Source organism: Streptomyces sparsogenes (assembly GCF_001704635.1).
Taxonomy (GTDB): domain Bacteria; phylum Actinomycetota; class Actinomycetes; order Streptomycetales; family Streptomycetaceae; genus Streptomyces; species Streptomyces sparsogenes.
Genome location: NZ_MAXF01000074.1, coordinates 1 through 45,818 on the forward strand (window position 1 = coordinate 1; position 45,818 = coordinate 45,818).

Annotated in this window: 40 protein-coding genes; 27 read left to right on the plus strand and 13 right to left on the minus strand. The window is 72.3% G+C overall.

From position 1 onward, the window contains the following. Window positions 1–23: 23 nt before the first annotated feature. Complete coding sequence (locus tag BBH68_RS14660; RefSeq protein WP_065962542.1) at window positions 24–2,702, plus strand: SpoIIE family protein phosphatase; 2,679 nt, start codon at window positions 24–26, stop codon at window positions 2,700–2,702. A gap of 128 nt (window positions 2,703–2,830) precedes the next feature. On the opposite strand, the gene BBH68_RS14665 is transcribed toward BBH68_RS14660, so the two are convergent. Further along, on the minus strand, window positions 2,831–5,119 hold the full coding sequence (locus BBH68_RS14665; RefSeq protein ID WP_065962483.1) for a (Fe-S)-binding protein: 2,289 nt from the start codon (window positions 5,117–5,119) through the stop codon (window positions 2,831–2,833). A 358-nt stretch (window positions 5,120–5,477) separates the two neighbouring features. Here BBH68_RS14665 and dnaK point away from each other — a divergent pair, with 358 nt between their 5' ends. The 6 genes from dnaK (at window position 5,478) to BBH68_RS14695 (ending at window position 10,934) form a co-directional block, all read left to right on the plus strand. Beyond that, entirely contained in the window at window positions 5,478–7,340 is a 1,863-nt protein-coding gene (gene dnaK / locus BBH68_RS14670; protein ID WP_065962485.1) for a molecular chaperone DnaK, read from the plus strand. Continuing rightward, window positions 7,337–7,984 (plus strand): nucleotide exchange factor GrpE, encoded by a 648-nt coding sequence (grpE, locus tag BBH68_RS14675; protein WP_065962486.1) that lies wholly within the window; start codon window positions 7,337–7,339, stop codon window positions 7,982–7,984. The genes dnaK and grpE overlap by 4 nt, the downstream gene beginning before the upstream one ends. A gap of 45 nt (window positions 7,985–8,029) precedes the next feature. After that, complete coding sequence (dnaJ, locus tag BBH68_RS14680; RefSeq protein WP_065962490.1) at window positions 8,030–9,205, plus strand: molecular chaperone DnaJ; 1,176 nt, start codon at window positions 8,030–8,032, stop codon at window positions 9,203–9,205. A 1-nt stretch (window position 9,206) separates the two neighbouring features. Continuing rightward, window positions 9,207–9,692 carry a heat shock protein transcriptional repressor HspR gene (locus tag BBH68_RS14685; RefSeq protein WP_065962493.1) on the plus strand — a complete coding sequence of 162 codons (486 nt, stop codon included), beginning with the start codon at window positions 9,207–9,209 and terminating at the stop codon, window positions 9,690–9,692. A 196-nt stretch (window positions 9,693–9,888) separates the two neighbouring features. Then, window positions 9,889–10,491: a Uma2 family endonuclease gene (locus tag BBH68_RS14690; RefSeq protein ID WP_245738063.1), complete on the plus strand. Its 603-nt coding sequence runs from the start codon at window positions 9,889–9,891 to the stop codon at window positions 10,489–10,491. Window positions 10,492–10,640: 149 nt separating this feature from the next. Beyond that, window positions 10,641–10,934, plus strand: a complete 294-nt coding sequence (locus tag BBH68_RS14695) for a hypothetical protein (RefSeq protein ID WP_065962497.1) — start codon at window positions 10,641–10,643, stop codon at window positions 10,932–10,934. Here BBH68_RS14695 and BBH68_RS14700 read toward each other — a convergent pair. Next, window positions 10,906–11,337: an ATP-binding protein gene (locus BBH68_RS14700; protein WP_065962500.1), complete on the minus strand. Its 432-nt coding sequence runs from the start codon at window positions 11,335–11,337 to the stop codon at window positions 10,906–10,908. The two genes, BBH68_RS14695 and BBH68_RS14700, sit on opposite strands and share 29 nt — an antisense overlap. Before the next feature lie 229 nt (window positions 11,338–11,566). Between BBH68_RS14700 and BBH68_RS14705 the strand changes: the two genes are divergently transcribed. Both BBH68_RS14705 and BBH68_RS14710 read left to right on the plus strand, forming a co-directional pair. Further along, entirely contained in the window at window positions 11,567–12,415 is an 849-nt protein-coding gene (locus BBH68_RS14705) for a helix-turn-helix domain-containing protein (protein WP_065962502.1), read from the plus strand. A 10-nt stretch (window positions 12,416–12,425) separates the two neighbouring features. Continuing rightward, window positions 12,426–12,623, plus strand: a complete 198-nt coding sequence (locus BBH68_RS14710; RefSeq protein ID WP_065962505.1) for a DUF397 domain-containing protein — start codon at window positions 12,426–12,428, stop codon at window positions 12,621–12,623. 63 nt (window positions 12,624–12,686) lie between these two features. Here the strand turns inward: BBH68_RS14710 and BBH68_RS14715 are convergent, their stop codons facing one another. The 3 genes from BBH68_RS14715 to BBH68_RS14725 form a co-directional block, all read right to left on the minus strand. Then, window positions 12,687–13,133 carry an SRPBCC family protein gene (locus tag BBH68_RS14715; protein ID WP_065962506.1) on the minus strand — a complete coding sequence of 149 codons (447 nt, stop codon included), beginning with the start codon at window positions 13,131–13,133 and terminating at the stop codon, window positions 12,687–12,689. Between the two features lie 161 nt (window positions 13,134–13,294). Continuing rightward, window positions 13,295–14,572 (minus strand): RNA polymerase sigma factor, encoded by a 1,278-nt coding sequence (locus tag BBH68_RS14720; RefSeq protein WP_079151000.1) that lies wholly within the window; start codon window positions 14,570–14,572, stop codon window positions 13,295–13,297. A gap of 47 nt (window positions 14,573–14,619) precedes the next feature. Further along, window positions 14,620–14,976 carry a YciI family protein gene (locus BBH68_RS14725; protein WP_065962508.1) on the minus strand — a complete coding sequence of 119 codons (357 nt, stop codon included), beginning with the start codon at window positions 14,974–14,976 and terminating at the stop codon, window positions 14,620–14,622. Between the two features lie 333 nt (window positions 14,977–15,309). Here BBH68_RS14725 and proP point away from each other — a divergent pair, with 333 nt between their 5' ends. Next, window positions 15,310–16,848 carry a glycine betaine/L-proline transporter ProP gene (proP, locus tag BBH68_RS14730; protein ID WP_211301791.1) on the plus strand — a complete coding sequence of 513 codons (1,539 nt, stop codon included), beginning with the start codon at window positions 15,310–15,312 and terminating at the stop codon, window positions 16,846–16,848. 45 nt (window positions 16,849–16,893) lie between these two features. Here proP and BBH68_RS14735 read toward each other — a convergent pair whose 3' ends face one another. Then, entirely contained in the window at window positions 16,894–17,277 is a 384-nt protein-coding gene (locus tag BBH68_RS14735; protein WP_065962512.1) for a hypothetical protein, read from the minus strand. A gap of 70 nt (window positions 17,278–17,347) precedes the next feature. Further along, window positions 17,348–17,752, minus strand: a complete 405-nt coding sequence (locus BBH68_RS14740; RefSeq protein WP_065962546.1) for a pyridoxamine 5'-phosphate oxidase family protein — start codon at window positions 17,750–17,752, stop codon at window positions 17,348–17,350. A 139-nt stretch (window positions 17,753–17,891) separates the two neighbouring features. Between BBH68_RS14740 and clpB the strand changes: the two genes are divergently transcribed. Together clpB and BBH68_RS14750 are read left to right on the plus strand one after the other, a co-directional pair. Beyond that, a complete protein-coding gene (clpB, locus tag BBH68_RS14745) occupies window positions 17,892–20,483 on the plus strand; it encodes an ATP-dependent chaperone ClpB (protein ID WP_065962513.1) in 2,592 nt (863 codons plus the stop codon). 201 nt (window positions 20,484–20,684) lie between these two features. After that, window positions 20,685–21,221: a YbjN domain-containing protein gene (locus BBH68_RS14750; RefSeq protein WP_065962515.1), complete on the plus strand. Its 537-nt coding sequence runs from the start codon at window positions 20,685–20,687 to the stop codon at window positions 21,219–21,221. A 53-nt stretch (window positions 21,222–21,274) separates the two neighbouring features. Here the strand turns inward: BBH68_RS14750 and BBH68_RS14755 are convergent, their stop codons facing one another. Then, window positions 21,275–22,513: a hypothetical protein gene (locus BBH68_RS14755; RefSeq protein ID WP_174589026.1), complete on the minus strand. Its 1,239-nt coding sequence runs from the start codon at window positions 22,511–22,513 to the stop codon at window positions 21,275–21,277. Window positions 22,514–22,683: 170 nt separating this feature from the next. Next, complete coding sequence (locus tag BBH68_RS14760; protein WP_065962517.1) at window positions 22,684–23,877, minus strand: pyridoxal phosphate-dependent aminotransferase; 1,194 nt, start codon at window positions 23,875–23,877, stop codon at window positions 22,684–22,686. Window positions 23,878–24,039: 162 nt separating this feature from the next. On the opposite strand from BBH68_RS14760, the gene BBH68_RS40730 reads away from it, so the two are divergent. The 13 genes from BBH68_RS40730 (at window position 24,040) to BBH68_RS14820 (ending at window position 37,895) form a co-directional block, all read left to right on the plus strand. Next, window positions 24,040–24,354: a hypothetical protein gene (locus BBH68_RS40730; protein ID WP_104531304.1), complete on the plus strand. Its 315-nt coding sequence runs from the start codon at window positions 24,040–24,042 to the stop codon at window positions 24,352–24,354. 295 nt (window positions 24,355–24,649) lie between these two features. Further along, on the plus strand, window positions 24,650–25,168 hold the full coding sequence (locus BBH68_RS14765) for a DUF2617 family protein (protein WP_065962521.1): 519 nt from the start codon (window positions 24,650–24,652) through the stop codon (window positions 25,166–25,168). Window positions 25,169–25,288: 120 nt separating this feature from the next. Next, window positions 25,289–26,944 carry a polyamine aminopropyltransferase gene (locus tag BBH68_RS14770; RefSeq protein WP_065962548.1) on the plus strand — a complete coding sequence of 552 codons (1,656 nt, stop codon included), beginning with the start codon at window positions 25,289–25,291 and terminating at the stop codon, window positions 26,942–26,944. Between the two features lie 211 nt (window positions 26,945–27,155). Next, complete coding sequence (locus BBH68_RS14775) at window positions 27,156–28,046, plus strand: SRPBCC domain-containing protein (protein WP_065962523.1); 891 nt, start codon at window positions 27,156–27,158, stop codon at window positions 28,044–28,046. Window positions 28,047–28,180: 134 nt separating this feature from the next. Then, window positions 28,181–28,996, plus strand: coding sequence for an aldose epimerase family protein (locus BBH68_RS14780; protein WP_065962524.1), 816 nt, complete (start codon window positions 28,181–28,183; stop codon window positions 28,994–28,996). A gap of 46 nt (window positions 28,997–29,042) precedes the next feature. Further along, window positions 29,043–29,582, plus strand: coding sequence for an orotate phosphoribosyltransferase (gene pyrE, locus BBH68_RS14785; protein ID WP_065962526.1), 540 nt, complete (start codon window positions 29,043–29,045; stop codon window positions 29,580–29,582). 191 nt (window positions 29,583–29,773) lie between these two features. Further along, window positions 29,774–30,796 (plus strand): class II fructose-bisphosphate aldolase, encoded by a 1,023-nt coding sequence (fbaA, locus tag BBH68_RS14790; RefSeq protein WP_065962528.1) that lies wholly within the window; start codon window positions 29,774–29,776, stop codon window positions 30,794–30,796. Between the two features lie 299 nt (window positions 30,797–31,095). Next, a complete protein-coding gene (locus tag BBH68_RS14795) occupies window positions 31,096–32,736 on the plus strand; it encodes an MFS transporter (protein ID WP_245738064.1) in 1,641 nt (546 codons plus the stop codon). A gap of 60 nt (window positions 32,737–32,796) precedes the next feature. Further along, complete coding sequence (locus tag BBH68_RS14800; protein WP_065962530.1) at window positions 32,797–33,210, plus strand: DUF3151 domain-containing protein; 414 nt, start codon at window positions 32,797–32,799, stop codon at window positions 33,208–33,210. A gap of 149 nt (window positions 33,211–33,359) precedes the next feature. Beyond that, the gene (locus BBH68_RS14805) at window positions 33,360–34,202 is read left to right on the plus strand and encodes a tryptophan 2,3-dioxygenase family protein (RefSeq protein WP_065962531.1); all 843 of its coding nucleotides are present in this window, start codon (window positions 33,360–33,362) and stop codon (window positions 34,200–34,202) included. Then, window positions 34,195–35,571 carry a kynureninase gene (gene kynU / locus BBH68_RS14810; protein WP_065962532.1) on the plus strand — a complete coding sequence of 459 codons (1,377 nt, stop codon included), beginning with the start codon at window positions 34,195–34,197 and terminating at the stop codon, window positions 35,569–35,571. Before BBH68_RS14805 ends, kynU begins: the two co-directional genes overlap by 8 nt. 2 nt (window positions 35,572–35,573) lie before the next feature. Then, window positions 35,574–36,656, plus strand: a complete 1,083-nt coding sequence (locus BBH68_RS14815; protein WP_079150998.1) for an alpha/beta hydrolase family protein — start codon at window positions 35,574–35,576, stop codon at window positions 36,654–36,656. A 9-nt stretch (window positions 36,657–36,665) separates the two neighbouring features. Next, window positions 36,666–37,895, plus strand: coding sequence for a cytochrome P450 (locus tag BBH68_RS14820; RefSeq protein WP_065962534.1), 1,230 nt, complete (start codon window positions 36,666–36,668; stop codon window positions 37,893–37,895). 71 nt (window positions 37,896–37,966) lie between these two features. Here the strand turns inward: BBH68_RS14820 and BBH68_RS14825 are convergent, their stop codons facing one another. Together BBH68_RS14825 and BBH68_RS14830 are read right to left on the minus strand one after the other, a co-directional pair. Next, window positions 37,967–39,622, minus strand: a complete 1,656-nt coding sequence (locus BBH68_RS14825; protein ID WP_065962537.1) for an ABC transporter permease — start codon at window positions 39,620–39,622, stop codon at window positions 37,967–37,969. Then, the gene (locus tag BBH68_RS14830; protein ID WP_065962540.1) at window positions 39,619–40,533 is read right to left on the minus strand and encodes an ABC transporter ATP-binding protein; all 915 of its coding nucleotides are present in this window, start codon (window positions 40,531–40,533) and stop codon (window positions 39,619–39,621) included. The genes BBH68_RS14825 and BBH68_RS14830 overlap by 4 nt, the downstream gene beginning before the upstream one ends. Before the next feature lie 81 nt (window positions 40,534–40,614). Here BBH68_RS14830 and BBH68_RS14835 point away from each other — a divergent pair, with 81 nt between their 5' ends. Then, window positions 40,615–41,184: a GbsR/MarR family transcriptional regulator gene (locus BBH68_RS14835; RefSeq protein WP_079150999.1), complete on the plus strand. Its 570-nt coding sequence runs from the start codon at window positions 40,615–40,617 to the stop codon at window positions 41,182–41,184. An 18-nt stretch (window positions 41,185–41,202) separates the two neighbouring features. Here BBH68_RS14835 and BBH68_RS42555 read toward each other — a convergent pair whose 3' ends face one another. After that, the gene (locus BBH68_RS42555) at window positions 41,203–42,498 is read right to left on the minus strand and encodes a diacylglycerol kinase family protein (RefSeq protein WP_174589027.1); all 1,296 of its coding nucleotides are present in this window, start codon (window positions 42,496–42,498) and stop codon (window positions 41,203–41,205) included. Window positions 42,499–42,652: 154 nt separating this feature from the next. Here BBH68_RS42555 and BBH68_RS14850 point away from each other — a divergent pair, with 154 nt between their 5' ends. Further along, the gene (locus tag BBH68_RS14850; protein WP_065962541.1) at window positions 42,653–43,936 is read left to right on the plus strand and encodes an adenylosuccinate synthase; all 1,284 of its coding nucleotides are present in this window, start codon (window positions 42,653–42,655) and stop codon (window positions 43,934–43,936) included. A gap of 39 nt (window positions 43,937–43,975) precedes the next feature. On the opposite strand, the gene BBH68_RS14855 is transcribed toward BBH68_RS14850, so the two are convergent. Beyond that, window positions 43,976–45,818: protein kinase domain-containing protein (locus BBH68_RS14855; RefSeq protein WP_065962552.1), on the minus strand; the 1,843-nt coding region annotated here is incomplete at its 5' end.

Consider the following 45,818-nt stretch of genomic DNA (forward strand, 5'->3'; position numbering starts at 1 on the left):
CCCCCACCCCCACCAGCCAGTCCATGCGGCGCGCCGCGCGCCGGGTGCGTACGGTCGCGAGCCAGGTGTTCTTCCTCCAGGTGGCGGTCGTGCTGCTGCTCGCCGTCGCCGCCGGGGTGACCCTCGTCCTGCAGTCCAGGCACGACACCGACGAGGAGGCCCGCCGCCGCTCGCTCGCCGTCGCCGAGGCCTTCGCGAACGCCCCGGGCATGGTCGAGGCGCTGCGCTCCCCCGACCCGACCGCGATCCTGCAGCCGCGCACCGAGCGCGCCCGCGCCCGGGCCGACGTCGACTTCATCGTCGTCCTGACGACGGACGGGATCCGCTACACCCACCCCGACTCGGAGCAGATCGGCCGGCACTTCCTCGGGAACTACCGTGCCGCCGCAGACGGCGGCACCGTCACCGAGACGTCCACGGGCACCCTCGGCCCGTCCGTACGGGCCGTGGTGCCCGTCACCGACAGCCGGGGCAAGGTCGTCGGCCTGGTCGCCGCCGGGATCACCGTCAAGAAGGTGAGCGGCGCGGTCGACCGGCAGCTGCCGCTCCTCCTCGGCGCCGTCGCCGCCGCCCTCGCCCTGGCCACTGGCGGTACGGCGCTGGTCAGCAGGCGGCTGCGGCGGCAGACCCACGGGCTGGACCCGGCCGATCTGACCCGGATGTACGAGCACCACGACGCGGTGCTGCACTCCGTACGGGAGGGCGTGCTCATCGTCGGCGGGGACAAGCGGCTGCTGCTGGCCAACGACGAGGCGCGCCGGCTGTTCGACCTGCCCCCGGACGCCGAGGGGCGGCCCGTCGCCGACCTCGGCTTCGACCCGAGCACGGCCGAGCTGCTGGTGTCGGGCCGTACCGCCACCGACGAGGTGCACCAGGCGGGGGACCGGCTGCTGACGGTCAGCCACCGGCCGACCGACCGCTTCGGCGGTCCGCCCGGCAGCGTCGCGACGCTGCGGGACACCACCGAGCTGCGTGCCCTGTCCGGCAAGGTCGATGTGGCGCGCAAGCGGCTGAAGCTGCTGTACGACGCGGGGCTGCGGATCGGCACCACGCTGGACGTGGTGCGCACGGCCCAGGAGCTGACCGAATACGCGGTGGAACGGTTCGCCGACTTCGTCGCCGTGGACCTGGTGGACCCGGTGCTGCGCGGCGAGGAGCCGACGGGCGCGGCGACGGGCAGCGGCGCCACGGCGCGCACCTCCCTGCGCCGTACCGCGCTCAGCGGCATCCGCGACGACGTGCCGCTGTATCCGCTGGGCGGGCTGATCCGCTACGGCCCGGCCACGCCGCAGGCCATCGGGTTCGCCACCGGCGAGACGACGGTGGAGGCGGTGCTCGGCGACTTCGCCGGCTGGCACGAGCACGACCCGGAGCGGGCGCGGCAGATCGTCCACCACGGCATCCACTCCATGATCGCGGTGCCGCTGCGCGCCCGGGGCGTGATCCTGGGCATGGCCACGTTCATGCGCTCGGAGAAGCCCGAGCCCTTCGAGGAGGACGACGTCTCCCTCGCCGAGGAGCTGGTCACCCGGGCCGCGGTCAGCATCGACAACGCCCGCCGGTACACGCGCGAGCACACGATGGCGGTGACGCTGCAGCGCAGCCTGCTGCCGCAGGTGCTGCCCGAGCAGAGCGCGCTGGACGTGGCGTACCGGTATCTGCCGGCGGAGTCGGGGGTGGGCGGTGACTGGTTCGATGTGATCCCGCTGCCGGGGGCGCGGGTGGCGCTGGTGGTGGGTGACGTGGTCGGGCACGGGCTGCACGCGGCCGCCACGATGGGGCGGCTGCGTACGGCGGTGCACAACTTCTCCACCCTCGACCTGCCGCCCGACGAAATCCTCTCCCACCTCGACGACCTGATCGCCCGGATCGACCAGGACGAGACCTCGGACAGCCTGGAGGGCGGCGGTGTGATCACCGGTGCCACCTGTCTGTACGCGATCTACGACCCGGTCTCGCGGCGCTGCGTGATGGCCCGGGCCGGGCATCCGCCGCCGGCCGTGGTCGCCCCGGACGGCTCGGTGGAGTTCCCCGACCTGCCCGCCGGGCCGCCGCTGGGTCTTGGCGGGCTGCCGTTCGAGACGGCCGAGGTGGAGCTGGCCGAGGGCAGCCACCTCGTCCTCTACACCGACGGCCTGGTCGAGAAGCGCGACCGGGACATCGAGGAGGGCCTGGAGCTGCTGCGCGCCTCCCTCTCCCACGCCGGGCGGACACCGGAGGAGACCTGTACGGCGGTCCTCGCCGAGATGCTGCCCGACACCCCCAGCGACGACATCGCGCTGATCGTCGCCCGTACGCGGGTGCTGGAGCCGGAGCGGATCGCGGACTGGGAGGTGCCGTCGGAACCATCCCTGGTGTCCGCGGTGCGCGCCGCGGTGGCGGCGCGGCTGGCCGAGTGGGACCTGGGCGAGGTGGCGTTCACCACCGAGCTGATCCTCAGCGAGCTGATCACCAACGCGATCCGGTACGCGACGGGGCCGATCCGGGTGCGGCTGCTGTGCGACCGCAGCCTGATCTGCGAGGTCTCGGACACCAGCTCCACCTCGCCGCACCTGCGGTACGCGGCGACGGAGGACGAGGGCGGGCGCGGGCTGTTCCTGGTGTCACGGTTCGCCGACCGGTGGGGGACGCGCTACACCGCCGAGGGCAAGGTCATCTGGACCGAGCAGACCCTGCCGGAGCGCGGCAAGCGGCGGCGGTGAGACGGCGCGGCGGCGATGACACGGCTGCGGTGCTGAAACGGTTGTGCTGAATCGCCCGTGGCGTTGAAACGCCCGAGGGGCTCGATCCGGTCGGATCGAGCCCCTCGGGAACGTACCGACTACGGCCGCTACTTCACCGGCTCCGGCTCCGGCTCCCGTGCCGTCTTCCCGTCGTCCTCCGGCTCGGCGGGCGTCTTGACGGAGTCCAGCAGCAGCTGCGCGACGTCCACGACCTGCAGCGACTCCTTCGCCGCACCGGCATTCTTCTTGCCGTTGACGGAGTCGGTGAGCATGACGAGGCAGAACGGGCAGGCGGTGGAGACGATGTCCGGGTTGAGGGACAGTGCCTCGTCCACCCGCTCGTCGTTGATGCGCTTGCCGATGCGCTCTTCCATCCACATCCGGGCGCCGCCGGCGCCGCAGCAGAAGCCGCGCTCCTTGTGGCGGTGCATCTCCTCGTTCCGCAGGCCCGGCACCTTGGCGATGATCTCGCGCGGCGGGGTGTAGACCTTGTTGTGGCGGCCCAGGTAGCAGGGGTCGTGGTAGGTGATGAGCCCCTCGACCGGGGTGACCGGGACGAGCTTGCCCTCGTCGACGAGGTGCTGCAGCAGCTGGGTGTGGTGGATCACCTCGTAGTGGCCGCCGAGCTGCGGGTACTCGTTGGCGATCGTGTTGAAGCAGTGCGGGCAGGTCGCGACGATCTTCTTCTTGGACTTCTCGACGACGACGCCTTCCTCCGCATCCTCCCCGAAGGCCATGTTGAGCATCTCGACGTTCTGCTGGCCGAGCTGCTGGAAGAGGAACTCATTGCCGAGGCGGCGGGCGGAGTCGCCGGTGCACGACTCGTCCCCGCCCATGATCGCGAACTTGACGCCCGCGATGTGCAGCAGCTCCGCGAAGGCCTTGGTGGTCTTCTTCGCCCGGTCCTCCAGGGCGCCCGCGCAGCCGACCCAGTACAGGTAGTCGACCTCGGACAGGTCCTCGATGTCCTTGCCGACGACCGGCACCTCGAAGTCGACTTCCTTGGTCCACGCCAGGCGCTGCTTCTTGGCGAGCCCCCAGGGGTTGCCCTTCTTCTCCAGGTTCTTCAGCATCGTCCCGGCCTCGCTCGGGAAGGACGACTCGATCATCACCTGGTAGCGGCGCATGTCGACGATGTGGTCGACGTGCTCGATGTCGACGGGGCACTGCTCGACGCAGGCGCCGCAGGTGGTGCAGGACCACAGCACGTCCGGGTCGATGACGCCGCCCGCGGCGGAGCCGCTGTCAGATGCAGCCGACAGGGTGCCGATCAGCGGCCGCTCGGCCTCGGCCAGCGCCGACTGCGGCACCTCGGCGAGCTGCTCGGCGCTCGCCTTCTCCTCCCCCTCCGCAGTCTTGCCGCCACCCGCGAGCAGATACGGGGCCTTGGCGTGCGAGTGGTCGCGCAGCGACATGATCAGCAGCTTGGGCGACAACGGCTTGCCGGTGTTCCAGGCCGGGCACTGGGACTGGCAGCGGCCGCACTCGGTGCAGGTGGAGAAGTCGAGGAGGCCCTTCCAGGAGAAGTGCTCGATCTGCGAGACGCCGAACTGGTCGTCCTCGCCCGGGTCCTCGAAGTCGATCGGCTTGCCGCCCGAGGTCATCGGCTGGAGCGCGCCCAGCGCGACGTCTCCGCTCGACTCGCGCTTGAACCAGATGTTGGGGAAGGCGAGGAAGCGGTGCCAGGCGATGCTCATGTCGATGTTCACCGAGACCGTGATCATCCAGACCATGGTCGTGCCGAGCTTGATCATCGCGAACAGGTAGGTCAGGTTCTGCACCGTGCCGACGCTGAGGCTCTTGAAGAGCAGCACCAGCGGGTACGAGGCGAAGTACTCCGGCTGGTACGAGTCGACGTGGTGCAGCGCGCCCTCCGTACCGCGCAGCGCCATGATCGCCAGGCCGATGATCAGGATGACGTACTCGACGAAGTACGCCTGCCAGGCCGTGGAGCCGGCGAACCGGGACTTGCGGCCGGCCCGGCTGGGCAGGTTGAGCAGCCGGATCACGATCAGGGTGGCGATGCCGAGGGTGGTCATCGTCCCGATGAACTCGATGTACAGCTCATAGGGGAGGAAGCCGCCGAGGATCGGCAGCGTCCAGTCGGCCTGGAAGAGCTGGCCGTAGGCGTTGATGATGGTCGGCGGCAGGGTCAGGAAGCCGATCGCGACGAACCAGTGGGCGATCCCGATGATCCCCCACTTGTTCATCCGGGTGTGCGCCAGGAACTCCCTCACCAGCGTCACGCTGCGCTGATAGGGGTTGTCGGTCCGGGTGCCCGCCGGCACGGGTGCGCCGAGCTTGAAGAAGCGCACGAACTGCGCGATGGCGCGGCCGAGCAGGGCAACGCCGACCGCCGTGAGGACCAGCGACACGATGATCGCGGCGAGTTGCATTGGGGGCTCCTCGAACCTGCGAGAGCGGATTACTGAGCAGTGTGGATGACTGGGCGGAACGGATTACTAGCAGTCGAAGCAGTCGAAGCAGTCGATTACTAAGCAGTAACTTATCTGGTCTTGACCGAGATTACCCGGGGAAGCGGCAGCTCATGTAGCCGACCGGCCGGTGATCTGTGTCGCTTGGCCGGATCGCCGGCCCTCTCGTCGCCTCACCCCTCCTCCTCTTGTCCGTGTCCTGTCCATAAGGGCCGTATAAAAGTTGAGCCCGCCGGACTCAGGTCTGTTGACATGGGGGGATCCGTCAGGCACTCTTGAGCCTGTTCCACTCAATGCTGTGTAGTTGGAGGATTGCGAAATGGCTCGTGCGGTCGGCATCGACCTGGGTACGACGAACTCCGTCGTCAGTGTGCTCGAAGGCGGTGAGCCCACCGTCATCACCAACGCCGAGGGCGCCAGGACCACGCCGTCCGTCGTCGCCTTCGCCAAGAACGGCGAGGTCCTGGTCGGTGAGGTCGCCAAGCGCCAGGCCGTGACCAACGTGGACCGGACCATCCGGTCGGTCAAGCGCCACATGGGCACCGACTGGCAGATCAACCTCGACGGCAAGAACTTCAACCCGCAGCAGATGAGCGCCTTCATTCTGCAGAAGCTCAAGCGGGACGCCGAGGCCTACCTGGGCGAGAAGGTCGCGGACGCGGTCATCACCGTCCCGGCGTACTTCAACGACGCCGAGCGCCAGGCCACCAAGGAGGCCGGTGAGATCGCGGGCCTCAACGTCCTGCGTATCGTCAACGAGCCTACTGCCGCCGCCCTCGCCTACGGGCTCGAGAAGGACGACCAGACCATCCTGGTCTTCGACCTCGGCGGCGGCACCTTCGACGTCTCGCTGCTGGAGATCGGCGACGGCGTGGTGGAGGTCAAGGCCACCAACGGCGACAACCACCTCGGTGGCGACGACTGGGACCAGCGCGTCGTCGACTACCTGGTCAAGCAGTTCAACAACGGCCACGGCGTGGACCTGTCCAAGGACAAGATGGCGCTCCAGCGCCTCCGCGAGGCCGCCGAGAAGGCGAAGATCGAGCTGTCCAGCTCGACCGAGACCACCATCAACCTGCCCTACATCACGGCCTCCGCCGAGGGCCCGCTGCACCTGGACGAGAAGCTCACCCGCGCCCAGTTCCAGCAGCTCACCAGCGACCTGCTCGAGCGATGCAAGGTCCCCTTCCACAACGTGATCAAGGACGCGGGCATCGCGCTGTCCGAGATCGACCACGTGGTCCTGGTCGGTGGCTCGACCCGTATGCCGGCCGTCGCCGAGCTGGTCAAGGAGCTGACCGGCGGCAAGGAGGCCAACAAGGGCGTCAACCCGGACGAGGTCGTCGCCATCGGCGCCTCGCTCCAGGCCGGTGTCCTCAAGGGCGAGGTCAAGGACGTCCTGCTGCTCGACGTCACCCCGCTGTCCCTCGGCATCGAGACCAAGGGCGGCATCATGACCAAGCTGATCGAGCGCAACACGACCATCCCGACCAAGCGCTCCGAGATCTTCACCACGGCCGAGGACAACCAGCCGTCCGTGCAGATCCAGGTCTACCAGGGCGAGCGCGAGATCGCGGCGTACAACAAGAAGCTCGGCATGTTCGAGCTGACCGGCCTGCCGCCGGCCCCGCGCGGCGTGCCGCAGATCGAGGTCACCTTCGACATCGACGCCAACGGGATCATGCACGTCGGCGCCAAGGACCTCGGCACCGGCAAGGAGCAGAAGATGACCGTCACCGGCGGCTCCGCGCTGCCGAAGGACGACATCGACCGCATGATGCGCGAGGCCGAGCAGTACGCGGAGGAGGACCACAAGCGCCGCGAGGCCGCCGAGACCCGCAACCAGGCCGAGCAGCTGGTCTACCAGACCGAGAAGTTCCTCAAGGACAACGAGGACAAGGTCCCCGGCGACGTCAAGACCGAGGTGGAGACCGCGGTCGGCGAGCTGAAGGAGAAGCTCAAGGGCGACGACACCGCCGAGATCCGCACCGCCACCGAGAAGGTCGCGGCCGTCAGCCAGAAGCTGGGCCAGGCGCTGTACGCCAACGCCCAGGACGGCGCGGGCGCGGCGGGTGCGGCGGGCGCGGCCGGTGACGGCCAGGCCAAGGCCGACGACGACGTCGTGGACGCCGAGATCGTGGACGACGAGAAGACTGACAAGGGGCGGGGTGGTGCCGCGTGACGGAGGAGACCCCGGGCTTCGAGGAGCAGCCCGACGTCCCCTCCGAGGCCGCACAGACCCCTGAGGAGGCGGCCAAGGGTGCCGCCGGGTCCGCCGACAAGGCGGGCCCGGAGGCCCCGGCAGGGGACCTCGAGCAGGTGGCCGTCCAGGCCCAACTGGACCAGGTCCGTACCGCCCTCAACGAGCGGACGGCCGACCTCCAGCGGCTCCAGGCGGAGTACCAGAACTACCGACGCCGGGTCGAGCGGGACCGGGCCACGGTCAAGGAGATCGCCGTGGCGAACCTCCTGTCCGAGCTGCTGCCCGTGCTCGACGACATCGGCCGCGCCCGTGAGCACGGCGAACTCGTCGGCGGCTTCAAGTCCGTCGCCGAGTCGCTGGAGACGGTCGCGGCGAAGCTGGGCCTGCAGCAGTTCGGCAAGGAGGGCGAGCCCTTCGACCCGCTGGTGCACGAGGCTCTCATGCACTCGTACGCGCCGGACGTCACCGAAACCACGTGCGTGCAGATTCTGCAGCCGGGGTATCGAATCGGCGAGCGAACGATCCGCCCGGCGCGGGTCGCGGTCGCCGAGCCCCAGCCGGGCGCACAGCCCAAGGGGGACGAGACGCCGGACGAGGAGAGCGGTGGCCCGGAAGAGGGCTGACGTGGCTGATGTGACAGCGATGGCAGGAGAGGAGGGACGTCGGGGATGAGCACCAAGGACTTCGTCGAGAAGGACTACTACAAAGTCCTCGGCGTCCCCAAGGACGCCACCGAGGCGGAGATCAAGAAGGCGTACCGGAAGCTCGCCCGCGAGTTCCACCCGGACGCCAACAAGGGCGACGCCAAGGCCGAGGAGCGCTTCAAGGAGATCTCCGAGGCGAACGACGTCCTCGGCGACCCCAAGCGGCGCAAGGAGTACGACGAGGCCCGCGCCCTGTTCGGCAACGGCGGATTCCGCCCGGGGCCGGGCGCGGGCGGCCCCGGCGGCACCTTCAACTTCGACCTGGGCGACCTCTTCGGCGGCGCCCAGGGCGGCGGCGCGGGCGGCGGCTTCGGCGGCGGCCTCGGGGACGTCTTCGGCGGCCTCTTCAACCGTGGCACCTCCACCCGGGCCCAGCCGCGCCGCGGCCAGGACATCGAGTCCGAGGTGACGCTGAGCTTCACCGAGGCGGTGGACGGGGCCACGGTCCCGCTGCGGATGTCCAGCCAGGCCCCGTGCAAGGCGTGCTCGGGCACCGGCGACAAGAACGGCACGCCCCGCGTGTGCCCGACCTGCGTCGGCACCGGCCAGGTCAGCCGGGGCGGCGGGGGCGGCTTCTCGCTCACCGACCCGTGCGTGGACTGCCGCGGCCGCGGCCTGATCGCGCAGAACCCGTGCGAGGCCTGCAAGGGCAGCGGCCGCGCCCGCAGCGCCCGCACCATGCAGGTCCGCATCCCCGCCGGCGTCAGCGACGGCCAGCGGATCCGGCTGCGCGGCAAGGGCGCCCCGGGCGAGACCGGCGGCCCCGCCGGCGACCTGTACGTGGTGGTCCACGTCGACCCCCACCCGGTCTTCGGCCGCAAGGGCGACAACCTCACCGTCACCGTGCCCGTCACCCTCCCGGAGGCGGCCCTCGGCGGCGAGATCAAGGTCCCCACCCTCGGCGGCCCCCCGGTCACCCTCAAGCTGCCGGCCGGCACGCCCAACGGCCGCACGATGCGCGCCCGCGGCAAGGGCGCGGTGCGCAAGGACGGCACCCGCGGCGACCTGCTGGTCACCGTCGAGGTCACCGTCCCCAAGGACCTCAGCGACAAGGCGCGCGAGGCGCTGGAGTCGTATCGGGAGGCGACCGCGGGGGAGGACCCGCGGGCGGAGCTGTTCCAGTCCGCGAAGGGAGCATGACATGGATGGCCGAGGGGTCGGAGGCAGGAGCGGTACGGGCGCGCCCAGGAGCCGCAATCCGTACGAGCTGACGGACGAGTCGCCGGTGTACGTCATCTCGGTCGCCGCCCAGCTCTCCGGGCTGCACCCGCAGACCCTGCGCCAGTACGACCGGCTGGGCCTGGTCTCCCCCGACCGCACGGCCGGCCGCGGGCGCCGCTACTCGGCCCGCGACATCCAGCTGCTCCGCCAGGTGCAGCAGCTCTCCCAGGACGAGGGCATCAACCTCGCCGGCATCAAGCGCATCATCGAACTGGAGAACCAGGTCGCCGCCCTCCAGGAGCGCGTCGCCGAACTCCAGTCCGCGGTCGAGGGCGCGGCCGCGGCGATGCAGCAGCGCGAAGCCGCGGTCCACGCCTCCTACCGCCGCGACCTGGTCCCCTACGACCAGGTCCGGCAGGCCAGCGCGCTGGTGGTGTGGCGGCCGAAGTCCAAGCGCTCGGAGTAGCCGCCGCACGCTGGGGCCGACCTCACCCGATCGAGTGGCCCGGTGACCGACCCGTCGGTCACCGGGCTTCTTTTCTGCCAGCGTGGGGCGTTGTCCGTGCCGCACGGACGCTTCTGGCCCACACTTGAGGAGGAGGTGCTGCGCCATGACCGCTCTTGCCCACGAGGCGCCTACGACAATGGAGGTGCCTGAGGCCATGCCCGAAGACGTGCCCTCGCTTGGACTGGACGAGGCTCTGTGGCAGGCGTGGAAGTCCCTGGAACTCCCCGAGGGCTATCACGCGGAGATTGTCGAGGGGTTCATCGAGGTGTCGCCCACCGGACGTGCCAGCCACGCTCGTGTCATCAACCGCCTGCGGCGGGCCTTGGAAAGGCATCTGGAGAGCAGTGAGTACGCGGTGCACCACGACTGGAACGTCATCCACGAGCGCAAGGCGTGGGTCCCCGACCTGTTCGTAGCGCCTGAAGACGACGAGGAGTTCCTCACCGAAGACGGCCTGGGCTTCACCGCCTCCGCCGTGAAGCTCGTCGTCGAAGTCGTCTCCCCCGGCCATGAGAACCAGCAGCGCGACCGGGTCCGCAAGCGCCGCGCCTACGCGCGCGCGGGCATCCCCGTCTACGTCCTGATCGACGACCACGACAACCACGGCACGGTGACCGTGCTCACATCCCCCTCCCCGGGCGAGGAGACGTACGCCGCCGCCATCCGCGTCCCCTACGGCACCGAGGTGCAGATCCCGGAGGGCCCGGTGAAGGGCTTCGCGATCACGGAGGACATCACCGGACCGCGTCTGGCCTGACGGTGCACGAGGTCTGGGCGGCCTGCTGTTGCGGGGCGGCCGGAGCGCCGAGGCGCTGGGCTACTCGAAGACTCCGTGAGGACCGATGACTTCCGGGCCGCCGCGACGTCCTATCTGCTGACCGGATCATCCGTAGTGGGGAGGACCCCGTGCACGCAGCCCTTGTGACCCTGACCATCGACCCGGCCCAGGCGCCCGCTGCCGCCGCCGCGCTGGTTGACGACGTCCTGCCGAGGATCCGCTCGGCGCCCGGATTTCTCACCGGGTACTGGCTGGAGCCCGTGGATGGTCGTGGCTTCTCCATGACCGTCTTCGAGACCGAGGCCCAGGCCCGCGCGGCCACCCCGCCCGCCCTCGGCTGGACGGCGCCCGGCGTCACCATCGAGTCCGTCGAGTTCCGCCGCGTGGCCGTCGCTACCAGCCAGGACGAGGCGTCCGGCTGATCTCGCACCACACCACCTTGGACGCGGGGCCCCACAGCTCGCCGTTCAGCGGGAAGTGATTCCAACTGTCGGCGAGCAACTCCAGCAGATGAAGCCCCCGCCCGCCCTCGCTGTCCGCGCCGACCGTCCGCAGGCCGGGCGGCGTGGGGCTGGTGTCCCACACCGTCATGCGCAGCCGCTCGGCGTACCACTTCAGCCGCAGATCGGCCTCGCCTCCGGTGTGCACGATCGCGTTGGTGAGCATCTCGCTGGCCAGCAGCTCGGCCCGGTCGACGAGTTCGGGCAGCTCATGGGCGGTGAGGGCGGTACGGAGGGAGGCCTGGGCGACGCGGACTGCGCGGGGGTCGTGGGGGATGTGCAGCGAGTACTCGAACGGCGCGACGGCAGGGGTGACGAGGGGCATGGGGGCCTCCTGTGGCGCGGTGGGGTGTGCGAGGGCGGGCCGGTGTCATTGCCGCCATGTGGGCATGGCGGTGCGCTTCCGGCTGGCCGGATGTTTCGCTTGGTGAGCGGTGCGATACTCAACGTAGGGTGCAGCCCTGATACGTTGCAACCCTTATCCCGAGATTCGCCCCGCCAGGGTGAACCGTGCCATCGTTGCCATGACAAGCCGTCAGGAGAGGGAAGAGCGCATGCCGCCGAGAACCAACCCCACGGCGCGCCAGATGCGGTTGGCCGCCGAGCTGCGCAAGATGCGGGAGCGCGCGGGCATGACCGTGCGCGAAGCGGGGGAGTTGCTGGGCACCGGCCCCATCCAGATCAGCCACATCGAGGCGGGGCGCATCGGGGTCAGCGAGGAGCGGCTACGACGGCTGGCCGACAACTACCGCTGCACGGACGCCGAGCTGATCGACGCGCTGAGCGCTATGGCAACCGAGCGGGTACGGGGATGGTGGGAGCGGTACCGGGGAGCGCTTGGGTCGGGGCTGCTGGACGTCGCCGCCCTGGAATGGCACGCCCACGCGATGCGGACGCTGCGGGTCGTCCATATTCCCGGGTTGCTGCAGGTGGAGTCGTACATGCGGGCCCTGTTCAGCTACGCGCGGTCGAGCGTCTCCGATCACATCGAGGCCTTGACCGACTTCCGGCTGCGGCGCCGAGAGGTGCTCGACCGCGACGATCCGCCGGAGTACACGGCGACCATCCATGAGGCGGCGCTCCGCATGAAGGTCGGAGACCGGAAGGTTGCGCGGGAGCAGCTGGAGTACATCCTGGAAAGGTCCGAACTCCCCGGTGTCACCGTGCGGGTGATTCCCTTCGCTGCCGAGGGTTTCGCGGGCATGGGCGACTCCGTGCTCTACGCGACGGGGCCGTTGCCCCGGCTGGACACGGTGCAGATCGATCAGGTCCACGGCAGCGCCTTCCTGGACGGGGAAGCGCAACTGGAGCACTACCGCCACCGCCTGAGCGCCGCAGAGCGGTTGGCACTCAGCCCCGAGGAGTCGCGAGACTTTGTTCACCAGATCGCACGTGAGCTGTGAAGGGCGGAGCATGCACGACATCCCCTGGCGCAAGTCGAGCTTTTCCGGAAACGGCATAAACAACGAATGCCTGGAACTCGCCGCCACCGACGGCGCGATACACCTCCGCGAGAGCGAGGACCCCAGCACAGCCATACGCACCGCCCCGCGCCCCCTCGCGGCCTTCATCCGGGCGGCCAAAGCAGGGGCGTTGGACCGCCTGCTGTGAGCATGGGACAGCGACGCGCCGACGGCATGACGCGTCGCTGTCCCATACTCACCGCGAACCCGGCTACGCGCGGGCGGTCAGGAAGGTGCTCAGGCTGTCGAGGAGCATGGCGCTGCCCTGTTCGGCCATGTCGCGTTCCTCGGCGGTGTCACAGGTCTGGCTGAGCACGATCCGCGTGTGCTGGTCGTCCTGCTCGTCGAGTTCCATGGTCATGGCGGCGGGCTCGGGCTTGCCGGGCACGTCCATGCCGGTGACCAGGCGGCGGTGCTCGGCGACCTCAAGGTAGGAGCCGGTCAGCGGGAACTGCCCGCCGTCCGGGGTGACCATGGTGGCCTTCCACACTCCGCCCGCCCGTACGTCCATCTCGACGGAGCCGGCGGCGGCGCCCGTCCACTGGGTGTACTGCTCGGGGGTGGTCCACGCCTGCCACACCGCCACCGCAGGGGCGTTCAGCGTTCGGGTCAGGGTGTAGGCGAAGCCGTCGGCCGCGGTGGTCTGCTCGGTGGTCATGTCTCGTCTCCTCGTCTCGCCCGGTAGAGCTGTCTGATGTGCAGACGCCCGGGGGCGTGAGAACTCATCGGTGTGCGTTGCCAGAACTTTGTCATCTGCCTCTGACAATCGGGCTGTTGGCGCCCCGGCGCCACGGATGAGCGGGCGTCCGGCCGTGCCCTTCAGGAGCCGCAGCGGGCGGCGCGGTCCAGGAGGAGCCGGCGTTCGCGGGTGTTGCGGGTCAGGGAGGCGGCGCGTTCGTATTCGGTGCGGGCCTCCGCCTCGCGGCCCAGCCGCTTCAGCAGGTCGGCGCGGACGCTGGGGAGGAGGTGGTAGTCCTTCAGGGCCGGTTCGTCGGTGAGGGCGTCGACGAGGGGGAGGGCGGCGGCGGGGCCCTGGGACATGGAGACGGCGACGGCGCGGTTGAGCTCGATGACGGGGGAGGGGGTCAGGGCCATGAGGCGGCCGTAGAGGGTGGCGATGGTGGCCCAGTCGGTGTCCTCGTAGCGGGCCGCCTGGGCGTGGCAGGCGGCGATGGCGGCCTGGAGGGAGTAGGGGCCGTGGCCGGCGCGGTGGAGGGCTTCGACGCCGCGGTGGATGAGGAGGCGGTTCCATCTGGCGCGGTTCTGGTCGGCGAGGAGGACGGGTTCGCCGTCGGGGCCGGTGCGGGCCGGGGTGCGGGAGGCCTGGAATTCCAGGAGGGCGGCGAGGCCGTGGGCTTCGGGTTCCCGGGGCATGAGGGCGGCCAGGACGCGGGCCAGGCGGAGGGCGTCCTCGCAGAGGGCGGGGCGGAGCAGGTCGTCGCCGGCGGTGGCGGAGTAGCCCTCGTTGAAGATGAGGTAGATGACTTCGAGGACGGAGGCGAGGCGGGCGGCCCGGTCGGCGCCGTAGGGGACCTCGAAGGGGACGCCGGCTTTGGCGAGGGCCCGTTTGGCGCGGACGATGCGCTGGGCGACGGTGGGCTCCGGGGCCAGGAAGGCGCGGGCGATCTCCTGGGTGGTCAGCCCGCCCAGCAGGCGCAGGGTGAGGGCGACCCGGGCCTCGGTGGACAGCACGGGGTGGCAGGCGGTGAAGATCAGCCGCAGCAGGTCGTCGTCGATGTCCTCGGCGGGGTCCTCGGCGTAGTCGGGCGGGGCCGCGTCCGTGAGGGTACGGCCGACCTCGGCGAGCTTGCGCGCGTACGTCTCCTTGCGGCGTACGAGGTCGATCGCGCGGTGCCTGGCGGTGGCCATGAGCCAGGCGCCCGGGTTGTCCGGGACGCCCGACTCCGGCCACTGCTCCAGCGCGGCGACCAGAGCGTCCTGCGCCAGCTCCTCGGCCAGCCCTATGTCCCGCACGATGCGGGTGACCCCCGCGATGATCCGCGCGGATTCGATTCTGAAGACCGTTTCGGTGGCCTGGACCGCCTCGGCGCCTGCTGCCTCAGAGCCCGCTGCGTCAGCGCTTGCTGCTCCCGTCACGGTCACCCATCAGAGCAGCCGCGCGGGAGCCGGGCAAGCGCGGTCGGTCAGCCTTCGGCGATCTCCCGGACCTCGGCGGTGACGGTCCAGTAGTCCTCGTGGGTCTGCAGGAACCGCTTGGTCCACTCCAGCGCCTCGGCCTTGTCCTTGGCCTGGATGATGGAGTAGCCGCCGATGACCTCCTTGCTCTCGGTGAAGGGCCCGTCGGTGTAGCTGAGCTTGCCGCCGGACCAGGTGACCCGGGTGCCCTCGGAGGTGGGGGTGAGGCCGGCCGTGTCCAGCATCACCCCGGCCTTCGTGATCTCCTCCAGCAGCGCGCCCATGCGCTCCTGGAGCTCGGGGCTGGGGCCCTCGGCGGGGGCGTTCTGCTCGTCGATGCGGATCAACGTCATGAAGCGCGGCATGGTGACTCCTCGGTACGGAGGGCGGGGACTCTCCCCGTCTCTCACCCTTGCGTCGAACGGGAGACGGCCGGATCGACAGCTCCCGGAAAAAATCTCCGAAGAATTTCTCGCCCGCTATGACGCTCTATGTGGCGATAAGTCCCGCCTGGTGCGGGCGGGGCGGCCGGGGCGCACGATGGGGAGAGGGTTAGCGGGCGCCGACAACGGTGAGACGTAACAGCCCGTGACCCGTCGGCAGGGAAGAGGATGAGTACCGATCGCACCCCACCCCGTCATCCCCGCCGCCGCCCCCGCAGGGTGGCGCCCGGCGGCCGGAGCGAGCGCACCGACCGGATGCTGCGGACGCTGTTGCGCCGCCGCAAGGAGCCGCTGACCATCTCGGACGTGACGGTCGTCGACCGGCCGGGGCTGCGCCGCGCGGTCGCGGCGACGGCGGTCGGCAACACCATGGAGTGGTTCGACTTCGGCGTCTACGCGTATGTCGCGGTCACGCTCGGCAAGGTCTTCTTCCCCTCGGACTCGGCGGCGACGCAGGTGGTCTCCACCTTCGCCACCTTCGCGGTCGCGTTCCTGGTCCGGCCGCTGGGCGGGCTGGTCTTCGGGCCGCTGGGGGACCGCATCGGGCGGCGGCGGGTGCTCTCGACCACCATGATCATGATGGCGATCGGCACCTTCGCGGTGGGGCTGCTGCCCGGTTACGACTCCATCGGCATCGCGGCCCCGCTGCTGTTGCTGGCGTGCCGGGTGGTGCAGGGGTTCTCGACCGGCGGCGAGTACGCGGGGGCCACGACGTACATCGCCGAGTTCGCCCCGGACCGGCGCCGCGGCTTCCTGGGGAGCTGGCTGGACTTCGGGACGTTCGTCGGCTATTCGCTGGGGTCCGGGGTGGTCACGGTGCTGACCGCGGTGCTCGGCGAGCAGGGGATGGTGGACTGGGGCTGGCGGGTGCCGTTCCTGATCGCGGGGCCGCTCGGGCTGATCGGGCTCTACATGCGGCTGCGGCTGGAGGAGACCCCGGCGTTCCAGCAGGAGGCCGAGCGGGCCGCGGAGGCGGTGGGCGCCGGGCAGGACAGCGTGGATCCGGTCGAGGAGGCGCGCCAGTCCGGCAAGGGCCGGCTGAAGGAGATCTTCACCCGGCACTGGCAGGCCGTGCTGATCTGCATGGGGCTGGTGCTGCTGTACAACGTCACCAACTACATGGTGACGTCCTACCTGCCCACGTACATGACCTCCACCCTGGGCCAGGACCCCACCACGGCCCAGGTGCTGGTGCTCGGCACGATGATCCTCGTCGCGCTGACGATCACCGTGGTGGGCCGCTCCTCCGACCGCTGGGGGCGGCGGCCGATGTTCATGGCCGGCAGCGTGGCGCTGATCGCCCTCGCGATCCCGGCGCTGCTGCTGATCCAGGCGGGCGGGTTCCTGATGCCCGCCGTGGGCTGTGTGATCCTCGGGCTGCTGCTGGTGATCTTCGCGGGGACCAGCGCGGCCACGCTGCCCGCCCTGTTCCCGACCCGGCTGCGCTACGGCGCCCTGTCGATCGCGTTCAACATCTCGGTGTCGCTGTTCGGCGGCACCACCCCGCTGGTCGCCTCCTGGCTGGTCGCCACGACGGGCGACAAGCTGGTGCCCGCCTACTACCTGATGGGCGCGGGCCTCGTCGGGCTGGTCTCCACGATCTTCCTGCACGAGACGGCGGGCAAGCCGCTGCGCGGCTCGGGGCCCATGGTGGAGACGGCCGAGGAGGCGCGGCGGCTGGTGGCCAGGAGCCGCACCCGGGCCGGGCGGCGGGCGCGGGACGTGTGGATCAGGCTGCGCCACCCGTGGGCGGCGCAGCGGTACCGGGATCACGGCGGGGACGGGGGACGGTGATCTGGTGACCTGGGCCGGGGGTGGGCCGGCGGCAGGGAGTCGTGATCAGTTCTCCGCCTGCCAGAGGAGCACGGCCGCGACCACCATGACCAGGATGGAGGTGGTCACCCAGACCATCGCCCCCTTGCTCGGCTTCGTCGCGGGGTTCTGGACCCACCGGTAGTAGTCGCGGGTGATCTGGCGGCGTACCGGGGCGAGCGCGACCGGCATCATGATCATGAGGACCGTGTACTGGTAGCAGGTGCTGGCCGGCCCGTCGCCCTGGGCGAGGCTGTTGCCTCCCACCGCGATGATGCCGATGACCGGCATCCAGAGCTGCTTCGTGCGGTACTGCGGGATCTCGATGATCCACTGCATGGCGGCGAGGTTGACGAGGGTGGCGCCCGCGGCGATCAGTATCCACGTGCTGGTGGACAGCGACTGGAACATGGAAGTCCTCCCCGGCCGGTGCGACGCCGCGCTGTGCCGGCGTTGGCCCGGACTTTACCGGGAGTGATCGTCACGCCCGGCCCAGCGCCCTCGTCAGCGCGATCTCGATCAGGACCCGGTCCGGGTTGGGCGACGGGGTGCGCTCGTAGCGCTCGGCGTAGCGGCGCACCGCGTCCTCGATGAGTTCGGCCTCGGTGCGGACGACCGCCCGGCCCTCGAGCGTCGCCCAGCGCCTTCCGGCGAACTGGCAGACCGCGACGGGCACGCCGGAGGGGCCGGCGGACCGGATGTGGGCGACCTTGCGGCTGTGCTTGTTGCTGATGACGCGGGCGAGGCCGGCCGCCGGGTCGTAGGTGACGCCGACGGGGACCACGTGGGGGGTGCCGTCGGGGCGCGGCGTGGTCAGGGTGCACACATGGCGCTCGCGCCAGAAGGCCAGGTAGTCGGGGCCGGGGTCGCGTGGGTCCAAGGCCATGGCCACAATCTATCGACCCACGCCCTTGAGTGGAATAGACTCAACTTTACGGAGGTTGGGTACGGCAGGACTGAGTGGCTGGAACTGGGTCGCAGGGACTGAGTGCCGCCAAGAGCGCGACGAGGAGGAGTACGGGGACGTGGACGCCGAGCTGACCAACAAGAGCCGGGCGGCGGTGAGCGCCGCCAATGACCGCGCGGTCTCCGCGGGGCACGCGGACCTGACACCGGCGCATCTGCTCCTGGGCCTGCTGCAGGGCCAGGACAACGAGAACCTGATGGATCTGCTGGCGGCCGTGGACGCGGACGTGGCCGTGGTGCGCGACGGCACGGAGCGGCTGCTGGCCGGGCTGGCCAGCGTGCGCGGCTCGACCGTCGCCCCGCCGCAGCCCGACCGCGACCTGCTGGCGGTGCTCGCGGACGCCGCCCAGCGCGCCAAGGAGCTGGGGGACGACTACGTCTCCACCGAGCACCTGCTGATCGGCATCGCCGCCAAGGGCGGCCGGGCCGGGGAGCTGCTGGCCGCGCAGGGCGCGAGCGCCAAGAAGCTGCTCGCCGCCTTCGAGAAGGCCCGGGGCGGGCAGCGGGTGACCAACCCGGACCCGGAGGGCACGTACAAGGCGCTGGAGAAGTTCGGCACCGACTTCACCGCCGCCGCGCGCGACGGCAAGCTCGACCCGGTCATCGGCCGGGACCAGGAGATCCGCCGCGTCGTCCAGGTGCTCTCGCGGCGCACCAAGAACAACCCGGTGCTGATCGGCGAGCCCGGCGTCGGCAAGACGGCCGTCGTCGAGGGCCTGGCGCAGCGCATCGTCAAGGGCGACGTGCCCGAGAGCCTGCGGAACAAGCGGCTGGTGGCGCTCGACCTGGGCGCGATGGTCGCGGGCGCCAAGTACCGCGGTGAGTTCGAGGAGCGGCTGAAGACCGTCCTGGCCGAGATCAAGTCCAGCGACGGCCAGATCATCACCTTCATCGACGAGCTGCACACCGTGGTCGGCGCGGGCGCCGGCGGGGACTCCGCGATGGACGCGGGCAACATGCTCAAGCCGATGCTGGCCCGCGGCGAGCTGCGCATGGTGGGCGCCACCACGCTGGACGAGTACCGCGAGCGGATCGAGAAGGACGCCGCCCTGGAGCGCCGCTTCCAGCAGGTGCTGGTCGCCGAGCCGACCGTCGAGGACACGGTGGCGATCCTGCGCGGCCTCAAGGGCCGCTACGAGGCGCACCACAAGGTGCAGATCGCGGACGGCGCCCTGGTCGCCGCCGCGACCCTGTCCGACCGCTACATCACCTCCCGCTTCCTCCCCGACAAGGCCATCGACCTGGTCGACGAGGCCGCCTCCCGGCTGCGCATGGAGATCGACTCCTCGCCCGTCGAGATCGACGAGCTCCAGCGCTCGGTCGACCGGATGAAGATGGAGGAGATGGCGCTCGCCAAGGAGACCGACGACGCCAGCCGGCAGCGGCTGGAGAAGCTGCGCCGCGACCTCGCCGACAAGGAGGAGGAGCTGCGCGGGCTGACCGCGCGCTGGGAGAAGGAGAAGCAGGGCCTCAACCGGGTCGGTGAGCTGAAGGAGACCCTCGACGACCTGCGCGGGCAGGCCGAGCGGGCCCAGCGCGACGGGGACTTCGACACCGCGTCCAAGCTGCTGTACGGGGAGATCCCGGCGGTCGAGCGCGAGCTGAAGGAGGCCTCCGCGGCCGAGGCCGAGGTCCAGGAGGGCCGCGGCACGATGGTCAAGGAGGAGGTCGGCCCGGACGACGTGGCCGATGTGGTCGCCTCCTGGACCGGCATCCCCGCCGGGCGGCTGCTGGAGGGCGAGACCCAGAAGCTGCTGCGCATGGAGGACGAGCTCGGCAAGCGGCTGATCGGCCAGACCGAGGCCGTACGGGCCGTGTCCGACGCCGTGCGCCGCAGCCGGGCCGGCATCGCCGACCCCGACCGGCCGACCGGGTCGTTCCTCTTCCTCGGCCCGACCGGCGTCGGCAAGACCGAGCTGGCCAAGGCGCTCGCGGACTTCCTCTTCGACGACGAGCGGGCCATGGTCCGCATCGACATGAGCGAGTACAGCGAGAAGCACAGCGTCGCCCGCCTGGTCGGCGCGCCCCCCGGCTACGTCGGCTACGAGGAGGGCGGCCAGCTCACCGAGGCGGTCCGCCGCCGCCCGTACAGCGTGGTGCTGCTGGACGAGGTCGAGAAGGCCCATCCCGAGGTCTTCGACATCCTGCTCCAGGTGCTGGACGACGGACGGCTCACGGACGGCCAGGGCCGGACCGTGGACTTCCGCAACACCATCCTGGTCCTCACCTCCAACCTCGGCAGCCAGTACCTGGTGGACCCGCTGCTCAGCGAGGAGGAGAAGAAGCAGAGCGTGCTGGAGACCGTGCGGGCCTCCTTCAAGCCGGAGTTCCTGAACCGGCTGGACGACCTGGTCGTCTTCACCGCGCTCAGCCAGAGCGAGCTGGCCCGCATCGCCGGGCTCCAGATCGAACGGCTCGCCGAGCGCCTGGCCGAGCGGCAGCTGAAGCTCGACGTCACCCCGGCCGCGCTGGCCTGGCTGGCGGAGGAGGGCATGGACCCGGCGTACGGGGCCAGGCCGCTGCGCCGCCTGGTCCAGACGGCGATCGGCGACCGGCTCGCCAAGGAGATCCTGGCGGGCGAGGTCAGGGACGGGGACACGGTCCGGGTGGATCGGGTCGGCGACGACCTGCTGGTGGGCCCGGCGCAGTAAGCGGCACGGCAAGAGGCCCGGCCGCGGCAGGCGGCCCCGGCACCGGGCGGGTGGCCCGCGGCGCGCGCCGCGGGCCACCCGCCTTTTCGCCGTCGGGTGTGGGTGATCGGATCCGCCGATCCGGCAAGAGTTGGCCCGGGCTTGCACGGTGGGGGCGGGTGTGAGGGAGGATGGCGGTATCCAGACGAAGGGAAATCCACGGTGAGCATCGACCCGTCCTCGATTCCGAATTTCGGGGGCCAGCCCGAGCCGCAACCGACGGGTCCGACGGGCCCCGTGCTGCCCGACCAGGACCTGGTCAAGCAGCTGCTGGAGCAGATGGAGCTGAAGTACGTCGTCGACGAGGAGGGAGACCTCGCGGCGCCGTGGGAGCAGTTCCGCACCTACTTCATGTTCCGTGGTGAGGAGGAGCAGCAGGTCTTCTCGGTCCGGACCTTCTACGACCGGCCGCACGAGATCGACGAGAAGCCGCGACTGCTCGAGGCGATCGACGACTGGAACCGTCGCACGCTGTGGCCGAAGGTCTACAGCCACACCAACGACGACGGCACCGTCCGGCTGATCGGTGAGGCGCAGATGCTGATCGGCACCGGCGTCAGCCTGGAGCACTTCGTGTCCAGCACGGTCAGCTGGGTGCGGGCCTCGATCGAATTCGACCGGTGGCTGGTCGAGCAGCTGGGCCTCGAGGCCGACATCGAGTCCGACGGCGACGAGAAGCCGGACGACGGCGAGGTCTGACGGCGAGGTCTGGCGGCGAGGTCTGACGGCCGCACCGCCCGGCCCGCGCCGGATCACATCGCGATGCGGGCCACGGTCAGCAGATACGTCCCGTAGACGAAGGAGAACCCGGCCAACGCGCCGCCGGTCAGTACGGCGGTGCGCGGCCGGGCTCTCGTCATCGCCAGCGCCACCGGCAGCAGCAGCGGGAAGGCGGGCAGCAGGAAGCGCGGCTTGGAGGCGAAGTAGTTGGAGCCGCCGAGCGTGATGGCGACCAGGACCAGGGTGTAGACGAGCAGCGCGAGCGGCGGCCGGTCCGCCACCAGCAGCGCGAGCAGCACCACCGCGACGCCGAGGATCACCAGCGCCACGAAGTAGGCGAACGACGCCTTGTGGATGAGCAGGTACCGGACGAACCGCAGGCCGTTCGCGCCGAAGTCGAAGCGGGAGCCCCACTCCTCCTGGACGGCGAAGTAGCCGCGCCAGCTGCCCCGCCGGCAGCCGACCCAGGCCAGATAGCCGAGCCAGCCCAGCGGCGAGAGCGCCGCCCCCGCCCACACCCGCCAGGACGCCCCGCGCGCCTCGAGCACCTCTCGGGTCCCGCACGCCCGCCTCCGGCGCCACAGCTCGGCCGCCGCGCAGCAGCAGACGGCCGCCGCGACGGCGATCCCGTTGGGCCGGGAGGCGCCGGCCAGCAGGGCCAGCGCCCCCGCCGACAGCCAGCGCCGGGTCAGCACCGCGTACAGCGACCAGGCGGCCAGCGCGGTCAGCAGCGGCTCGGTGTACGCCATGGACTGCACGATCGCGTGCGGCAGCAGCCCCCACAGCACCACCAGCGCCATGGCCACCCGCCGCCCGTACAGCAGCTCCCCGACGGCGTGGATCCCCCAGGCCGCCACCCCCGCCGCCACCCAGGCGACCACCAGGCCGGCGGTCACCGCGGAGATCGGCAGGAGGGTGGTGAGGGTCCGCATCAGCATCGGGAACAGCGGGAAGAACGCCATGTCGCTGAAGGTCACCCCGTGCTTGGCGGGGTCCGGCAGGAGGGCGTTGCCGTTGTATCCGTGGCGGGCGACGCCCACGTACCAGACGCTGTCCCAGCAGTAGCCGAGCAGCGTGCGCGGGTGCTTGCCGATCCGCCCGGCCCAAGCCGCCATGCACACCAGCCCGATCAGCCGGCTCGCGGCGTACAGCCCGAGCGCGGGCGCGGCCCGCCGCAGCGATGCGCGCAGACGGGGCGCGGCGCGGCGGTGGGCCGGGGACGGTGCCGGCGGCTCCGGGGCCCGTATGGGTGCGCTGGTATCGGCGGACACGGGCCACCTCCGGAGGGGTAGGCGCGGCGGTCGCGTGCCGAGCCCCGGGAATGCGGCGGGGCTCGGCACATACCGACCATGCGCCCCCGCGCGCCCGGCCGCGACCGGGGTGACCCATACGGGGGCCGGGGGCGGGGGGCTCAGCTACCGGGGGGCGGGGGCCCAGCCCGTCATGAGACCTTGAGGCCCTTGAGGCGCGTCGCGGCCTCCTCCAGGACGCTCTCGCGCTTGCAGAAGGCGAAGCGTACGAAGGGGGCGCCCTGGTCCTGGTGGTCGTAGAAGACGGCGTTGGGGATCGCCACGACGCCGCAGCGCTCCGGGAGGGCGCGGCAGAAGGCGAACCCGTCGGTCTCGCCGAGCGGCCGGATGTCGGTGGTGATGAAGTACGTGCCCGAGGGGCGGAAGACCGCGAAGCCCGCCTCGGCAAGCCCGGCGGCCAGCAGCTCGCGCTTGGCCAGCAGGTCCTCGCGGAGCGAGTGGAAGTAGCTGTCGGGCAGGCGCAGCGCCTCGGCGACCGCGTACTGGAAGGGGCCGGAGGAGACGTAGGTGAGGAACTGCTTCGCGGAGCGGACGGCCGAGACCAGGGCCGGGGAGCCGGTCACCCAGCCAACCTTCCAGCCGGTGAAGGAGAAGGTCTTGCCGGCCGAACCGATGGTGACGGTGCGCTCGCGCATGCCGGGGAAGGAGGCGAGCGGGGTGTGCGCGGTGCCGAAGACCAGGTGCTCGTACACCTCGTCCGTCACCACCAGCAGATCCCGCTCGGCCGCGAGCTCGGCGACGGCGGCCAGCTCCTCGCGGGTGAGGACGGTGCCGGTGGGGTTGTGCGGGGTGTTGAGGAGGATCAGCCGGGTGCGGTCGGTGACCGCGGCCCGCAGCTCGTCCAGGTCCAGCCGGAAGGCGGGGTGGGGACCGGTGGTGTCGGGCCGGAGGGTGACCGGGACGCGGGTGCCGCCGGCCATCGCGATGCACGCGGCGTACGAGTCGTAGTACGGCTCCAGGGCGATCACCTCGTCGCCCGGCTCCAGCAGCGCGAGCAGCGAGGCGGCGATGGCCTCGGTCGCGCCCGCGGTGACCAGCACCTCGCGGTCCGGGTCGTACGACAGCCCGTACCAGCGCTGCTGGTGCTCGGCGACGGCGGTGCGCAGCTCGGGGATGCCGGGGCCCGGCGGGTACTGGTTGCCGCGGCCGTCGCGCAGGGCGCGGACCGCCGCCTCGCGCACCTCCTCGGGGCCGTCGCTGTCGGGGAAGCCCTGGCCGAGGTTGATGGAGCCGGTGCGCACGGCGAGCGCGGACATCTCGGCGAAGATCGTGGTGCCGAATGCGGCCAGGCGGCGGTTGAGCAGCGGTCGTCCCATGGGGGCCATCCTGCGCCCAACCTCTGGAGTTCCTCAACTCCGCTTTGACCGTCCCGCCGCCCGGGCATCGTTCATGACAGAGGGAACAAAGACGATACGGGGGACTGAGGGGGCTACGGGGACACGGGGGAGCACGGGGGACACGGGGGAACGAAGGGAGAGTGAGGTCCGATGACCTTCATGGTCGTGCTGATCCTGGGCGCGTTCGCGATCGCGGTCCTGGCCGCGCTCGGCACCGCGCGGACCCGGCGAGCCAGGGCATGGGGCACCTCGGCGTACGGCGGGGGCTCCGACAGCAGCTGGTGGGCCGCGGGGGCCGACGGCGGCGGAAGCAGCGGACACGGACACGGGCACGGACACGGACACGGACACGGGGGACACAGCGGGGGCCATCACCACTCGTGCGGTGGCGGCGGGTCGTCGTGTGGGGGCGGCTCGTCCTGCGGCGGTGGCGGAGGCGGTGGTGGCTGCGGAGGAGGGAGCTGACTCACGGGTGGTCGGCTTCTTCCGTCCCGGGTGCGCCCGGTGTGCCAAAGGCACGCCGGGCGCACGCCTGTTGGGCGTCAGTGCTCATTGAACACGTGAACTGGTAGACCCTCGCAGGGGTGGACCCCTGGCGAAGGTGGGTAAAAACGATGTGCTGCCTGCTCAGTTCATGATTCCGTATACCACCGACCCTACGGACCCCGCGTGGGCACAAGCCGGCGCATTCGAGCGCGCCCGGCTCACGGCGGGGCGGGCCGGCCCATCTCTTCCCCTGCGCTGCTTGCGGAGCCGACCCATGCTCACCACCCTCAAAACTGCTTACACCGACACCCGCGCCGCCGACCTCGCCTGGTGCCTGGGCCGGGAGCCGCTTCCGGCTCTGGCCGTCCTCGATCTGCGACTGCGTGAGTTCTCCGTACAGTTGAGGCTGCTCGGGGCCTCTCACCAAGTCCTCCTGGAGGGTGCGGGGGGCTCCTGCTCCGAGACCGTGGCCTGCATGTCGGGCCACAGCACCCCGCTGCCGATGGGCGTCTCCACCCTGGTCGACGGCCGTGAGTACGAATTCGCGGCGCGCGTCGAGGAGTTGTCGGGCGATGCGTTCGCGGGGCGCGCGCAGGAGTTGCTCGCGCTGGTGGCGGACCACCCCCACGGCCTGGCCGGCACCTTCCCCGGCAGCCCGCACGCGTTCACGGCGATGGTCGCGCAGCGGCGCGGGAGCCTGGTGAGCTGGCGGACCTGGCACGCCTACCCGCAGGAGGGGCGGCTGGTGACGACCCGCACATGGGTGGGGGCGCGGGTCGCGGCGGCCCTCTGAGTGCCGGTGCCCACCGCCCCTGGTGTGACACCCCCGCCCGAGCCGTCTCCGCGCGAGCCGTCCGGGCCCGAGGGGTCTCCCCGTGAGCCGTCGCGGCCCGAGGCGTCTCCGCGTGAGCCGCTGCGGCCCGAGCCGTCGCGGCCCGAGCCGTCCCGGCCCGAGTCGGAGAGCCCGGCGCGGCTGCCCGTCCCGGCCGGGCTCGGCCGCTTCCTCGTGCTCGGCACCGTCTTCGTCTGCGCCGCCTGCGGGCTCGTCTACGAGCTCGAACTGGTCGCCCTCGCCTCCTACTTGACGGGCGACTCGGTCACCCAGGCGTCCGTCGTGCTGTCGGTCATGGTCTTCGCCATGGGCCTCGGCTCGCTGCTGGCCAAGTGGCTGCGCTGCCGGGCCGCCGTCGGCTTCGGCGTGGTCGAGGCGGTGCTCGCGCTGGTCGGCGGCTGCTCGGCGATGGCGCTGTACGCGTCCTTCGTGTGGTCCGGGCAGTCGCACGCCGCGCTGGTCGGGTTCTCGCTGGCGATCGGGGTGCTGATGGGCGCCGAGGTGCCGCTGCTGATGACCCTCATCCAGCGGGTGCGGCGGCAGGACGCGGGCGGCGCGGTCGCCGACGTGTTCGCGGCGGACTACGTGGGCGCGCTGGTCGGCGGGCTCGCGTTCCCGTTCCTGCTGCTGCCCGCGCTCGGGCAGCTGACCGGCGCGCTGCTGACCGGCACGGTCAACGCGGTCGCCGGCGGGGCGCTGGTGCTGTGGCTGTTCCGCCGCGACCTGAGCCGCCGCGCGCGGTGGACGCTGGTGGTGGCCAATGTGGTGGTGCTCGCCCTGCTGGCCGCCGGCGCGGTCCTGACCCCCGCCTTCGAGCGGGCCGCCCGGCGCGCCGTGTACGGGCCGGACATCCGCGTCGCCGTACGCACCGGCGTCCAGGAGATCGTGCTGACCGGCGGCGGGGCGGACGGCCGGCCGCTGTCCCTCTTCCTCGACGGCCGGCTGCGGGTCAGCGGGCGCGACGAGCTGCGCTACCACGAGGCGCTGGTCCATCCCGCGATGGCCGGGCCGCACCGGCGCGTGCTGGTGCTGGGCGGGGGCGACGGGCTCGCGGCGCGCGAGGTGCTGCGGTACGGCGGGGTCCGCTCGGTGACCGTGGTGGAACTCGATGCGGGGGTGGTGCGGTTGGCCCGTACGGACCCGGGGCTGACCGCCCTGAACGCGGACGCCTACCGGGACCCGAGGGTGCGGGTGGTCACCGCCGACGCGTTCGGCTGGCTGCGCCGGGCGGGGGGCGGGGGCGGCGACCGGGCGGGCGGCCAGGCGGGCCCGCACCGGTTGTCGGGCACGCGGAGCCCGCCCGTCGAGCGCTTCCCGCCCGGCGGCTACGACGTCGTGGTGTGCGATCTGCCCGACCCCGGCGTCACGGCCGGCGCCAAGCTCTACTCGCAGGAGTTCTACGGGCTGGTGCAGCGCGCGCTGGCGCCCGGCGGGCGGCTCGTGGTGCACGCGGGATCGCTGGGCGCGGACCCGAAGGCCTACTGGACGGTCGAGTCGACCCTGCGCTCCGTCGGCCTGAGGACCGTGCCGTACGCGGTCGGCGGGGGCGCGACCCCGCAAGACTGGGGGTTCGTCCTGGCCGGGCGCGCCCCGGTCCGGCTGCGTCTGCCCGGCCACGGCCCGCGCCCGCAGTCGCTCACCACGGGCGCGCTGCGCGCGGGCGCGCGCGAGGCGGCGCGGCAGCGGGAGCCCGGGCTGCCCGCCTCGACGCTGACCCACCCCCGGTACGCGCCCTGAGCCGACGGGCGCTGGGTACGCCGGGCACGCGCCCTGAGTCGCCGGGCGCTGTGCATCCCCGGTACGCGCCGTGAGCCGCCGGGCCCGCCGGCTCCTGCCTGGTGCCCCGATATCCGCTGTCACCCGCATCACGCGGGAAAACATGGCGTAAGCGGCGAAAGTCGCGCCGGAACGGGTCTCACGGGAGGCGCGATGGGTAGTGTCTTGAGCTATGGAGCATGAGGTGTTCGTACCGTTCCCCGTCGACACCGTCCGGCTGGCGCTCACGGAGTCCGACCGCGTCGCCCGTTGCGTCCCCGGGCTCCAGCAGGACGCCGACGAGGCGGCGGGCCCGCTCGCCGGGCGGCTGCGGCTGCGGATCGGCGGCTCGACCATCACCTACCGCGGCGCGCTGCGGGTCGCCGAGCGCGGCGACGGCTTCGAGGTGGAGGGCGAGGGCACGGAGGTGCGCGGCGGCGGCTCGGTGAAGCTCGCGCTGACCGTGGGGGTGCGGGCCGCGACCGGGGGGACCACGCTGGTCTGCTCCGGGACCGTGCGCAGCGAGGGGCGGCTGGCGGAGTTCGACGAGCAGACGGCCGCCACGGTCGCCCGCCGGCTGCTGGACCGCTTCGGGGCGGCGCTGGCCGGCGGACTGGAGAGCGACCCGGTCGTCTCGCTCGACGAGGCGGAGGCGGTGGACGCCCTCGACGAGGTCGCCGTCGACGAGGTCGGGGACCTCGACGACATCGAAGAGATCGACGGGATCGACGGGATCGACGGGGCAGAGGCCCTGGAGGGCGTCGAGAGCATCGGGGACATCGGGGACATCGAGGACCTGGAGGGTGTGGCCGAGGTCGAGGACCTCAGCGAGCTGAGCGAGCTCGACGAGCTGGGGGAGCTCGGCGACGAGCCCCCCGCCGAGGCCGCGCACGCCCGCCGCACGATGATCGGCCGCAGCACCGAGGAGGTCGACCACGCCCCGCCGCGCGGCCGGTACGCCCCCGTGCCCGCGCCCGAGACCGTGTCCCCCGCCGGCATGGCCCTGCGCTGGGCGGCGCCCGCCGCCGCGGTGGTGCTCGCGTCCGCTGTTGTCGTCAGCCGGGTCCTGCGGCGCAGAAAGTGAGCGCCCGCGGAAGTGGGCGCCCGCGGAAGTGGGCGCCCGCGGAAGTGGGCGCTGCGGAAAGTGAGCGCCCGCGGAAAGTGAGCGCTGTGGAACGTAGCGAGGCGAGCGCGGGCGCGGGCGCATAAAGTCGGGGCGTGACCACCGAAGAGACAACGGATACCCGCGGCGTACGGCTGAGCGCCGGGGATGTGGAGCTGACCGTCGCGCCCGGCAACGGCTGCCGTGTCGGCTCGCTGCGCATCGGCGGTACGGAGCTGCTGCGGCAGGGCCCGAGATTCGGCTCGTTCCCGATGGTGCCCTGGTGCGGCCGGGTGGAGCACGGGCAGTTCCGCAACGGCGGCCGACTCCACCAACTGCCCGTGAACGCTCCGCCGCACGCGATCCACGGCACCGGCCGGGACGTCGCGTGGCGCACGGCCGACATCGACACCGCCGCCGCGGCCTTCACCTACGACCTCGCCGACCCCTGGCCGTACAGCGGCCGGGTCACCCAGGCCTTCCAGCTGTCCCCGGACTCCCTGACCACCACGATGAGCGTGGAGACCGAGGGCGACTCCTTTCCGGCGCAGGTGGGCTGGCACCCGTGGTTCCTGAGGGACCTCGGCGACGGCGGCGCCGATGTGGAGCTGGCCTTCCAGGCCGAGTGGCAGGAGGAGCGCGGCGACAACCACCTGCCCACCGGCCGCCGGATCGAGCCGCGCCCCGGCCCCTGGGACGACTGCTTCGGCATGCCGGGGGGCGTGGACGTCACGCTCACCTGGCCGGGGCGGCTGGAGCTGAAGGTCACCAGCCGTACGGAGTGGGTCGTCGTCTACGACGAGCAGGCGGAGGCGGTCTGCGTCGAGCCGCAGTCCGGCCCGCCCAACGGCCTGAACACCCTGCCGCGCCTGGTCACCCCCATCGACCCGCTGGAGCTGTCCATGACCTGGAGCTGGCGTCGCCTCGGGTGAGACCGCTCGTGAGGGCTCCGGGGGGACAGCGCATAAGCTCGTGCCCATGAGCGATGCGCGTGACGCCCTGCTGCAGCAGATCAAGGACAAGGCCGTGGTCCACGGCAAGGTGACCCTCTCCTCCGGGCTGGAGGCCGACTACTACATCGACCTCCGCCGGATCACCCTGGACGCGGAGGCGGCACCGCTCGTCGGTCAGGTCATGCTCGACGCCACGGCCGACCTGGACTACGACGCGGTGGGCGGGCTCACGCTCGGCGCCGACCCGGTCGCCGCGTCCATGCTGCACGCCGCCGCCGCGCGGGGGCGCAGGCTCGACGCGTTCGTGGTGCGCAAGGCTCAGAAGACCCATGGCATGCAGCGGCGCATCGAGGGCCCGGACATCAAGGGCCGGCGGGTGCTGGTGGTCGAGGACACCTCCACCACCGGCGGCTCGCCGCTGACCGCCGTCGAGGCGGCGCGCGAGGCGGGCGCGGAGGTCGTCGCGGTCGCCACGATCGTCGATCGCGGGGCGGCGGCGGCGATCGAGCAGGCGGGGCTGCGGTATGTGACGGCGTACTCGCTGAGCGACCTCGGCCTGGGCTGACCCGAGCAGACGTGGTGACGGGGGGCAGTGGTTTCACGTGAAACCACCGCCCCCCGTCCGAGTCATCCCGCCGTGCGCCGTGTGGAGCAAAGGGCGGAGTCTGGGAAGATGGCCACGACGATGACGTCGCCCCCGTAGTTCCCCTAGGTCAGGGCCAAGAACCAATCCCGCACACCCCAAGGAGCGGACAGATGCCCATCGCATCCCCCGAGATCTACAACGAGATGCTCGACCGGGCGAAGGCAGGCAAGTTCGCCTACCCGGCGATCAACGTGACCTCGACGCAGACTCTGCACGCCGCGCTGCGCGGCTTCGCCGAGGCGGAGAGCGACGGCATCGTCCAGATCTCCACCGGTGGTGCGGAGTTCCTGGGCGGTCAGTACAGCAAGGACATGGTGTCCGGTGCGGTCGCCCTCGCCGAGTTCGCGCATGTCGTCGCCGAGAAGTACCCGGTGAACATCGCCCTGCACACCGACCACTGCCCCAAGGACAAGCTCGACGGATACGTCCGTCCGCTGATCGCGATCTCCCAGGAGCGTGTCGCGGCCGGCCGTAACCCGCTCTTCCAGTCCCACATGTGGGACGGCTCCGCGGAGAAGCTCGACGAGAACCTCCGTATCGCGCAGGAGCTGCTCGCCGAGACCGTCAAGGCCAAGATCATCCTCGAGGTCGAGATCACCCCGACCGGCGGCGAGGAGGACGGCGTCTCGCACGAGATCAACGACGAGCTGTACACCACCGTCTCCGACGCCGAGCGGACCGCCGAGGCGCTCGGCCTGGGCGAGAAGGGCCGCTACCTGCTGGCCGCGTCCTTCGGCAACGTCCACGGCGTCTACAAGCCGGGCAACGTCGTGCTCCGCCCGGAGCTGCTGCGCGAGCTGCAGGACGGCGTCGCGGCGAAGCACGGCAAGTCCGACCCGTTCGACTTCGTCTTCCACGGCGGCTCCGGCTCCACGGAGGAGGAGATCCGCACGGCGCTGGAGAACGGCGTGGTGAAGATGAACCTCGACACGGACACGCAGTACGCCTTCACCCGGCCGATCGCGGACCACATGTTCCGCAACTACGACGGTGTGCTGAAGGTCGACGGCGAGGTCGGCAACAAGAAGACCTACGACCCGCGCAGCTGGGGCAAGGTCGCGGAGAAGAGCATGGCCGAGCGCGTCACGAAGGCGTGCGCGGACCTGCGCTCCACGGGCACCAAGCTGAAGTAACCCTCTCAGCCCCCGCCGGGCCCGGCCCCCAGCTCCAGTGGGTGCCGGGCCCGGCGTCTTTCTGTTGCGGGAGTTGCGGGAGTTCCAGAGTTGGGCTGGCGATGGGGGCCGGGGGCGGGGAGGATCCACGTATGGGTGATTCCGGGCCGGGGCCCGGCCCAGGTCGTGAGTACGGGACGGCGCCCGAGGCGCCATCCGGCGGCGCGGAGCGCGGTGTGGAGCGCGACGTGGCCGGGTCGTTTCGCGTGTCGTCGGCGGCCGGGCGCTGGATCCTGCTCACGACCGTGCTGGGGTCGGCGATGGCGCTGCTCGACAGCACCGTCGTCAATGTCGCGCTGCCCCACATCGGCCTCGACCTGAACGCCGATCTCGCCGTCCTCCAGTGGACCGTCAACGCCTACATGCTCACCCTCGCCGGGCTGATCCTGCTCGGCGGTGCGCTCGGGGACCGCTTCGGGCGGCGGCGGGTCTTCGTCATCGGCGTGGTGTGGTTCGCCGTCGCCTCGCTGCTGTGCGGGCTGGCGCCGAACGCCGGGGTGCTCATCGCCTCGCGCGCCCTCCAGGGGATCGGCGGGGCGCTGCTCACGCCGGGGTCCCTGGCGCTGATCCAGGCCACCTTCCACCCGGACGACCGGGGGCGGGCGGTCGGCCTGTGGTCCGGGTTCGGCGGGGTCGGGGCGGCGATCGGGCCGTTCGTCGGCGGCTGGCTGGTGGACGGGCCGGGCTGGCGCTGGGTGTTCTTCCTCAACGTCCCGCTGGCGGCGGTCTGCGTGCCGGTCGCCCTGCGCCATGTCCCCGAGTCCCGCGACCCCCGCGCGCACGGGCGGTTCGACGTCCTGGGGGCCGCGCTGGGCGCCCTGGCGCTCGCCTCGGTGACCTACGCGCTGATCGCCGCGCCCGGCGCGGGCCTGTCGTCCGCCGTGATCATCCCCGCCGTCGTGGGGCTTCTGCTGGGCATCGCCTTCGTGTACGTGGAGCGGGCCCGGCGGGACCCGATGCTGCCGCCCGACATCTTCGCCTCCCGCCAGTTCACCGCCGTCAACGCGGTGACCCTGTGCGTGTACGCGGCCTTCAGCGGCTTCTTCTTCCTGTCCGTGCTGCAGCTCCAGGTGGTCCTGGGCTACTCCGCGCTCGCCGCGGGCACCGCCCTGCTGCCGACCACCGTGCTGATGCTGCTGCTGTCGGCGCGCTCCGGCGAGCTGGGCCGGCGCATCGGGCCGCGCATTCCGCTGACCGTCGGCCCGCTGCTGTGCGCTGCCGGGATGCTGCTGATGACGCGGGCCGGGGTGGGGGCGGTCTACTGGCGGGACGTGCTGCCCGCGCTGCTGGTGCTGGGGCTGGGCATGGTGACGCTGGTCGCCCCGCTCACCGCCACCGTGCTGGCCTCGGTCGAGGTCGAACGCGCGGGCCTGGCCAGCGGCATCAACAACGCGGCCGCGCGGGCGGCGGGCCTGGTCGCGGTGGCGGCGCTGCCGCTGCTGGCGGGGATGGGGCCGGAGGCGTACCGCTCGGCGGACCGCTTCGCCGCGACGTTCGGGCGGGCGATGCCGATCTGTGCCGGGGTGCTGGTCCTGGGCGCCGTCGTGGCCTGGTGCACGGTGCGGGCCGATGTGCTGGAGGCCGCGCCTGCCGTGCCCAGCGGTGCGCCCAGCCCGGAAGGGGGCGGTGCGGTGGAAGCGGCGGAGGCCCCACGGAAGGCCGGGGCCGGGGCTGGGGTCGGGGCCGAGGTCGGGGGCGGAGTCGGGGCCGGGGCCGGGGGTGAGGGCGGGGCCGGGGCCCGGGGCGGGGAGCGGCGGCCGTGCCGGCCCGAGTGCGCGTACCACTGCGGCGTGGGCGCCCCGCCCCTGGACCCGGGCGACCGCCCCCCGGGCGCCCCGGCCCGCCGGTGCGGCCAGGACGGCGGGGACCACCCACGCCACCCGCACCGCCCACCCCGCTGACGGGCCGGGCAGCGGGCGGAGTGTGACCCACCCGGCGCCGGAGCAGGCAGACTGGATCTCATGGCCATTCACGAGAACCTCCTCGGGGGACCGCCCCCGACGCATCTGCCCGACGACCCCGAGCCGCGTGAGCTGCTCGCCTCCGGCGCCGCTCCGGCCGAGGTCGCGGCGAAGTATCCGGCTTCCTCCCTCGCCTGGGCGCAGCTCGCCGACGAGGCGTTCGAGGCTGGGCGCGTGGTCGAGTCGTACGCGTACGCGCGCACCGGATACCACCGTGGTCTGGACGCGCTGCGGCGCAGCGGCTGGAAGGGGCACGGCCCCGTGCCCTTCGAGCACGAGCCCAACCGCGGCTTCCTGCGCGCGCTGCACGCGCTGGGCCGGGCCGCGCAGGCCATCGGCGAGCAGGAGGAGTACGAGCGCTGCTCGACGTTCCTGCGGGAGAGCTCCCCGACGGCGGCGGACACCCTCTCCTAGGGTTTCAAAGCGCACTTGCGATAAGTGCGCACGGCACGCATGATGCGCTTCGGGGCCCGCTCATGGCGGGCCCCGAGGGGACCGGGGCTCCGATGCCGATGAGGAAGGGGCGGACCGCTACCCGGTAGCAGCAGACTCAGGAGACGGCGATGTCGCATCAGCCTGCCCCGTACGAAGCCGAGCCGGACGCCCCGAATCTCGACTTCCAAGGCACGACCCCTTACGAGGACTACGTCCAGGCGTCCGTGCTCACCCACCTCCAGCACCCGCTCTCCGACGACCCCGGGGAGATGGCGTTCCTGGTCACCACCCAGGTCATGGAGCTGTGGTTCACCGTCATCGTCCACGAGTGGCAGACCGCCGCGCAGGCGCTGCGCGAGGACGACCTGCCCACCGCGCTGGCCGCCCTGAAGCGGTCCACGTACGAGCTGGAGTCGCTCAACGCGTCGTGGAAGCCGCTCGCCCACCTCACGCCCGCCCAGTTCAACGCCTACCGTTCCGCGCTCGGTGAGGGCTCCGGCTTCCAGTCCGCCATGTACCGGCGGATGGAGTTCCTGCTCGGTGAGAAGTCCGCGTCTATGCTCGTCCCGCACCGGGGCGCGCCGCGCGTGCACGCGGAGCTGGAGAAGGCGCTGACCGAGCCCAGCCTCTACGACGAGGTGCTGCGCCATCTCGCCCGCCAGGGCTTCGCGATCCCCGAGTCGGTGCTGGACCGCGACCCCGCGCGGCGTTACGAGCCGGACCCCGCGGTCGAGCGGGTCTGGCAGGAGATCTACTCCGGCCCGGAGGACAGCGGCCCGGCCCGGCTAGGCGAGGCGCTCACGGAGGTCGCCGAGCTGGTGTGGCGCTGGCGCAACGACCATCTCGTCGCGACCCGGCGGGCCATGGGGGCCAAGACCGGCACGGGGGGCTCGGCGGGGGTCGCCTGGCTGGAGAAGCGGGCGGCGAAGAACGTCTTCCCCGAGCTGTGGACGGCGCGCAGCCATGTCTGAGCCCCACGCGACCCTGGCGGAAGAGGCGGCGAAGCTGGACGCCGCCGACGAGCTGCGCGCCAAGCGCGCCGAGTTCGTCCTCGACGACAGCGACAGCGACAGCGACAGCGACAGCGACAACAGCGACAACAACGACAACGACAACAACGACAGCGACGCCGACGACGCCGGCGACGGCACGGTCTACCTCGACGGCAACTCGCTCGGCGCCCTGCCGGCCGCCGTCCCCGCCCGGCTGGCCGACGTGATCGGCCGGGAGTGGGGGCGGCTGCGCATCCGCTCCTGGGAGGAGAGCGGCTGGTGGACGGCGCCGGAGCGGATCGGCGACCGCATCGGGCGGCTCGTCGGCGCGGCGCCCGGGCAGGTGGTGGTCGGCGACTCGACCAGCGTCAACGTCTTCAAGGCGGTCGTCGGAGCGGTACGGATCGCCCAGGCGCGGGCGGCGGGGGGCGAGGAGCCGCGGGACGGGACGCGCGCCGAGTCGCAGGAGGGGACGCGCGCCGAGCCGCGCGACGAGATCCTCGTCGACGAGTCCACCTTCCCCACCGACGGCTACATCGCCGAGTCGGCCGCCCGGATGACCGGCTGCACGCTCCGCCCCGTACCGGCCCCCGACATCGCCGCCGCCGTCGGCCCGCGCACCGCCGTCGCGCTCGTCAACCACGTCGACTACCGCACCGGCCGCCTCCACGACCTGCCCGGCACCACGGCCGCCGTCCACGCGGCGGGCGCCCTCGTCGTGTGGGACCTGTGCCACAGCGCGGGCGCGCTGCCGGTGGGGCTCGACGCGCACGGGGTCGATCTCGCGGTCGGCTGCACGTACAAGTACCTCAACGGCGGGCCGGGTTCGCCCGCCTACCTGTACGTGGCGCGCGCGCACCAGCCCCGCTTCGACTCCCCGCTGCCCGGCTGGAACTCCCACGCCGACCCCTTCGGCATGGCGCCTGCTTACGCCCCGGCCGACGGCGCCCGCCGCGGTCGGGTCGGCACCCCGGACATCCTGTCCATGCTGGCCCTGGAGGCCGCGCTGGAGGTCTGGGACGGTGTCTCGCCGGACGCCGTGCGGGCCAAGAGCCTGGCGCTGACGGACTTCTTCCTGCGCTGCGTCGAGGCGTACGTCCCGGCCGGGCGCGTCGAATCCGTCACCCCCGCGGCCCACCAGGAGCGCGGCAGCCAGGTCGCGCTGCGCTGCGCCGACGCGGGCGAGGTGATGGCCGAGCTCATCCGGCGCGGTGTCGTGGGCGACTTCCGCAGGCCCGACATCCTGCGTTTCGGCTTCACCCCGCTCTACACGGGCTTCGCCGATGTGGAGCGCGCGGCGCGGGTCCTGGCCGCGGTGCTCGCGGAGGCGCCGGGGGAGGTGGCGTAGCGGTGGGCGCCGATCGGGAAACAGGCGCGGACGCGGGCCGGGCCGGCGAGGCCGAGGCGGCGTCGCTCTTCGGGCTGGCGCCCGTGGCCCCGCACCGGGTCGCCGCGTACGGTGACCACCGCGACCAGGTGGTCGACTTCTATCTGCCCGAGGCTGAGTCGGCGGCGCCCGTCCCGCTGGTGCTGCTGTTCCACGGCGGCGCCTGGCGCGCCCCGTACGACCGGCGTCACCTCTCGCCGTTCGCCGCCTATCTGGCGGGGCGCGGCGTCGTGGTGGCGTCGGTGGAGTACCGCCGGGGCGCCCGTGACGAGGCGGAGAAGGGGCAGCAGGCGGAAAAGGCGGGGGAGGCGGACGCGGTGGACACGGCCGGGGCCGGGAGCGCGGCGGGGCCGCGGGCCGGGCGGTGGCCGGAGACGCTGGACGACATCGCGGCCGCCGTGGACACCGTGCCCGGGCTGGCGCGCGGGCTGGCCCTGCCCGTCGACCCGGCGCGCGTCGTGCTCGCCGGGCACTCCGCGGGCGGGCACGCCGCGCTGTGGGCGGCGGCCCGCCACGTCCTGCCGCCGGGCTGCCGCTGGCACCTCGCCTCCCCTCCCCCGGTGTGCGGCGTGGTCGCCCTCGCGCCCATCGCGGACTTCACGACGGCTCGGGAGCTGCGGGTCTGCTCCGACGCCGTGGACCAACTCCTCGACGGGGAGGAGCGGGCACCGGACCGGCTGCCGCTCGCCGATCCCGCCGCGCTGCTGCCCACCGCCGTCCCCACCACCCTCGTGCAGGGCACCACCGACATCGACGTTCCGCCGCCGGTCGCGGAGGCGTTCGCGGCGGCCGCGCGGCGCGCCGGACAGCCGGTCCGCATGGTGCGCGTGGCCGGCGCCGGCCACTTCCCGCTGATCGACCCCACGGCGCCCGCCGCCCGCACGGTCGCCGACGAGATCGCACACCGAGCCCACACAGCCCGCCCAGTCCACACAGCCCACACAGCCCACACAGTCCACCCAACCCACCGAGCCCACCGAGCCCACCGAGCCCACCGAGCCCACCGGGCACCGAGCCCGCCCAACCCGCCGAAAGGCGTGAGGTAGCGTCCCGCCATGAGCAGCAGCGCAGTGCAGGCCCCGGCGGCCTTCGACCCGTGGCGGCCGTCGTTCGTCGCCGACCCCTACCCGGTGTACGCGGCGCTGCGCGACCGTGGCCGGGCGCAGTATTTCGAGCCCTCCCGGCAGTGGCTGATCCCGCGCTACGAGGATGTCCGCGCCCTGCTGCGGGACCGCCGTCTGGGCCGTACCTATCTGCACCGGTTCAGCCACGAGGAGTTCGGCCGCACCGCCCCGCCGCCCGAACACGAGCCGTTCCACACGCTCAACGACCACGGGATGCTGGACCTGGAGCCGCCGGACCACACCCGGCTGCGCCGCCTGGTGTCCAAGGCGTTCACACCGCGTATGGTCGAGCGGCTTGCGCCGACCGTGGAGCGGCTGGCGAACGAGCTGGTCGAGTCGTTCGTCGCCGAGGGCGGCGGCGATCTGGTGGCGGCGGTCGCCGAGCCGCTGCCGGTCGCGGTCATCGCGGAGATGTTGGGGATCCCGCCCGGGGACCGGGCGGCGCTGCGGCCGTGGTCGGCGGACATCTGCGGGATGTACGAGCTGAACCCGGGGGAGGAGACGGCGCGGCGCGCGGTGCGGGCCTCCGTGGAGTTCTCGGCGTATCTGCGGGAGCTGATCGCCGCCCGCCGCCGGTCCCCGGGCGAGGACCTGATCAGCGGGCTCGTGGCGGCGCACGACGAGGGGGACCGGCTGACCGAGCAGGAGATGATCTCCACCTGTGTGCTGCTGCTGAACGCCGGGCACGAGGCCACGGTCAACTCCACCGGCAACGGCTGGCTGGCTCTCTTCCGCAACCCCGACGAGCTGGCGCTGCTGCGGTCCGATCCGGACGCGCTGCTGCCCACCGCCGTGGACGAGCTGCTGCGCTACGACACGCCGCTGCAGCTGTTCGAGCGGTGGGTGCTGGACGACATCGAGGTCGGCGGGACGGTCATTCCGCGCGGCAGCGAGGTGGCGCTGCTCTTCGGCTCCGCGAACCGCGATCCGGAGCGCTTCCGCGACCCCGACCGGCTCGACCTGTCCCGTGCGGACAATCCGCACTTCAGCTTCGGCGGGGGCATCCACTACTGCCTGGGCGCGCCGCTGGCCCGCCTGGAGCTGACCGCGTCCTTCGGCGCGCTGCTGCGGAGGGCGCCGGGGCTGCGGCTGGTGGCGGAGCCGCGGTGGAACCCGGGGTTCGTGATCCGGGGGCTGCGGGAGCTGCTGGTCGAGGTCTGAATCCGCGAACGGCGGAACCCCCGCCGTCGTCCCTGTGGACGACGGCGGGGGTTCCGCCGTTCACCGACCGGTCAGTTGCTCATGTCGCGGCGCCGCAACCCCCACAGCCCCGCGGCCGTCAGCACGGCCGTCAGCAGGAGCAGCCAGACGAAGGGCGTCGCCGAGACGCTCGCGCCCGGGAGCTTCGGCAGGTGGCCGAAGGGGGAGATGTCCAGCACGGACTGGGGGGCGTCCAGCGCCGGGCCGAGCCAGCCGAGCGCGACGACGACCCCGACCACGCCCCAGCCCAGCGACGTCGTGGCGGCGGGCAGCAGGCCGAAGAGGAAGACCACCACGCTGGTGACGACCCACACCGCCGGGAGCTGGCTGAGCGCGGCGCCCAGGACGCGGGGCAGCTGGCCGCCCAGGTCGTCGGACGCGGCCCCGTAGACCACGCCCGCCGCCAGGCCGCCGGCGAGGAGGATGACGGCCGGGCCGAGATAGGCGATGACGAGGTGGCTCGCGGCCCAGCGCAGCCGGCTGACGGCGTTGGCCAGCAGCGGTTCGGCGCGCTGGTCGGTCTCCTCGCTCCGCAGCCGCAGCACCGCGCCGACCGCCTGGACGGTGATGACCACGCCCAGGATGCTGATCATGGAGGCGAGGAAGGCGTCGGAGATGTTCTGCGTGCCGCCCATGCGCTCGATGATCTCGCGGTTCTTCTCGCTGTCCCCGACGATGTCGTCGGCGCCGCTGGAGACGCCGCCCAGGCCGGCGGCGGCAAGGGCGATGCCGATACACCAGCCCAGCAGGGTGCCGCGCTGGAGCCGCCAGGCCAGTCCGTACACGCCGTGGAGGGAGCGGTCGGCGAAGGCGGGGCCGGGGCGGGGCGGGAAGAAGGCGGCGCCGATGTCGCGGCGGCCCGCGAGGGAGTAGGCGACGGCGAGCAGGACGGCCGCGAAGGCGAGCGGCAGCAGCAGCGCCCACCACCGCTCGTTCGCGAACGGCCGCGTGTACTCCGCCCAGCCGATGGGCGAGAGCCACACCAGCACATGGCCGGAGCCCTTCGACCCGTCCTCGGCCGCGTCACCCAGCAGGCGCAGCATGTACGCGATGCCGACGGCGCCGGTGGCCAGGCCCCGGGCCAGCCGCGCGTTCTCGGTGATCTGGGCGGCGACGGCGGCCACACCGCCGAAGGCCAGGCCGGTGAGGCCGACGCCCAGGCCCAGGGCGAGCGCGCCGGCGCCGCCCTCGCCCGCGAGGGTGGCCGCGATCAGCAGGGTGACGGCGGCGTTGGCGATGCCCATGGTGAGCAGGCCGGAGGTCAGGCCGGCGCGGCGGCCGACCATGCCGGCCGACAGCGCCTCCTGGCGGCCCGACTCCTCCTCCTCGCGGGTGTGCCGGATCACCAGGAGCACACTCATGATCCCGGCGAAGGCGGCGAGGAAGACGCCCACGCGCCAGGCGGTGAGCGCACCGTACGAGTCGCCGAACGCGACGCCGAGCATGGACCGCATCGAGCCGTTGTGGTTCATGTCGTGCGCGACTTCGGCCCGGTCGGCGGCCGTTTCGTAGGTGCTCTTCATCCGGCCCAGGGCGCTGCTGCCGGTCAGGCCGATGGCCAGCACCCAGACCGGGAGCATCACCCGGTCGCGGCGCAGGGCGAGCCGCAGCAGCGTGCCGGTGCCCGCCAGGTCGCGGGAGCCGGCGCGCTCGGGTGCGGCGGCGCGGGTGTCGGCCACGGCGGTCATCGGGCGACCGCCTCTGCCTCGTCGCGGATGTCCTCCTGGTAGTGGCGCAGGAACAGCTCTTCCAGGGTGGGCGGGGTGCTGGTCAGGCTGCGCACGCCCGACTCGCTGAGCTGCCGCAGCACGGCGTCCAGCTTGTCGGTGTCGACCTGGAGCTTGACCCGCTTGCCCTGGATGTCGAGGCCGTGGATGCCGGGGAGGGCGGACAGGCCGTTGGGCGGGCCGGCCAGCTCGGCGGTGACGGAGGTGCGGGTGAGGTGGCGGAGCTCGGTGAGCGAGCCGGTCTCGACGGTGCGGCCCTTGCGGATGATGCTGACCCGGTCGCACAGCGCCTCGACCTCGCTGAGGATGTGGCTCGACAGCAGCACCGTGCGGCCCCGGTCCCGCTCCTCGATCACGCAGTCGCGGAACACCTCCTCCATGAGGGGGTCGAGCCCGGAGGTCGGCTCGTCGAGGATCAGCACGTCGACGTCCGAGGCGAAGGCGGCGACCAGCGCGACCTTCTGCCGGTTGCCCTTGGAGTAGGTGCGCCCCTTCTTGGTGGGGTCGAGCTCGAAGCGCTCGAGCAGCTCCGCGCGCCGGTCCTTGTCCAGGCCGCCGCGCAGCCGCCCGTAGAGGTCGATGACCTCGCCGCCGCTGAGGTTGCGCCACAGGGTCACGTCGCCGGGCACGTACGCGATGCGGCGGTGCAGCTCGACCGCGTCGTGCCAGGGGTCCTTGCCGAGCACCTGGACCGCTCCGCTGTCGGCTCGCAGCAGACCGAGCAGGACGCGGATGGTGGTGGACTTCCCGGCCCCGTTCGGCCCGAGGAAACCGTGGACTTCGCCCGTCTCGACCTCCAGGTCGAGGCCGTCCAACGCATGGGTACGGCCGAATGACTTGTGGAGGCCGGAGGTGGAGATTGCCGTTGTCATGCTTCTGAAGCTACGCTAGTTTCACAAATTTGTGAAGTTAGGGAAGCGTATAAACTGATATTGAACGAGCAACGAGGGGAGATGGTGAGGGCGGTGACGGAGGTGACGCAGAAGGGGAGCGCCCGTGAGAGCGGGGGCGAGGAAGCGGCGCGTGACGAAGAGCAGGTGTCCCGGTTCGTCGAGCGGTTCGCCGCGGACATGACCGAGGCCGGGATGCAGCGGATGGGCGCCCGGGTGTTCGCCGCCCTGCTCGTCTCCGACCCCGGCATGCTCACCGCCGCCGAGATCGCCGAGCGGCTGCGGATCAGCCCGGCCGCGGTCTCGGGCGCGGTCCGCTACCTGAACCAGTTGAACCTGATCACCCGCGAGCGCGAGCCGGGTTCCCGGCGCGACCAGTACCGCCTCTACAACGAGGTCTGGTACGAGGCCGTGGCCCACCGCGACCAGTTCCTCACCCGCTGGCAGAACACGATGCGCGAAGGCGCGAAGATACTCGGCAGCGACACCCCGGCGGGCGCACGCGTGGCCAAGACCGCGGAGTTCTACGAGTTCATGCAGGCGGAGCTGATCCACATGCTGGCGCGCTGGCGGGCCCGTGAGGAGAGCGCCCGCGCGGAGGAGCGGGGCGCCGGCCCGGCCGGAGCGCCGTAAGTCCGTCGGCATCCCGGCTCAGCCCCCTCGCGGGAGCATCAGGTGCCAGGCCCCGGTCAGCACCGTCCAGGTGCGGGTGCGCACCGGGCCCCGGGTCACGGTGTCCGCGCGGTAGTGGAAGTCGGGCCCCGAGACGGTGATCGCACCGGCGCGCACCCGGACCGGGCCGGTCCCGGCGCGCGGGTGGACCACGACCTCGGCCAGGCCGCCGCCCGCCGCCGTGGACACCGAGACCCGCTCGACCGGCTCGTCCAGGTCGGCCAGCAGCACGCCGTCCGCCTCCACCCGCAGCCGCTGCGCGGGCGGCCGCACCCGCCGCCGGGAGCCGCCCAGGCCGATGCCCGGCAGCGACAGCAGCGTCAGCGCGCTGCGCGCGGTGCGGGCCGCCGGGGTCCACCACGGCTGGTGGCCGGCCGTGGCGGAGAAGCCGCCGGGGCCCCGGGCGGGCCCGACGCCGGCGCGCCCGCCACCGCCCGCCGCGCTGCCCACGGCGCCGCCCGCGGGGCTGCCGGCGGCGCCGTCCGGAGCCCCGTACGGAGCGCCGTCCTCGCCCCCGTCGCGGGTCTCGTACGGGTCGCGGTCCCGAGCCTCGTACGGGCCGTCCTGGGCCCCGTGGCCGCCGTCCTGAGCCTCCTCGTAGGGGCCGCCGTGCGGGCCGCCGTAGGGGCCGTCGTACGGGCCCTCGTGCGGGCCGCCGTAGGGGCCGCCGTGCGGGCTGTCGTACGGGCCGTCGTGCGGGCCCTCGTACGGGCCGTCGTGCGGGCCCTCGTACGGGGTGAAGCCGCACCCGCCGACCTCGGCCCCGTACCCCGCGCCGTACGCACCCGCCCCGGCCCCCATCTGCTCCCCGCCGGAGATCCGCAGGCCGCCGAGCACCACCCCGCCGCTCTCGTCGACCAGCAGGTCACGGCGGTGGGCGGCGCCGTCGAGCGCCGTGCGCGCCGCGCTGACCGCGTCCGTCGGCAGCCCGAGGGCGCGGGCCAGCGACACCGTCGCCGCGCCGCCCACCGGCACCACCGACAGCGCCGCGTCCGCCAGCTCCCGCTTGCGGTGCAGCAGCTCCACGGTCCGCAGCAGGGCCCGGTGGTCGCCGACCACGACCGGGCGGCGGCTGCCGCGCCGGGCCAGCGCCCGCTCGACCTCCTCCGGCCCCTCCGGCAGGCAGATTTTCGCGGCCGCGCCCGCACACAGCACATCTTTCGCGATCCGCACCGACTCCCCGTCCGATCGGCGGGCCGCCGGGTCGATGAGCACGAGCAGGGGGCGCCCCCGGACGGCGTCCGGAGAAATCTGCCAGGGATCTGGAGCCGACACCTCGGTCCTTCCTCAGGTAATCTCTCGGTGCAAGAGCCCCTGTCGCTGTTGCGCCAGGGGCTTCGTCTATCCGGGGCACCGGTTCGACGGCTCTTGTGGTTGCGCGAGCCACCACGCACGTTGGACATGCCCCGCCCGGAAGGGGTGTACGCCTGTGCCCGCACTTGTGCTGCTCGGTGCTCAGTGGGGTGATGAAGGCAAGGGAAAGGCCACCGACCTGCTCGGCGGCTCGGTGGACTACGTGGTGCGCTACCAGGGCGGCAACAACGCCGGCCACACGGTCGTCGTCGGCGACCAGAAGTACGCGCTGCACCTCCTCCCTTCCGGAATCCTCTCCCCGGGATGCACCCCGGTCATCGGCAACGGCGTCGTCGTGGACCCGGCGGTCCTGCTCTCCGAGCTGAGCGGGCTGAACGCGCGCGGCATCGACACGTCCAAGCTGCTGATCAGTGGTAACGCGCATCTGATCACGCCGTATCACACCACCCTCGACAAGGTGTCGGAACGGTTCCTCGGCAAGCGGAAGATCGGCACCACCGGCCGGGGCATCGGCCCGGCCTACGCCGACAAGATCAACCGCGTCGGGATCCGGGTGCAGGACATCTTCGACGAGTCGATCCTGCGGCAGAAGGTCGAGGCGGCCCTCGACTTCAAGAACCAGGTCCTCGCCAAGCTCTACAACCGGCGCGCGATCACCGTCGAGCAGGTCGTCGAGGAGCTGCTGGGCTACGCGGACCAGCTCCGGGGCTTCGTCGCGGACACGACCCTGATCCTCAACGACGCGATCGACGACGGCAAGGTCGTGCTCTTCGAGGGCGGCCAGGGCACGCTGCTGGACGTCGACCACGGCACGTACCCCTTCGTGACCTCCTCGAACCCGACCGCGGGCGGTGCCTGCACGGGCACCGGCGTCGGTCCGACGAAGATCAACCGGGTGATCGGCATCCTCAAGGCCTACACCACCCGGGTCGGCGCGGGGCCGTTCCCGACCGAGCTCTTCGACGAGGACGGCGACAAGCTGCGCACGATCGGCGGCGAGCGGGGCGTGACCACCGGCCGCGACCGGCGCTGCGGCTGGTTCGACGCGGTCATCGCGCGCTACGCGACCCGGGTGAACGGCCTGACCGACTTCTTCCTCACCAAGCTGGACGTGCTGACCGGCTGGGAGCGGATCCCGGTCTGCGTCGCGTACGAGATCGACGGCAAGCGGGTCGACGAGCTGCCGTACAGCCAGACCGACTTCCACCACGCGAAGCCGATCTACGAGACGCTGCCGGGGTGGTCGGAGGACATCACCCAGGCGAAGTCCTTCGACCAGCTGCCGAAGAACGCGCAGAAGTACGTGCAGGCGCTGGAGGAGATGTCGGGCGCGCCCATCTCGGCGATCGGCGTCGGGCCGGGCCGCGACGAGACGATCCAGATCAACTCGTTCCTCTGATCCTCCGAGGCACGGGGAAACCCGCGGCCGGGCCTCCCGCTACCGCATGGCGGGAGGCCCGAAGGCCCCGGCTTCCGGCTGCCAGCGCTGGGGCTGCTGCATCCTGGTGAGGCGGGAGACCACGAGCAGCGCGAGCACGGCCGCGGGGATCGAGACGAGGTCGTTGAGGATGTCCCAGGCGACGGCCTGCCGGCTCTCGTCGGCCGTGTCGGCGAAGGCGTCCACCAGTCCCTGGACGGCTATGACGACGAACATCGTCACGTACAGCGCCCACCACCAGTGCAGCAGCGCGCGGGAGGCGGGCCGGGTACCCGGGGGCGTGCTGGAGGACCAGATGTCATTGGCCATCTGCTTGGGAAGCCAGAGCTGGGCGACCGGGATGAACCACGAACCGACCGCGAGGCCGCTGTCGTACCGCTGGCGGCCGGGCGCGAGGAACGTGGCGTTGAGGTAGGCGCGCCGGAACCACACCGGGTACATCACGACGAGCGTGAGCCCCAGCAGCCCGGTGAAGATCTCGAGGATCCCCAGGGCCTCGCTGGTTTCGTCGATCGCGCTCTGGGTGCCGGCGCCGCTGAGTTTGTCCACGTAGGCGCTGTACAGGGTGCCGTTCAGCCCCAGGTGGGCGACGGACAGCAGCGCGAAGGCGCCGAACAGCCACATCATGGTGTTGCCCAGGCCGCGCGAGGGGCGCAGCGTCCTGGCGGGCGGGGCGGGGAAGCGGCCCGGCGGGTGGTGCTGGGCGGCCGCCCAGGGCTGCCCGGCCACGCCGCCGGCCATCGGGTAGCCGGGGTGGGCGGCGGCCGGGTAGGCGGCGGGCGTGGTCGGCTGCGCGTGCATGCCGGGCATCGCCGGCCCGCCCTGCATCGCGTGGCCGGACGCCGCGGGCGCGGTCGGGGCGCCGACGGGGCCGGCCGGGACGGGGGTCCGCCGGAGGGTGGCGGTGTCCGGGTCGGTGTCGGCGTCCGCCTCCATGTCCAGCAGTTGCAGCGCGTCCCGCCCGAGCTTGGCGAGCAGTTCGCCCGGCAGCCAGGGGCCGGCCGCGGCGTCCGCCTGGTCCGCCCGCGGCGCGGTGCGGGCCACCACCTCCTCCACCGACAGCCGGGCGGCCGGATCCTTGTTCAGACAGCCGGTGACCAGCTCGCGCAGCCCCTCGGGCAGCCCCTCCAGGTCGGGCTCCTCCTGGGCGATCCGGTACAGCAGGGCGTGCACCCCGCTGGTCACGTTGCCGAACGGCTGGCGGCCGGTGGCGGCGAAGGCCAGCACCGACCCGAGACAGAAGACATCGCTCGAGGCGGTGACGGTCTCGCCGCGCACCTGCTCGGGCGACATGAAGCCGGGTGAGCCGACGACCGCGCCCGTCACCGTCAGACCGGTGCCCAGGCCCGCGATGGTGTCCAGCGCCCGCGCGATGCCGAAGTCGATGACGCGCGGGCCGTCGATGGTGACGAGGATGTTGGAGGGCTTCAGATCGCGGTGGATCAGCCCGGCGCCGTGGATGTCGCGGAGCGCGAGGGCGAGCCCGTGGGCGAGGGTCCGTACGGAGTGCTCGGGCAACGCGCCGGAATGCCCGGCGACCACGTCGTGCAGGGAGGGGCCGCCGATGTAGCCGGTGGCCACCCAGGGCACCTCGGCCTCGGTGTCGGCGTCCAGGACGGGCGCGGTCCACTGGCCGCCGACCCGTCTCGCGGCCGCGACCTCACGCCGGAAACGGCCGCGGAAGTCCGGCTGGCGGGCCAGTTCGGCCTTCACCAGCTTTACGGCGACGGTGCGGCCGCGGGCGGAGCGGGCCAGGTACACCCGGCCCATTCCGCCCTCTCCCAGCCTGGCGAGCAGCCGGTACTCGCCTATCCACGGCGGGTCCTGGGCCCCGAGGTTCTCC

Excerpts from the sequence above, each read along its gene's own strand:
- BBH68_RS14715 (WP_065962506.1), bottom strand. The coding sequence starts at position 13,133 with ATGACCACCGAGCAGACCACCGCGGCCGACGGCTTCGCCTACACCCTG.
- BBH68_RS14735 (WP_065962512.1), bottom strand. The coding sequence starts at position 17,277 with ATGTTCCAGTCGCTGTCCACCAGCACGTGGATACTGATCGCCGCGGGC.
- BBH68_RS14800 (WP_065962530.1), top strand. The coding sequence starts at position 32,797 with ATGGCCATTCACGAGAACCTCCTCGGGGGACCGCCCCCGACGCATCTG.
- BBH68_RS14805 (WP_065962531.1), top strand. The coding sequence starts at position 33,360 with ATGTCGCATCAGCCTGCCCCGTACGAAGCCGAGCCGGACGCCCCGAAT.
- BBH68_RS14690 (WP_245738063.1), top strand. The coding sequence starts at position 9,889 with ATGCCCGAAGACGTGCCCTCGCTTGGACTGGACGAGGCTCTGTGGCAG.
- BBH68_RS14705 (WP_065962502.1), top strand. The coding sequence starts at position 11,567 with ATGCCGCCGAGAACCAACCCCACGGCGCGCCAGATGCGGTTGGCCGCC.
- BBH68_RS14660 (WP_065962542.1), top strand. The coding sequence starts at position 24 with ATGCGGCGCGCCGCGCGCCGGGTGCGTACGGTCGCGAGCCAGGTGTTC.
- BBH68_RS14685 (WP_065962493.1), top strand. The coding sequence starts at position 9,207 with ATGGATGGCCGAGGGGTCGGAGGCAGGAGCGGTACGGGCGCGCCCAGG.
- dnaJ (WP_065962490.1), top strand. The coding sequence starts at position 8,030 with ATGAGCACCAAGGACTTCGTCGAGAAGGACTACTACAAAGTCCTCGGC.
- kynU (WP_065962532.1), top strand. The coding sequence starts at position 34,195 with ATGTCTGAGCCCCACGCGACCCTGGCGGAAGAGGCGGCGAAGCTGGAC.
- BBH68_RS14710 (WP_065962505.1), top strand. The coding sequence starts at position 12,426 with ATGCACGACATCCCCTGGCGCAAGTCGAGCTTTTCCGGAAACGGCATA.
- BBH68_RS14740 (WP_065962546.1), bottom strand. The coding sequence starts at position 17,752 with ATGGCCTTGGACCCACGCGACCCCGGCCCCGACTACCTGGCCTTCTGG.
- proP (WP_211301791.1), top strand. The coding sequence starts at position 15,310 with ATGCTGCGGACGCTGTTGCGCCGCCGCAAGGAGCCGCTGACCATCTCG.
- BBH68_RS14760 (WP_065962517.1), bottom strand. The coding sequence starts at position 23,877 with ATGGCCCCCATGGGACGACCGCTGCTCAACCGCCGCCTGGCCGCATTC.
- pyrE (WP_065962526.1), top strand. The coding sequence starts at position 29,043 with ATGAGCGATGCGCGTGACGCCCTGCTGCAGCAGATCAAGGACAAGGCC.
- BBH68_RS14820 (WP_065962534.1), top strand. The coding sequence starts at position 36,666 with ATGAGCAGCAGCGCAGTGCAGGCCCCGGCGGCCTTCGACCCGTGGCGG.
- BBH68_RS14835 (WP_079150999.1), top strand. The coding sequence starts at position 40,615 with ATGGTGAGGGCGGTGACGGAGGTGACGCAGAAGGGGAGCGCCCGTGAG.
- fbaA (WP_065962528.1), top strand. The coding sequence starts at position 29,774 with ATGCCCATCGCATCCCCCGAGATCTACAACGAGATGCTCGACCGGGCG.
- dnaK (WP_065962485.1), top strand. The coding sequence starts at position 5,478 with ATGGCTCGTGCGGTCGGCATCGACCTGGGTACGACGAACTCCGTCGTC.
- BBH68_RS14825 (WP_065962537.1), bottom strand. The coding sequence starts at position 39,622 with ATGACCGCCGTGGCCGACACCCGCGCCGCCGCACCCGAGCGCGCCGGC.
- BBH68_RS40730 (WP_104531304.1), top strand. The coding sequence starts at position 24,040 with ATGACCTTCATGGTCGTGCTGATCCTGGGCGCGTTCGCGATCGCGGTC.
- BBH68_RS14765 (WP_065962521.1), top strand. The coding sequence starts at position 24,650 with ATGCTCACCACCCTCAAAACTGCTTACACCGACACCCGCGCCGCCGAC.
- BBH68_RS14665 (WP_065962483.1), bottom strand. The coding sequence starts at position 5,119 with ATGCAACTCGCCGCGATCATCGTGTCGCTGGTCCTCACGGCGGTCGGC.
- BBH68_RS14830 (WP_065962540.1), bottom strand. The coding sequence starts at position 40,533 with ATGACAACGGCAATCTCCACCTCCGGCCTCCACAAGTCATTCGGCCGT.
- BBH68_RS14700 (WP_065962500.1), bottom strand. The coding sequence starts at position 11,337 with ATGCCCCTCGTCACCCCTGCCGTCGCGCCGTTCGAGTACTCGCTGCAC.
- BBH68_RS14795 (WP_245738064.1), top strand. The coding sequence starts at position 31,096 with ATGGCGCTGCTCGACAGCACCGTCGTCAATGTCGCGCTGCCCCACATC.
- BBH68_RS14775 (WP_065962523.1), top strand. The coding sequence starts at position 27,156 with ATGGAGCATGAGGTGTTCGTACCGTTCCCCGTCGACACCGTCCGGCTG.
- BBH68_RS14725 (WP_065962508.1), bottom strand. The coding sequence starts at position 14,976 with ATGCCGCGCTTCATGACGTTGATCCGCATCGACGAGCAGAACGCCCCC.